Origin of the sequence: Comamonas nitrativorans (assembly GCF_042654765.1) — a bacterium.
GTDB lineage: Bacteria > Pseudomonadota > Gammaproteobacteria > Burkholderiales > Burkholderiaceae_C > Comamonas > Comamonas nitrativorans.
In genome coordinates, this window is record NZ_JBHSEW010000002.1 from 115,344 (window position 1) to 173,014 (window position 57,671).

The 57,671-nt window shown below is 54.1% G+C and carries 42 protein-coding genes (2 of these 42 cut by a window edge); 39 read left to right on the top strand and 3 right to left on the bottom strand.

Annotation, left to right across the window (positions count from 1 at the left end):
- The 22 genes from ACFO3A_RS03025 to ACFO3A_RS03130 all read left to right on the top strand — a co-directional run.
- A protein-coding gene (locus tag ACFO3A_RS03025) for an SDR family NAD(P)-dependent oxidoreductase (RefSeq protein WP_377723874.1) crosses the window boundary here: on the top strand, window positions 1-1,874 show its 3' portion. It extends 5,701 nt beyond the left edge of the window; only the last 1,874 of its 7,575 coding nucleotides appear in the window; the start codon falls outside the window, past its left edge; it ends in the stop codon at window positions 1,872-1,874.
- Window positions 1,871-3,169 (top strand): aminotransferase class I/II-fold pyridoxal phosphate-dependent enzyme, encoded by a 1,299-nt coding sequence (locus ACFO3A_RS03030; protein WP_377723876.1) that lies wholly within the window; start codon window positions 1,871-1,873, stop codon window positions 3,167-3,169. Before ACFO3A_RS03025 ends, ACFO3A_RS03030 begins: the two co-directional genes overlap by 4 nt.
- Window positions 3,170-3,173: 4 nt before the next feature.
- The gene (locus ACFO3A_RS03035; RefSeq protein WP_377723878.1) at window positions 3,174-3,968 is read left to right on the top strand and encodes an ABC transporter permease; all 795 of its coding nucleotides are present in this window, start codon (window positions 3,174-3,176) and stop codon (window positions 3,966-3,968) included.
- A gap of 4 nt (window positions 3,969-3,972) precedes the next feature.
- Entirely contained in the window at window positions 3,973-4,650 is a 678-nt protein-coding gene (locus tag ACFO3A_RS03040; RefSeq protein ID WP_377723880.1) for an ABC transporter ATP-binding protein, read from the top strand.
- A gap of 194 nt (window positions 4,651-4,844) precedes the next feature.
- Window positions 4,845-5,774, top strand: a complete 930-nt coding sequence (locus ACFO3A_RS03045; protein WP_377723882.1) for a KpsE/RkpR family capsule polysaccharide export protein — start codon at window positions 4,845-4,847, stop codon at window positions 5,772-5,774.
- Window positions 5,775-5,790: 16 nt separating this feature from the next.
- Window positions 5,791-7,548: a polysaccharide biosynthesis/export family protein gene (locus ACFO3A_RS03050; RefSeq protein ID WP_377723884.1), complete on the top strand. Its 1,758-nt coding sequence runs from the start codon at window positions 5,791-5,793 to the stop codon at window positions 7,546-7,548.
- A 50-nt stretch (window positions 7,549-7,598) separates the two neighbouring features.
- The gene (locus ACFO3A_RS03055; RefSeq protein WP_377723886.1) at window positions 7,599-9,266 is read left to right on the top strand and encodes a chromosome partitioning protein ParA; all 1,668 of its coding nucleotides are present in this window, start codon (window positions 7,599-7,601) and stop codon (window positions 9,264-9,266) included.
- Window positions 9,267-9,943: 677 nt separating this feature from the next.
- Window positions 9,944-10,921, top strand: a complete 978-nt coding sequence (locus ACFO3A_RS03060) for a coiled-coil domain-containing protein (RefSeq protein ID WP_377723888.1) — start codon at window positions 9,944-9,946, stop codon at window positions 10,919-10,921.
- 6 nt (window positions 10,922-10,927) lie between these two features.
- The gene (locus tag ACFO3A_RS03065; protein WP_377723891.1) at window positions 10,928-12,385 is read left to right on the top strand and encodes a mannose-1-phosphate guanylyltransferase/mannose-6-phosphate isomerase; all 1,458 of its coding nucleotides are present in this window, start codon (window positions 10,928-10,930) and stop codon (window positions 12,383-12,385) included.
- Window positions 12,375-13,685: a hypothetical protein gene (locus tag ACFO3A_RS03070; protein ID WP_377723893.1), complete on the top strand. Its 1,311-nt coding sequence runs from the start codon at window positions 12,375-12,377 to the stop codon at window positions 13,683-13,685. The genes ACFO3A_RS03065 and ACFO3A_RS03070 overlap by 11 nt, the downstream gene beginning before the upstream one ends.
- On the top strand, window positions 13,676-14,578 hold the full coding sequence (cysD, locus tag ACFO3A_RS03075) for a sulfate adenylyltransferase subunit CysD (RefSeq protein ID WP_377723895.1): 903 nt from the start codon (window positions 13,676-13,678) through the stop codon (window positions 14,576-14,578). The genes ACFO3A_RS03070 and cysD overlap by 10 nt, the downstream gene beginning before the upstream one ends.
- On the top strand, window positions 14,578-16,401 hold the full coding sequence (gene cysN, locus ACFO3A_RS03080) for a sulfate adenylyltransferase subunit CysN (RefSeq protein WP_377723897.1): 1,824 nt from the start codon (window positions 14,578-14,580) through the stop codon (window positions 16,399-16,401). The genes cysD and cysN overlap by 1 nt, the downstream gene beginning before the upstream one ends.
- A gap of 6 nt (window positions 16,402-16,407) precedes the next feature.
- Entirely contained in the window at window positions 16,408-17,199 is a 792-nt protein-coding gene (locus ACFO3A_RS03085; protein WP_377723899.1) for a sulfite exporter TauE/SafE family protein, read from the top strand.
- A complete protein-coding gene (cysQ, locus tag ACFO3A_RS03090; protein ID WP_377723901.1) occupies window positions 17,196-17,993 on the top strand; it encodes a 3'(2'),5'-bisphosphate nucleotidase CysQ in 798 nt (265 codons plus the stop codon). Before ACFO3A_RS03085 ends, cysQ begins: the two co-directional genes overlap by 4 nt.
- Before the next feature lie 71 nt (window positions 17,994-18,064).
- Entirely contained in the window at window positions 18,065-23,230 is a 5,166-nt protein-coding gene (locus ACFO3A_RS03095) for a glycosyltransferase (RefSeq protein ID WP_377723903.1), read from the top strand.
- Window positions 23,231-23,304: 74 nt separating this feature from the next.
- Entirely contained in the window at window positions 23,305-24,072 is a 768-nt protein-coding gene (locus ACFO3A_RS03100; protein ID WP_377723905.1) for a methyltransferase domain-containing protein, read from the top strand.
- Between the two features lie 289 nt (window positions 24,073-24,361).
- Window positions 24,362-25,477, top strand: a complete 1,116-nt coding sequence (gene gmd, locus ACFO3A_RS03105) for a GDP-mannose 4,6-dehydratase (RefSeq protein ID WP_377723907.1) — start codon at window positions 24,362-24,364, stop codon at window positions 25,475-25,477.
- A 6-nt stretch (window positions 25,478-25,483) separates the two neighbouring features.
- The gene (fcl, locus tag ACFO3A_RS03110; protein ID WP_377723911.1) at window positions 25,484-26,458 is read left to right on the top strand and encodes a GDP-L-fucose synthase; all 975 of its coding nucleotides are present in this window, start codon (window positions 25,484-25,486) and stop codon (window positions 26,456-26,458) included.
- A 37-nt stretch (window positions 26,459-26,495) separates the two neighbouring features.
- Complete coding sequence (locus tag ACFO3A_RS03115) at window positions 26,496-26,960, top strand: GDP-mannose mannosyl hydrolase (RefSeq protein ID WP_377724324.1); 465 nt, start codon at window positions 26,496-26,498, stop codon at window positions 26,958-26,960.
- Entirely contained in the window at window positions 26,953-29,664 is a 2,712-nt protein-coding gene (locus ACFO3A_RS03120; RefSeq protein ID WP_377723914.1) for a glycosyltransferase, read from the top strand. Before ACFO3A_RS03115 ends, ACFO3A_RS03120 begins: the two co-directional genes overlap by 8 nt.
- Window positions 29,665-29,710: 46 nt before the next feature.
- The gene (locus ACFO3A_RS03125) at window positions 29,711-30,880 is read left to right on the top strand and encodes a nucleotide sugar dehydrogenase (RefSeq protein WP_377723916.1); all 1,170 of its coding nucleotides are present in this window, start codon (window positions 29,711-29,713) and stop codon (window positions 30,878-30,880) included.
- Between the two features lie 30 nt (window positions 30,881-30,910).
- Window positions 30,911-32,392, top strand: coding sequence for a glycosyltransferase (locus tag ACFO3A_RS03130; protein ID WP_377723918.1), 1,482 nt, complete (start codon window positions 30,911-30,913; stop codon window positions 32,390-32,392).
- A gap of 60 nt (window positions 32,393-32,452) precedes the next feature.
- Here ACFO3A_RS03130 and ACFO3A_RS03135 read toward each other — a convergent pair whose 3' ends face one another.
- Window positions 32,453-33,289 (bottom strand): hypothetical protein, encoded by an 837-nt coding sequence (locus tag ACFO3A_RS03135; protein WP_377723919.1) that lies wholly within the window; start codon window positions 33,287-33,289, stop codon window positions 32,453-32,455.
- A gap of 273 nt (window positions 33,290-33,562) precedes the next feature.
- Here ACFO3A_RS03135 and ACFO3A_RS03140 point away from each other — a divergent pair, with 273 nt between their 5' ends.
- From ACFO3A_RS03140 to ACFO3A_RS03180, 9 genes are all read left to right on the top strand, one after another.
- Window positions 33,563-35,119 carry an ATP-binding protein gene (locus ACFO3A_RS03140; RefSeq protein ID WP_377723921.1) on the top strand — a complete coding sequence of 519 codons (1,557 nt, stop codon included), beginning with the start codon at window positions 33,563-33,565 and terminating at the stop codon, window positions 35,117-35,119.
- Window positions 35,120-35,337: 218 nt separating this feature from the next.
- Window positions 35,338-37,359, top strand: a complete 2,022-nt coding sequence (locus ACFO3A_RS03145; protein WP_377724325.1) for a capsular polysaccharide biosynthesis protein — start codon at window positions 35,338-35,340, stop codon at window positions 37,357-37,359.
- Window positions 37,360-37,556: 197 nt separating this feature from the next.
- A complete protein-coding gene (locus tag ACFO3A_RS03150; RefSeq protein WP_377723923.1) occupies window positions 37,557-37,838 on the top strand; it encodes a helix-turn-helix domain-containing protein in 282 nt (93 codons plus the stop codon).
- Between the two features lie 52 nt (window positions 37,839-37,890).
- Complete coding sequence (locus tag ACFO3A_RS03155) at window positions 37,891-39,099, top strand: type II toxin-antitoxin system HipA family toxin (RefSeq protein ID WP_377723925.1); 1,209 nt, start codon at window positions 37,891-37,893, stop codon at window positions 39,097-39,099.
- 178 nt (window positions 39,100-39,277) lie between these two features.
- Complete coding sequence (locus ACFO3A_RS03160) at window positions 39,278-40,501, top strand: capsule biosynthesis protein (RefSeq protein ID WP_377723926.1); 1,224 nt, start codon at window positions 39,278-39,280, stop codon at window positions 40,499-40,501.
- On the top strand, window positions 40,498-41,265 hold the full coding sequence (locus ACFO3A_RS03165) for an SDR family NAD(P)-dependent oxidoreductase (protein WP_377723928.1): 768 nt from the start codon (window positions 40,498-40,500) through the stop codon (window positions 41,263-41,265). The genes ACFO3A_RS03160 and ACFO3A_RS03165 overlap by 4 nt, the downstream gene beginning before the upstream one ends.
- On the top strand, window positions 41,255-42,832 hold the full coding sequence (locus tag ACFO3A_RS03170; protein WP_377723930.1) for an LTA synthase family protein: 1,578 nt from the start codon (window positions 41,255-41,257) through the stop codon (window positions 42,830-42,832). The genes ACFO3A_RS03165 and ACFO3A_RS03170 overlap by 11 nt, the downstream gene beginning before the upstream one ends.
- A gap of 567 nt (window positions 42,833-43,399) precedes the next feature.
- Complete coding sequence (locus ACFO3A_RS03175; protein ID WP_377724326.1) at window positions 43,400-43,630, top strand: helix-turn-helix transcriptional regulator; 231 nt, start codon at window positions 43,400-43,402, stop codon at window positions 43,628-43,630.
- Window positions 43,627-44,886 (top strand): DNA primase family protein, encoded by a 1,260-nt coding sequence (locus ACFO3A_RS03180; protein WP_377723932.1) that lies wholly within the window; start codon window positions 43,627-43,629, stop codon window positions 44,884-44,886. The genes ACFO3A_RS03175 and ACFO3A_RS03180 overlap by 4 nt, the downstream gene beginning before the upstream one ends.
- Window positions 44,887-45,523: 637 nt before the next feature.
- On the opposite strand, the gene ACFO3A_RS03185 is transcribed toward ACFO3A_RS03180, so the two are convergent.
- Window positions 45,524-45,784, bottom strand: a complete 261-nt coding sequence (locus ACFO3A_RS03185; protein WP_377723933.1) for a helix-turn-helix domain-containing protein — start codon at window positions 45,782-45,784, stop codon at window positions 45,524-45,526.
- 172 nt (window positions 45,785-45,956) lie between these two features.
- On the opposite strand from ACFO3A_RS03185, the gene ACFO3A_RS03190 reads away from it, so the two are divergent.
- From ACFO3A_RS03190 to ACFO3A_RS03205, 4 genes are all read left to right on the top strand, one after another.
- Window positions 45,957-46,535, top strand: coding sequence for a hypothetical protein (locus ACFO3A_RS03190; RefSeq protein WP_377723936.1), 579 nt, complete (start codon window positions 45,957-45,959; stop codon window positions 46,533-46,535).
- Between the two features lie 187 nt (window positions 46,536-46,722).
- The gene (locus ACFO3A_RS03195; RefSeq protein ID WP_377723938.1) at window positions 46,723-47,073 is read left to right on the top strand and encodes a DUF2628 domain-containing protein; all 351 of its coding nucleotides are present in this window, start codon (window positions 46,723-46,725) and stop codon (window positions 47,071-47,073) included.
- A gap of 58 nt (window positions 47,074-47,131) precedes the next feature.
- The gene (locus tag ACFO3A_RS03200; RefSeq protein WP_377723940.1) at window positions 47,132-47,617 is read left to right on the top strand and encodes a hypothetical protein; all 486 of its coding nucleotides are present in this window, start codon (window positions 47,132-47,134) and stop codon (window positions 47,615-47,617) included.
- Window positions 47,618-47,760: 143 nt separating this feature from the next.
- Window positions 47,761-48,270: a hypothetical protein gene (locus ACFO3A_RS03205; protein ID WP_377723942.1), complete on the top strand. Its 510-nt coding sequence runs from the start codon at window positions 47,761-47,763 to the stop codon at window positions 48,268-48,270.
- Window positions 48,271-48,375: 105 nt separating this feature from the next.
- On the opposite strand, the gene ACFO3A_RS03210 is transcribed toward ACFO3A_RS03205, so the two are convergent.
- Window positions 48,376-49,254 (bottom strand): hypothetical protein, encoded by an 879-nt coding sequence (locus ACFO3A_RS03210; protein ID WP_377723944.1) that lies wholly within the window; start codon window positions 49,252-49,254, stop codon window positions 48,376-48,378.
- A gap of 962 nt (window positions 49,255-50,216) precedes the next feature.
- Here ACFO3A_RS03210 and ACFO3A_RS03215 point away from each other — a divergent pair.
- The 4 genes from ACFO3A_RS03215 to ACFO3A_RS03230 form a co-directional block, all read left to right on the top strand.
- Window positions 50,217-50,876, top strand: coding sequence for a DNA-binding protein (locus ACFO3A_RS03215; RefSeq protein ID WP_377723947.1), 660 nt, complete (start codon window positions 50,217-50,219; stop codon window positions 50,874-50,876).
- 534 nt (window positions 50,877-51,410) lie between these two features.
- Window positions 51,411-55,448, top strand: coding sequence for a helix-turn-helix domain-containing protein (locus ACFO3A_RS03220; protein ID WP_377723949.1), 4,038 nt, complete (start codon window positions 51,411-51,413; stop codon window positions 55,446-55,448).
- A 263-nt stretch (window positions 55,449-55,711) separates the two neighbouring features.
- Window positions 55,712-56,332, top strand: coding sequence for a tyrosine-type recombinase/integrase (locus tag ACFO3A_RS03225; protein ID WP_377723950.1), 621 nt, complete (start codon window positions 55,712-55,714; stop codon window positions 56,330-56,332).
- A 762-nt stretch (window positions 56,333-57,094) separates the two neighbouring features.
- On the top strand, window positions 57,095-57,671 hold the 5' portion of the coding sequence (locus tag ACFO3A_RS03230; protein ID WP_377723951.1) for a metallophosphoesterase family protein. The gene runs 548 nt beyond the window's last position; 577 of the gene's 1,125 nt are visible here — the first part of the coding sequence; it begins with the start codon at window positions 57,095-57,097; the stop codon falls past the right edge of the window.

A 57,671-nucleotide genomic window follows, 5' to 3' on the forward strand; every position in this document is an offset into this window, starting at 1 on the left:
AGCAGCTGGCCGACGTGCAGCCGGGCGAGCGCGTGCTGATCCACGGCGCTGCCGGGGGCGTGGGCATTGCGGCCATCCAGCTGGCCCGCCACATGGGCGCAGAAATCTTCGCTACCGCAGGCACGGACGAGAAGCGCACCTTTGTGCAACTGCTGGGTGCCGACCATGTGCTGGATTCGCGCAGCCTGGAATTTGCCGAAGACATCCTGCGGCTGACCGATGGCGAGGGCGTGGACGTCGTACTCAACTCCCTGGCTGGCGAGGCCATGCGCCGCAGCCTGGACGTGCTCAAGCCCTTTGGTCGCTTTCTGGAGCTGGGCAAGCGCGACTTCTTTGAAAACACCCCCGTGGGCCTGCGCCCGTTCAAGGACAACATCAGCTATTTCGGTATCGATGCCGACCAATTGCTCACGGGCCGTCCGCAACTGGCGGCTCGCCTGTTTGGCGAAGTTATCGGGCTGTTTCGCGAAGGCATCCTGGCGCCCCTGCCTTACCGCAGCTTTGCTGCCGATCAGGTGGTCGATGCCTTCCGCCTGATGCAGCAGGCTCGCCATATCGGCAAGATCGTCGTCACGCTGGCCGATGCCAATCCACAGGTGCAACAGGCGCAGCAGCCCAAGGCAGCGCAGGGGCTGCAACTGGATGGCCATACGACCTGGCTGGCCACGGGCGGCCTGTCCGGCTTTGGCCTGGCTTCGGCCCGCTGGCTGGCCCGGCACGGCGTGCGCCATCTGGCCCTGGTGGGCCGCCGTGGGGCGGATACTCCGGGCGCCGCCGCACTGCTGAAAGAATTTGCCCGCCAGGGCGTCCAGGCCCGGGCCGTAGCCTGCGACATTACCCAGCCCGAGGCTGTTCAGGCGCTGGTGGCCGATTTGGCGCAATCCATGCCGCCGCTGGCCGGTGTGTTGCACGCTGCCGCGCAATTCGACGACCGGCTGCTGCTGAATCTGGACGCAGCCAGCATGGATGCCGTGCTGCGCACCAAACTGGTCGGTGCGTGGAACCTGCATGAGGCCACTGTGGGCCAGCCGCTTACCCATTTCGTGCTGTATTCCTCGGTCACTACCGCCATTGGCAACCCTGGTCAGGCTAACTACGTCGCTGCCAATATGGGGCTGGAAGGTCTGGCCGGCCTGCGCCGCAGCCTGGGCCTGCCCGCCACCTGCATCGGCTGGGGGCCGATTGCCGATGCAGGGTATCTGACGCGCAACGAGGCGGTCAAAGACGCCCTGGCCCAGCGCCTGGGCAAGGCGCCTTTGACGGCGCAGCAGGCACTCGACCAACTGCAAGGCATCTGGGTAGCGGATGCCGGGCATGTCATCCCGGCCAACTTCGACTGGCCGGTGCTGGCGCGGCTGCTGCCATCGGCGGCCAAAGGTTCGCGCTTTGCACAGTTGAACTGGCGCTACCAGGATGCCAATGCCGCGCAGGATGGCCTGGATATCCGCAGCCTGCTGCAAGGCAAAACCGCCGCCGAAGCCGGGGCGGTGATCGAGGAACTGGTTGCCCAGCAAGTGGCGCAAATTCTGTGCATTGCGCCTGAACGCATCACCCCCCATGCCAGCCTGCACGATATGGGCATGGACTCGCTCATGGCGGTCGAATTGGCCCTGGGGCTGGAGCAGCGCTTTGGCATCCAGCTGCCGGTGATGATGCTGGGCGACAGCCCCAGCGTGCATAAGGTCAGCGCCAAGATTGCCGACAAGCTGCTGGGCAGCGATACGGCCCAAGGTGTCAGTGATAATTCAGTCCCTTCGACGATGGTGGGCAAGGTGGTTGCCCAGCACGCGGCCGATTTGACCGAGCAGGAAATTGCAGAGCTTGCCCGTGATGCTGTGAAATTGGCAGAGACAGGGACTCGATTCACCTCATGACACAAAAAACAAAGCTGATTGACCGCATCCTGGGGAAAAAAGCCGAAGCAGCGCAGGGCGCCGCTTCGGTATTGTCTGTGCCGGTCGTCAGCAAGGTTTCCAAAGATTTCACGCGCTTTGACCGCTTTCCAGGATACGAAAAAATGCTCGTGCCCAAGGCCGCGGCAGAGCGCTTTGGCTTGGCCAACCCTTTTTTTGTCAGCCATGACGGCCTGGCAGGCGCCACCACGCAGATCGATGGCCGGGAGTTCATCAACTTTTCCAGCTACAACTATCTTGGTCTGAATGGTGACCAGCGCGTCAATCAAGCAGCAAAAGATGCCATAGACCGCTATGGCACAACGGTATCAGCTAGCCGTTTGGTAGCAGGCGAGCGTCCCATCCAGCGTGATCTGGAACGTGCCCTGGCCCAGGTCTATGGCGTGGAGGATTGCGTGGCCTTCGTCAGCGGCCATGCGACCAACGTCAGCACCATCGGCTATCTGTTCGGCCCCAAAGATTTGGTGCTGCACGACGCTCTCGCACACAACAGCATCATCGAGGGCATCAAGCTCTCGGGCGCCACACGGCGTTCGTTTGCGCACAACGATACAGCCCAGCTCGACCAGATCCTGGCCGACATCCGGGGGCAGTTCGAGCGCGTGCTGATCGTCATCGAAGGCCACTACAGCATGGACGGCGACATCCCCGACCTGCCCGCCTTTATCGACGTCAAGCGTCGCCATCAAGCCTTTTTGATGGTGGACGAAGCCCACAGCCTGGGCGTGCTGGGTGCTACCGGCCTTGGCCTGCACGAACACTATGGCGTGCCCGGTACCGATGTGGATATCTGGATGGGCACCCTGAGCAAAACCATGTCCGGCTGCGGTGGCTATATCGCTGGAGAGCGTGCCCTGGTCGAGCATCTCAAATACGCTGCCCCCGGCTTTGTCTACAGCGTGGGCCTGGCACCGGCGCTGGCTGCCGCAGCATTGCAATGCCTGGAAATCCTGCGCCAGGAGCCGCAGCGTGTGCAGCAACTGCGCCAGATTACCCAGTATTTTTTAACCGAAGCAAAAAAGGCCGGGCTGGATGTTGGCCTGTCACAAGGTTTTTCCATCGTGCCGGTGATTGTGGGTAGCTCCTTAAAGGCGGCAAAACTCTCCAATGCGCTGTTCAAGACGGGCATCAACGTTCAGCCGATTATTCACCCGGCGGTCGAAGAAAAGGCCGCGCGGCTGCGTTTCTTCTTGAGCAATCAACATACACCGGCGCATATTGATACCACGATAGCAGCCATTTGCCGCAGCCTGTAAAAATATGCAGAACTCCACCGCATTTCAAAAATCCTTAAAGCTGACCAGTGCTGTGTGGAAGGCGCTGTTTCTGCGTGAGGCAGGAACACGTATGTTCGGTTCGCGCATGGCCTGGATGTGGTTGATTTTCGAACCGTTGATCAATGTCATGTGGCTGGTGGCAATTTTTACCATTATTCGCATCCAGCATATCGGTGGTATTGAAACTGCCTTATGGATTGCAATCGGAATGTTGGTTTTCTTGACTTTTCGGCGTACTTTGACCCAGGTGCAGAATGGTATTGATGCAAATAAATCGCTTTTTGCTTATCGACAAGTGCGCCCAGGGGATGTTGCTTTGGTACGTGCCCTGGTCGAAGGTTTTTTAATGTTTTTAATTAGCACGGCAGTATTTTTTGTTGGGGCTTTTTTAGGCTGGATGGCGTGGCCTGCCAATGCCTGGGGGGTGCTGGAAGCCTTTATCGCGGTCTGGTTGTGTGCGCTGGGACTGGGGTTGGTATTTGCTGTTTTGGTAAAACTGGTGCCAGAGGCAGGACGTATTATTGGCTTCATCATGATGCCGTTGATGATGATTTCCGGTGTTATTTTTCCACTTTCGGCAATTCAGGAGCCTTATTTAAGCCTGCTGCTGCTTAACCCGTTGGCGCATGCCATTGAAGCTGCACGTATTGCGTTCTCCCCTTATTATCATTCGGTGCCAGGAGTAGATTTGTTGTTTGTTTATCAATCTGCCTTGGTCTTGATTTTTATTGGCTTGGCATTGCTGCGGCGATTCAATCAACGTTTGGTGATGGATTGATGTAATGATTGAAGTCGTAGACATTCATAAACGTTATTACACCGACCACGGCATGGGGCCATGGATTTTGCGTGGTATTAATTTGACCATTCCTACCGGGTGCAGTGTCGGCCTGGTTGGTGGTAATGGTGCAGGTAAATCTACGCTATTGCGTATCATTGGTGGTGTGGACTATCCCAATAAAGGAGTGGTGCGCCGCCACTGCAAGGTATCCTGGCCCATGGGCTTTGGCGGTGGTCTGCAAGGGAGTCTCACCGGGCGGCAAAACACCAAGTTTGTTGCACGCATCCATGGCATGGAACATGACATTCCCCGTATCGTCAAGCAGGTGGAAGCCTTTTCTGAAATAGGTCCTGCATTCAATGAGCCGGTCAAGACCTATTCGTCGGGAATGAGATCACGCCTGCAGTTTGGGTTATCTTTGGCGTTTGACTTCGATGTCTATATTTCCGATGAGGTAACAGCCACAGGTGACCGTGCTTTTCAGGCAAAAGCCAAGAAAGCATTTAAAGACATGGTAGGAAAATCCAGCGTTATCATGGTTTCTCACAGTGAGGGGACGCTCAAGGATTTTTGCCAATCCGGTATTTGGCTGCATGATGGAACGGCCCAATGGTTCGACCAGATTGACGATGCCATCAAAGCCTACCACGACAGTACTTCCGATATTGATAAATCATGACTGAAACTCTTACCTTTATGCAATGCAGTTTCCGTTGGCTATGCAGCTCACGGTTACGCTGTCTGGCAACGGCGCTCTGCCTGCTTTGTGGCGTATATTGGCTACTGATTGCCTCGGATCGCTATGTATCTGAATCGCGTGTGATTGTGCAAAACACCAATCTTCACGCCAGTGCCAATTTTGATTTGGGTAGCTTGATTTCCGGTGGCAGTACTGGCCCCAACCGTGCCGATCAATTGCTGCTGCGCGAATACCTGCGCTCGCCCGATATGGCAGAAAAACTCGATGCCAGCCTGCACCTGCGTGAACATTTTGGCAGCCAGGGAGACTGGTTCTCGCGGCTGTGGGGCGGCACCGATGCAACGCGCGAGGAGTTTCATGAGTATTACCTGCGCCGCGTGCAGGTCGAGTACGACGAATTTGCCGGCGTATTGGTCTTGAAAGCCCAGGCGTATGAAGCCGAGCAAGCCCAGCGCATCGCCCAGGCTTTGGTGCAAGAAGGCGAAGCCTTCATGAACCGCACTGCCCACGCCATCGCCCAGGACCAGGTCAATTTTCTGGAAGGGCAGGTCAGCAAACTCTATGACCAGGTGCAAAAGTCACGCCGTACCATGCTGGAGTTTCAGGAGAAGAAGGGGCTGATCTCCCCCGAGGCAGCCGCCCAGGTGCTGGCCGCCATCGTGGCCAATTTGCAAGGCCAACTGGCCGACCTGCAAGCCCAGCGCAGTGCCATGCAAGCCTATCTGGTGGCCGACCACCCCAGTATCGTGCTGGTGGAGCAACGGATTGATGCCATCGAAAAGCAAATTGCCCAGGAGCAAGCCAAGCTGGCTGCCCCTGGTGGTAAAACCCTCAACCGCACGGCGGAAGCCTTTGCCCAACTGGAACTGCAAGCCAAGTTTGACCTGGATATGTATAAAACGGCGCTGACTGCGCTGGAGCAAGGTCGCCTGGAAGCCACTCGTACACTGAAAAAACTCTCGGTACTGCAGCAACCCAACTTGCCGCAAGACGCGCTGGAACCCCGGCGCCTGTACACCACCAGCGTTTGGGTGCTGACCATCCTGCTGCTGGCGGGCGTCCTGCACCTGTTGCTCGCCATCGTGCGTGACCACCAAGATTAAGAAACCCGGAATGCGTATGAAACACACACCATCCATCCTTGCCGCCGTAACCCTGGCCCTTGGGTTGTCGCCTCTGGCGTGGGGGCAGGTTGACCTTGGACTCTCTGGTGTTTTGCAGCAAAACACCGCCAGCAATCCCTTTGCTGCACAAAACATGCCCCAGGTGCCCGGGGCAGATATGGCTGCCAAGCAGCCTGCCCTCCCGGCGGCCAATCCTGCGCAAGTAAAAAGTCAGGACAACCCGCTTCTGACCCAGGACCACCTGACCAACCAGGCCAGCGACGTTTTTGGCGCCCAGCTCTTTACCGGTGCTTTCAGCCAACCGGGAGCAACCCAGTTCAATCCGGACTACGCCGTGACCCTGGGCGATCAAATCCAGGTGCGTCTGTGGGGCGCATTCGCTTTTGACCAGGTACTGACCGTCGATCCCAGGGGCAACATCTTCCTGCCCCATGCCGGCCCGGTGCAGGTGCTGGGGGTGCGCAATCAGGACCTGGAAGGTGTTGTGCAGGCTGCCGTGCGGCGCACCTTCCGCAACAACGTCAGCAGCTATGCCAGTCTGGCCGCAGCCCAGCCCGTGCGTGTATTTGTGGGCGGCAACGTAAATCGGCCCGGCCTATACAACGGCACCAGTATGGACAGCATCTTGCGCTACCTGGATATGGCCGGTGGTGTCGATCCCGAGCGCGGCAGCTACCTGCAAGTGCAGGTCAAACGCGGTCAGGCTGTCAGGGCGACCATCAGTCTGTACGACTTCCTGCTCGACGGCACCATGCCCATGGTGCAACTGGCAGATGGCGATGTGATTTTTGTCCCCCCGCATGCTGAGCGGGTCAAGGTCGGCGGTTTGGTGGCCAATGCCAAGCGCTTTGAATTTCAGGGCCAAGGGCAGACCGTTGCCCAACTGATGCAGCTTGCCAAACCTTTGCCCGATGCCACCCATGTACGCGTCGTGCGCAACACAGGCAGCGTACGCAATGCAGAGTATTACCCCTTGAGCCAAGCCGCCACCGTCCAACTTATGGATGGCGACGAGTTGCAATTTACCGCCGATAAAAAACCCGGCACCATCACCGTGCGCGTGGAGGGCGAGCATGACAGCGCCCAGGAATACGTTCTGCCCTACGGCACCGCCATGGGCAGCCTGCTGGAACAAATTCAGGCACGCCCCAATGCAGACATGACCAGCCTGCAGCTTTTCCGTGAAAGCGTGAAACAGCGCCAAAAAGAAATGCTGGCCACCAGCCTGCATAACCTGGAAATGAGCTTGCTGACCGCCCGCAGCGGCAGCAGCGATGAAGCCCGTCTGCGTAAAGAAGAGGCGGATTTATCGTTGCAATGGATAGAACGCGCCAAACAGGTAGAACCCCTGGGGCAAGTACAAATTGCCAAGGCCAGTCAGCTTAACAGCATGTTGCTGGAAAACGGCGATATCATCCGCATCCCCCGCAAGGACGACCTGGTACTGGTCAGCGGCGAAGTGCTGTTCCCCAACGCAGTGGCGTTTGAGGGTAATTTGACCCTGGGCGACTATATTGAACGTGCCGGCGGTTTTACCCAAATGGCCGACAACGCCCGCGTGGTCGTGGCCCGGCGCGATGGCTCTTTTGAGCAGGTCAAAGCCAACCGGGTATTTGGCAGTACCGCAATTGAAGCCGGTGATCAGATATTGGTACTGCCTAAAGTGGACAAGAAAAAGCGCCAGTTCTGGAAGGACATGACGCAAATCATGTACCAAATTGCGGTGAGTGCCAAAGTGGTATTTGGACTATAATTGCCGTGCCGGGGTAAGAACGCCTACTAGGATCAGTAATTAAAACCAATATGAAAAAAATCATTATTACCGGCCACCCCCAATCGGGGTATGCGCAAATTGAGTCTTTACTTATCTCCAGTGGCATGGCTGCAGCGCAACCGTCGCAGCGCAGCCAGTTGACAGCGGCGCAAATCACCGCCACCTTGCGCAAGGCCCATGGTGCCCCAGCCCTGGACGCGCTGGAGAGCGACCAAGCCTTGCCACAAATTGCAGTAGCTCCAGTCTGGCAAGGCATGGTGCTGGATCTGATGCTGGCCAACCTGGAGCATCCCCTGTGGGGCTGGGCAGATCCCCATACCATTGATCTGCTGGAATACTGGCAGGCCCAAGACCCGCAAATTGTTTTTGTCTTGGTGTATGACGCACCGCACACCGCCATTACACGGCTGTGCCTGGAAGACGCCGCCGCCCCCGCAGGAAAGCTGCAGCAGCGCCTGCAAACCTGGGTGGCGTACAACAGTACCTTGCTACAGTTTTACCTGCGCAATCGCCAGCGCTGCGTATTGGTGCACGCCCACCAAATCGAGCAATTTGAATCCGCAGCGCAGCGCTATGTGCAGTTGATCAACACCCACATCGACACCCCCCTGCAGCTACCCATCCCAGGCGCTACCGATCAACCCCAGCAGGATGCTGCCGCCACCCCAGCAAGCACCCACGACGGACTGACAGTAGGCAGCCAGGCACCGCAGTGCTTGGCGGCGGCCGAGCAAGCAGTGGCCCAAGACCTGGGCCACAGCCAGCAGGCACGCCTGCTGCTCGCCCAGTTATTAGAGACCTACCCCCAGGCCCAAACCCTGTACGAAGAACTGCAAGCCGCCGCTACCTTGCCCGCCAGCCATACGCAAGCGCTGGCCTGGCATGGTGATGCGCAAAGCCGCTTTGCTGCGTGGCAAGAGTTTGTTCAACTGCAGCAGCGCAGCCACCAAGCCCAGGCAGAGCTGCTTAAAAAACAAGAGCGCTTTACGCAGATGCAGCAATCGTTTGAGGCTGATTTGTCCCAAAACAAAGCCTTGCTGGCAAGCGAAACTCAATCCAGGGCGCAACTGCAAACCCAGTTGAAAGAAATAACAACACAACAACAAAATGCCGTTGAAGAAAACGAGCTGCTCCTGACCCAACTCCATCAAGTGCAGGAAGAGCTGGAGCGCCACTACCTGGAGGGCAAGCAACTCCAGCAAACATTGGCTGCCACCCAGGCCAAAGCCAACGAATTACCCAGCACCCAAGCCGAGCTGAAAAAGGTGCAAGACGCACTAAAGCAAGCCCAAACTAAAGCTAATGAGCTAGCGAAAGCCCAGGTAGAGCTCAAAAAAACGCAAGAAGCGTTGCAGGCGCTACAAAAAGAACCTGCAGCGCAAGAGCTGCAAGATGAAAACGAGCTGCTCCTGACACAACTCCATCAAGTGCAGGAAGAGTTGGAGCGCTACTACCTGGAAAACCAAAAACTCAAAGCCGGCCACAGCCCCGCCAAAGCCCATGCATCGATGCAGGCCTACTACGGCGCAGCCGAGCGGGTCAAGCGCCAGCTCTCGTACCGGCTGGGCAGCGTCATGATTGAAAAATCCCGCAGCCTGGGCGGTTGGCTCTCCATGCCCTTTGCCCTGCAGACTGAGGCACGGCGCTTTCGCCAAGAAAAAGCCGCCCGCAAGGAAGAAAAACTCCCCCCCCATTGAACGCTACCGCGATGCTCATGAGGCGCAGCGCATCCGGCAGCACCTGTCGTACCGTTTGGGCGCAACTTTCTTACAGCGCTCGCGCAGCATAGGCGGCTGGCTCTCCATGCCCTGGGCCCTGCATGCGCAGGTGCAAGACTTTCAGAAAAGCCGAAAAACCTAAAACAGGGTCTCTGCAGCTGTCCTAATGTCTCAATAGACAGCTACTTTATTAATCAGCCCCGCGTCTGAATATTTCTTAGCCCAACCGTATGCAGTCACTCACGCCGTATTTAGACCTGTTGCAGCCTTTGCTCCCCCCCAGCCATATCACCCTGGTGGGCGCAGGCTCTGGCCAAGGGCAGTGGGCGCAGTGGCTGGCCAAGCAAAAAATCAGCGCCACTTTGATGGAGGCCGATGCCCAGCGCTTTCAGGCCCTGCAGCGCCAGCACGCCGCCGGTAGTTGGCCACAGGCACGGTTGCTGGAGGCGGTGCTGGCGCCTGAGGCCGGCGCGGTAGAGTTTTTCAGCGCCAGCCTGCCCGCCGAAAGTGGCCTGCTGCCCGCACAAGACCTGCAGCCGCTGTGGCCCAACCTGCACACCCTGCAGGTGCGTAGCCTGCCCGCGCAGCCCCTGTCTGCACTGCTGGCCGACAGCGCCCACCAATGGCTGGTGCTGGACTGCCTGCCCGCAGCCCCCTTGCTGCAAAGCGCCGGCTCCGCTTTGGATGCGCTGGATGTCATCCTCGCCCGGGTGGTGCTGGCGCAAGCAGGGCAGGGCGCAGCACCCGCAGGCTGCAGCCTGGATGCCGTGGCCCAGGCACTGCCAGGCTTCAAACTGCTTGGCCAAACCAGCAGCCGCCACCCCGGCATCGGTCACGCCCTGTTTGTGCGTGACTACCCCAGTGCCCACGCACAAGCACTAAAAAAACAAGATCTGCAAGCGCATGCTCAGAAAGCGCTAGAGGCTGATTTGGCTGCAAGTAACAAAGCCAAGGACGCTGAAACGCAAGCCAAACAAGCAGCCCTGCAAGCGCGTGATGAGCAAGCCAAGGCCACACAAGCTTTGCAGACCCAGTTGCAACAAGCGCAGCAGCAAAATGCCGAGTTGCTGAAAGAACAAGAGCTACAAGCGCAGACCTTGCAAGGGCTAGAGACTGATTTGGCTGCAATCAACAAAGCCAAAGATGCTGAAACGCAAGCCAAACAAGCAGCCCTGCAGGCGCGTGATGAACAAGCCAAGGCCAAAGAAGGCTTGCAGACCCAGTTGCAACAAGCGCAGCAGCAAAATGCCGAGTTGCTGAAAAAACAAGAGCTGCAAGCGCAGGCTCTGCAAGGGCTAGAGGCTGATTTGGCTGCAAGCAAAAAAGCCAAGGACGCTGAAACGCAAGCCAAACAAGCAGCCCTGCAAGCGCGTGATGAGCAAGCCAAGGCCAAAGAAGGCTTGCAGGCCCAGTTGCAACAAGCGCAGCAGCAAAATGCTGAGCTGATTAAAAAACAAGAGCAGCAAGCGCAAACCCAACAAGCGCTACAGGCTGATTTGAACGAATACAAAGCAAAACAACAGGAATCCGAATACCGCGAAGCCCTGGTGCAGCAGGAAATGGCCAAGGTCGAAGCGCAAATGGAACTGTTGAAAGAACTGCTGCTGGAAGAAAAGCAGGGCACAACGGAATAACACCCTATGACTGAAACAACAAGCATTCACCCCGTCATTCTTTGCGGTGGCTCCGGCACCCGGCTGTGGCCGCTTTCGCGCACCGCGTATCCCAAGCAACTGCTAGCTTTGGTGGAGGAATCCACTCTGTTGCAAGCTACCGCGCAGCGCTGCGCCAGCCTGCAGGGCGCAGGCATCGCCGCTGCCGCGCCCATCCTTGTCAGCAACGAAGAGCACCGCTTCCTCGTGCGCCAGCAACTGCAAGCCATTGGCTGTACGCCGGCCGCCACCTATCTGGAGCCGCAAGGGCGTAACACTGCACCCGCCATTGCCCTTGCCGCCCTGCACTTGGCGCATGGCGACAGCAGTACGCCTGCCAACCCGCAGGCCGTCATGCTGGTGCTGCCCGCAGACCACGTCGTGCGCGACTGCGTAGCCTTTGCCGGCGCCGTGGCGCGTGCGCTGCCCGCAGCACACGCGGGCTGGCTGGTCACCTTCGGCATCGTGCCATCCGGCCCAGAAACCGGTTATGGCTACATTCAAACAGGAACACCTTTAACCCAATTCACGGGCGTGCAGCAAGTGCAGCGCTTCGTCGAAAAGCCCGACAGTGCCACGGCGCAGCGCTTCATTGACACCGGTGGCTTTTGCTGGAACAGCGGTATGTTCATGTTCACCGCAGAGCGCTACCTGCAGGAACTGCAAACCCACCGCCCCGACATCCTCGACGCAGCCACAGCCGCATGGCAGCAGCGCAGCCAGGATCAGGACTTTTGCCGCCCGCAGGCGCAAAGCTTTATCGCCTGCCCGTCCGACTCCATCGACTACGCCGTTATGCAGCCCACCACGCGTGCCGCTGTGGTACCGGTGGACATGGGTTGGAGTGATGTCGGATCTTGGGACAGCCTCTGGGCTATATCCGACCGGGACGCCCAGGGCAACGCCGTGCGCGGCGACGTCTATCACCACAGCACCCGCAACAGCTATCTGCGCTCCGAAAGCCGCCTGCTGGCCGTCATCGGCATGGAGGGTGTCGTCGTCGTCGAAACTGCCGATGCCGTTTTGGTCATGCGCAAGGACCAGGCGCAGTCTATCAAGCAGGCCAGCGAATATTTCGCACAACACCAGCGCAAGGAGCAAATTGAGCACCGCCGCGTGCACCGGCCCTGGGGCTGGTACGAAGGGGTGGACGCTGGCGAGCGCTTTCAGGTCAAGCGCATCATGGTCGAACCCGGGGCGCAGCTATCGCTGCAGATGCACCACCACCGGGCGGAGCACTGGATCGTCGTCAGCGGTACGGCCAAAGTCACCATCGACGGGCAAGCCACCCTGCTCAGCGAAAACCAGTCCACTTACATCCCTTTGGGCAAAACTCACCGTCTGGAAAACCCCGGAAAACTGCCCCTGCACCTGATCGAGGTGCAATCGGGCAGTTACCTTGGTGAGGATGACATTGTCCGGTTTGAGGATAGCTATGGACGATAGAAAAATAACTACGGCAGAGGCTTATTGGAGATATGGTGATTGGGGCCGTTTAATCGATTTGTATCCGGATTCGGGCTCGAAAAACCTTGATCAATATACAGAAAGAGCGCAGCTTGCTGTATATGCTGCAGCGGGTCATTTGCAGAGAGGGCAAATAGAGGTTGCCAGAGAATTGATCAGGCTGGCGCAAGAGTGGGGTGTTGGAAAAAGTTTGCTTGGAAATCTACTTGTTTCAGGAATTTACAATAACTTCGGTGTGATTGCCGAACTTTTAAATAAAAGTTACGATTCTTATACATATTTCGAAAATTCGGTTAAAAATAATTTGAGAGATACGACAAATAGCATCGCAGTAAGAATACGTAGAAATAAAGAATTTTTTTATTTAAATAAAAAAACAAGAGCTGGCTTTGGTAATAATAAATCATTAGAACGAAATAATAATTTAATTTCTGAAAATAACGATGCAAATCAAAAATTCAATCTTAATATATATATTAATAAAACAAAAAAAAATCATGATTTTTTATTAATAAATTCAAAATCCTTGCCGAGATCCGGTTTGCATTATTTAGAGAAAACCTTGAGTCAAATATTTGGCGAATGTTTTTCTTTTTGTGAGTTATATCAAGAACCCGGGTGTTGTAAACAGTTTCCTTGCGCCTTAACTGGTTTTATGGATTATTCTTTTAAGAATAAAATGAAGCATGTAAGATTAATTAAATCTCATGATTTTGGCTTAAGCGATCCGATTTTTGAAAATGGAAATAATATAAGACAACTTGTCTTGATTCGTGCCCCCCTTTTTATTCTTACTTCATGGTTCGAACTTTATCAGTTGCAAGTACATAAAGAAATCCTTTCAAAATTTGATATAAAATTGCAAAAAATATATTATCGACATGAAAAGCAAGTTTTGGAAATGGCAAATGAGATCATCGATGCATATTTTGCTCCTTCTTCGACTGATCAATTGACTTCCTGGCTTGATGAAAAAGTAAGATATGCGAATAAATTCATTATGAAATATACCAATGCTGAGGTTGTGAATGGTGGTAAAACTGATATTCTTCTTTACGAAGATATTGATCGTTATGCGAAAATTATTGTGAATAAGCTGAATTTTAAAAAAAATCATGATGCATTTTTGTGTGATAAAGAGAGGTTCAAAGCACGAAGCGATCCGTTTACGGCAAAGTCATTGAATATTACTAATTATTTGATCGAAAATTCGAATTATTTTATTCGGGCTGCCGAAAAAATTAAAATTCCTGAAACATCCTGCATTCCATGGGTATAATGAAAAATATAACTTTTTTAGAATCCGAATCCATCGAAATCATCCGCGAAGCAGTTGCCACCGCCCGCAAACCGGTGATGATGTACTCCATCGGCAAGGACAGTTCCGTCATGCTGCACTTGGCACGCAAGGCATTCTGGCCAGCACCGCCGCCGTTTCCGTTGCTACACGTAGATACCGGCTGGAAGTTTGCCGCCATGTACGCGCTGCGCGACCGCATGGTGGCCGATACGGGCATGCAACTCATTACCCATACCAATCCGCAAGGGCTGGCTGAGGGCGTGGGGCCATTCACGCATGGCAGCAGCTATCACACTGATGTGATGAAGACCCAGGCGCTCAAGCAAGCGCTGGATACGCACGGTTTTGATCTAGTGTTTGGTGGAGCACGGCGCGATGAGGAAAAATCCCGTGCCAAAGAGCGCATCTTCAGCTTCCGTGCCCCAGGCCACCGTTGGGACCCCAAGGTCCAGCGTCCCGAGCTGTGGAGCCTCTATAACACCCACATTCATGAAGGCGAGAGCATCCGGGTATTTCCCTTGAGCAACTGGACAGAGCTGGACATCTGGCAATACATCCAGGCCGAAAATATTCCCATCGTGCCGCTGTACTTAGCCGCCGAGCGCCCGGTGGTGCAGCGCGGCGGCCAGTGGATCATGGTCGATGATGAGCGTTTTCCGTTTGAGCCGGGTGAAAAGCCCGAGATGCGCTGCGTGCGCTTCCGTACCTTGGGCTGCTGGCCGCTGACGGCAGCCATTGAAAGTAATGCCGACACGCTGGAGGCCGTGGTTGCCGAGACCTTTGCTGCCCGCAACTCCGAGCGCCAAGGCAGGATGATTGACAGCGATAGCCCCGGCTCGATGGAGAAGAAAAAACAGGAGGGGTATTTCTGATGCAAGTGCTGCGTTTTATTACCTGCGGCAGCGTGGACGATGGCAAGAGCACGCTGATTGGCCGTTTGCTATTTGAGAGCAAAGCGATTTTTGATGACCAGTGGAGTAACTTGCAAATCGATTCGCGCCAATACGGCACGCAGGGGGAGAATATTGATCTGGCGCTGCTCGTTGATGGCCTGCAGGCCGAGCGTGAGCAGGGAATCACCATTGATGTGGCCTACCGCTTTTTTGCCACTACCAAACGCCGCTTCATTGTGGCTGACACCCCTGGCCATGAGCAGTACACACGCAACATGGCCACAGGAGCATCCACTGCTGACTTGGCAGTGATTCTTGTGGATGCCTGCAAAGGTGTGCAGACGCAAACCCGCCGCCACAGCCGCATTGTGGCCATGATGGGCATTGAGCAGGTGGTACTGGCCGTCAATAAGATGGACTTGGTTGGCTACAACAAGGAAGTGTTTGATGCCATTGCAAAGGACTATCAGGCACTGGCAGATGAGCTAGGCTTGCAAGTGCAGCAGGTTGCACTATCTGGCCTGCAAGGTGACAACGTGCTGGCCCGCAGCCCGCATATGCCCTGGTACCAAGGGCCGACGCTACTGGAATACCTGGAAGCGATACCACTGGGCGCGGACAATATCAATCTGCCGCTACGCCTGCCGGTGCAGTGGGTTAATCGCCCCAACCCAGACTTTCGGGGGTTTTGTGGCCGCTTAGCGGCAGGCCAGGTTCGCCCGGGCGCTGCAGTGCGGGTGCTGCCCTCGGGCGTGCAAACCTGCATTAAACAGGTACTGTCTGGGTTTGCCGAAGTGGACTGCGCCAGTGCAGGCGAATCGGTCACCCTCACTTTGGCTGATGAAGTAGATGTCAGCCGGGGCGATGTGCTGGTGGCAGCCGAGCTTCCGCCAGAAGTGGCCGATCAGTTCGAAGCACGGTTGCTGTGGCTGGATGAACAACCTTTGTTGGCCGGGCGGCAATATCTGCTGAAACTAGCCACCCGAGAGATCAGTGCCACCATTACCACCATCAAGCACAGAGTGGATGTGAATACCGGTACACAACTGGCCACCAAAGCACTAGAAATGAATGCTATGGCCACGGTCACCTTTTCTACCAGCGCGCCGCTGGTGTTTGAGCCTTATCAACAAAACCGCGTGCTTGGCAGTTTTATCTTGGTTGACAAGCTGAGCCTGCAAACCGTTGGTGCCGGGATGATTAACTTTGCCCTGCGCCGTGCCAGCAATATCCACTGGCAGGCTCTGACGATGAACAAGGCTGGCCGTGCCGCGCAAAAGCACCAGCAACCACGCTGCATCTGGTTTACCGGCCTGTCCGGATCGGGCAAATCGACCATTGCCAACATGTTGGACAAGCGCCTGTACGCCGAAGGACGGCACACCTACATACTTGATGGTGACAATGTACGCCACGGCTTGAACCGAGACCTAGGCTTTACCGAGGCCGACCGGGTGGAGAACATCCGCCGCATTGCCGAGGTGGCGAAACTGATGGTCGATGCGGGGCTGATTGTGTTGGTGAGCTTTATTTCGCCGTTTCGTACCGAGCGTCAATTGGCACGCAGCCTGTTTGTCGAAGGCGAGTTCATCGAGGTTTTTGTCGATACGCCCCTAGCCGAGTGCGAGCAGCGTGATGTCAAAGGTCTGTATGCCAAGGCACGCAGGGGCGAGCTGAAGAATTTCACCGGTATCGACAGCACCTACGAAGTCCCGAAGAACCCCGAAGTGCATCTGTACACCCAGCACAGCAACGTCGAGCAGTGCGCCGAGGCTGTGCTGCAAGCCCTGTATGATGAGTAAATCTGTATGGATTGGATGCTGTGGGTAGCCGGTGCGCTGACCGGCTTTCTGGTAGGTTTGGTGGGTGTGGGAGGTGGTGCGCTGATGACGCCGCTGTTGCTGCTGCTGTTTGGCGTGGCGCCGCTGACGGCGGTGGGCACCGACCTGTGGTTTGCGGCGTTGACCAAGCTGTTCGCCAGTCGCATCCACCAGGGTCATAACCTGATTGACTGGCCTGTGGTCAAGCACCTGTGGCTGGGCAGCCTGACAGCCTCGGCGCTGACGCTCATCTGGATGTCGCTGCATCCGGTGGACGAGTCCGCCGTGGTGCTGCTCAAGACCTCGATTGCCATTGCAGTGCTGATCACGGCGGTGGGGCTGCTATTCAAGCGCCCGCTGCAGGCGCTGGGACGCATGCTGCGCACCTCCAGCTCATCACGCTTCAAGGCGGCGCAGATCCCGCTGACGGTAATGGCCGGCAGCGTGCTGGGCGTGCTGGTGACGCTGACCTCTGTCGGTGCCGGTGCCCTGGGGGCGGTGTTTCTGGCCTATTTGTATCCGTTTCGCCTGACGCCGCCGCGCCTGATTGCTACCGACATCGTGCATGCCATTCCGCTGGCGATCTTTGCCGGTGTGGGCCACCTGGTGATTGGCAATGTGGATTTCAAACTGCTGGGTAACCTGCTGCTCGGTTCGGTGCCGGCGGTGATCGTGGGAGCGGTGCTGTCCACACGGTTGCCGCACACCTTGCTGCGCTGGCTGCTGGCCATCGTGCTGCTGGGCATTGGCAGCAAATTGTGGATGGGAGTGCATGCATGAGCATGAATCAACAACAGTTGGAGTGCCTGTGTCGCATTGCCCATGAGGCCGGACAGGAAATCATGGAGGTGTACGGCACCAACATCGGGCACTGGAACAAGGTCGATGACTCGCCCCTGACCGAAGCCGACCTACGCGCCGACCGAGTGATCCGGCAAGGACTGGAGCAGCACTTCCCGGGCGTGTTCATCCTGTCGGAGGAGTCACGCTCGGCCGGAGATGAGCTACCAGAGCGCTTCTTTCTGGTCGATCCGCTCGATGGCACCAAGGAGTTCCTCAAGCGCAACGACGAGTTCACTGTCAACATTGCCCTGGTGGAAAACGGTGTACCGGTGGTTGGCGTTGTGCTGGCTCCGGCGCTGGGCGAATGCTTTTATGCGGCCCGTGGACTGGGGGCTTTCAAGCGGGATGGGCAGAGTTACCGCGCCATTGCCACAGCAAAGCTGGGGAGTACTTTGCGCGTGATGGGCAGCCGCTCGCACGGTGGCGACAAGCTCAAGGCCTGGCTGGTCGGCTTGAGCCAGCCCTACGACTTTGTGGCAGTGGGCAGCTCGCTCAAATTCTGCCGAATCGCCGAAGGCGCAGCCGATATATACCCGCGTTTTGGCCCCACCAGTCAGTGGGACACAGCGGCTGCGCAGGCGGTACTGGAAATTGCTGGCGGCACGGTGACTGATTTGCACGGGCAGCCACTGCGCTATGGGTTGCAGCGCCCCATCCTCAATCCGGAATTTATAGTTTTTGGCGATCGTGAAAAAAATGGGGTGATTTTTGATGGCTACTCCATTTGTTAAATGTACGACTTTTACTTTTTACCGTTAGATAAAGAGAGGCGTTGAAAATAAATTCAACGATTAATTAATAAATGATGAAAATAAGACATATCATTAATCCTGTGTTGGTTCAACCCGATTCTGATTTATATATCGCACAACCAATTACTTTCGCTTCAATTATAGCTGCCCGTAGCGCAGCAAAAGAGTCTGGTATTGAGGTGGATATATGTTTTACGTGTTATCCGGAAGATGTCGATGTTGTGCCGAGTGGATTTCGTAACATCGGCTTTCTTGGACGGTCAATCACTGATGTTGCACAACTAGGAAAGCCGCGCAAGCTGCCGTTAATACAAGATATAGTTGCCAAGGCACTTGAAGGTGTAGAGGTTGATTTAATTATCTACACGAATGTTGACATTGCAGTTCAACCAGAGTTTTATATTGAGGTTGAGCGTATTGCAGCGCAAGGGTATGACGCATTTACTATAAACCGGCGAACGCTACCTAAACACTACGATTCTCCTTCGCAACTTTCGCTCATGTACCAAGAACCTGGAGAAAAACATCCTGGTCACGATTGTTTTATATTCAAATACGAAGCTGCTCGCCATTATAAGCTTGGGTTTGGCTGTATCGGTGCGAACTGGATAGGTCGAATTCTATTGGCTAACCTGATGGCCAATTCAACGCAATTTCATATTTTTGACAACAAGCGTCTCACGTTCCATATCGGCGATGACCGTTCCTGGAAGATAGATGCATTCAGCGACTATGACAGTCATAACGAGCAGGAACTCGTCAAGATTCTGGAGGCAATATTAGAGAATGAAGGCACAAACCATGTGAGTGATTTGCGCAGTATGTATGTCATGCACCGTGATCGCCTGCACTTTAGACAAATATTGCGGGAACATACATTTTCAAGGCCGCTGCCAGCACCTTCTGAGCGCTTTTTGCCGTCATTGCTTAAAGGCAGTACAGATTGGAAGATTCCTGTCCTGCTCGATCAGTCTCCGATCTTTATCGTGGGCTACCCACGATCAGGAACCACATTGCTGCAGTCGAAGCTCATGACGCAAGCCGGTGTTGTTTCACTGCCTGAGACGCATTTTTTCTCCATCGTGCGCAACCGGCTCCGCGTCCATAACGACATAATCGATCCCGTTTCGCTGGATAGCACATTGGACACACTGCGTGAGCGCTATCCATTGTCGATCGAGATGGAAACTGCGATTCGCTACGTGGCAGCCAGAGGATCGCTCTCACCGAAGATGCTCTTCGAGGCCATCGTTGCCGATGGGCTTCTGACAAATTATGACCTCGATACGATCAGCGGAAGTCGCTTTGTAGAGAAGACCCCTGATCACGCCGTGCGACTGGACATCATTCTTCGCTGGTATCCCCGAGCCAGAGTCGTCAATATCGTTCGTCATCCGGAAAAGGCAATCATTTCACGACGGCAGAACTTTGCCGGAGAAGATGACTGGCCGATTCAGGATCACGCGCTGCGTTGGCAAGCCAGTGTCGCTGTGATTGACAAGTATCGTGACGATAAACGCTTCATGTCTGTACGGCTCGAAGATCTGGTCGCCGATGAGACAGCGGTCTTGGCAAAGATCTGCGCCTTTGTCGGTATCCAGTTTGACGCCCAGCGCCTGTCCGGCGCAGCAGCATTGGCAGACAAGATTTCCTTGCCGTGGGAGCAGTGGAAGTCCGGCAACCGAAAGGAAGTATCAGCAAATATTGCGCACCGCCATTCAAGGAGGTTAAGCGCGAGAGATCAAAAGGTGCTGCAAAGTATCGTCGGTGAGCAAATGAAAGCCCTAGGCTATTCATTGAATGTCGAGGCTGATCGGAATTTAGAGGATTTTCGGCAAAGTGTCGTGGTCTTCTCTCACATTCCCAGCCATCCATGTACACATGGCAACAGCAAGCGGGTCCACGCCGTTTGTCAAAATTTCAAGGACCTCGGCTTCAAGGTCAGTTTCTTTTATTACCTCGTACATCCGAATCTGGCTGTTGACTATGAAGGAATGCTCGATGCCTGGGATGATGTGAGGGTACATTCCAGGGGAATGCCCATGCCTGTCAGCAAGGATGGCTATTTTGGGATTGATGATGTCTGCGAGAAGGGGCTGTCGGAGTGTTTCGCCGCGTACTGTGAAGAACGAAATGCACAGATCGCACTAGTCAATTACGTCTTCTATTCTGGCGTATTCTCATTATTGCCACCGAATGTCTTGCGCATTCTTGACACGCACGACCGCTTTGCCGATCGCCACTTGAAATTGAAAGCGGCTGGGATCCCGGCGGATCTTTGGTGGTACTTGTTCAAACCAGCCGAGGAAGGGGTCGGGTTGTCACGTGCCGACATTGTCCTGGCGATACAGGAGGAAGAGGCAAAGTACTTCTCTACCGTGACGGATCGACACGTTGCTGTCCTGCCCCAGTTGGAGCCGCAGCAGACACGTACTCGTCAACCAGCTATTCCATTCCAGCGTGCAGGGTTCCTGGGCAGCGACAACCCGGTCAATGTCGAAGCGGCAAGGCTACTCGTGGCCGGTTACATGAATTCGGCATGTCCCGAGCGCCTGCCCGAACTGGTCATTGCCGGAAAAGTCTGCAACCAGATTGTTGCAGACCATCCGAAGATACTGCTGCTGGGGCCTTTGGAAACCCTGGATCAGTTCTATGACATGATGGATGTCATTGTGATACCGCTTGAGTTCGGGACAGGCCTGAAAATCAAGGCAGTCGAAGCTCTCGCCAATGGTCTGCCCATCGTGTCTACGTCGCATGGTAGCATCGGTCTTGGTTCCAAGCATCCCTTGTTGAACCTGATGAAAGCCGAGGAAATCGTGAGCGAGCTTTCGGAATTGTCTCAACCCAATGCCGTACAGCGCGCATCGGAGTTGGCCGAACACTGCAAATCGTTGTTCGAGGCTTATCAAGAAAGGGCGGGATCGGCTCTAAAGGCCATTCTCGGCCAGGCAATGAAGAGGGAAGGCTTCGCGCGTTTGGGTAGTGAATCGCGGCAAAATGAGAAGACGACCTTGGCTCTGATCTCGAATACACGAGCACTCATTTCACGATTAGCACCGCCAATTTCATCTTCTGGAATGAAAGCATTATTCGTTGGCCACGGTTTTCATCGACGCACAAACTCTTCGAAATTCTTCATCGACTACCTCAAGAAGATTTTTGATCTGCAACTCTATTGGCTAATGCCACACGAGGCGGATGCAAACTATCCACGACAATTCATCGGCAGTTTTGACTTTGTTTTCTTTTGGCAACTCATGCCTGACAAGCGCATAACGGATCACCTAACGGCAGGTCGTATCGTCTGCATTCCTATGTACGATGCGACCGGAGTTTATGAAACTGCCGCTTTCAATCCAAAACGCTGGCTTTCTTTGAAAGAATATCCCTTCATTTCATTCTGCAGGACATTTCATCAAGATTTGAAGAGTATCGACATCCAGTCTTTCCTCTTGCAATACGCACCAGGTGCTTTGCCGGTACTCACAAATGGCCGCGAGAATAGGGTCAAACCAAGGGTTCTATTCCTGTTCCGACGTTTGGAAATATCTTGGGCCATGGTACGGCAGTTATTTGAACCGAACGATGTCGAATCTATCCACATCCATGTTTCCACCGACCCTAAGCACCAATTCGACCCTCCCACGGAAGCCGACATGAAGGCCTATCGCATCACGATCAGCACGTGGTTCGATAAACGCGACGAATATGATGCTCTGCTCGATAATCACGATATCTTCGTGGCACCAAGATTATATGAAGGCATCGGCATGGCATTCCTCGACGCCATGGCGAAAGGGCTTTGCGTGGTCGCTCCTGACAGACCAACAATGAACGAATACATTGAACACGGGGTCAGTGGTTTGCTCTTTGATTCAGCTGCGCCGAAACGACTGGAGATTTCCAACTGGAAGGCGATTGGCGTGGCGGCTCGTAGAAAACTGGGCTGCCTGTCAGAAAAATTTGACACCGATCTGAAAATCTTACGCTTGTACTTGATGTCACGTCGGGTGGTGCCCGTCAACGTAGAAATGGAACAAGCCAATCTTAATGCAAATTTAAAAGGACGCAGGGTTCTGTTGGTTTTTCCACATAATCCTTTCCTGAGAAGCAATGGGGTTCAGTCGCGTTTTCTGAAGCTTCTTGAATATTTCAGTTCACGTGGAATAGTAGTCGACATGCTTTCTCATTCGAATTTTGTCGATAAATGGGATGAGGACGATCCACAAATAAAACGATTGGTAAGGAACCTTTATTTAGAGGATTTCAAGCAAGCTAAAATTTCTGGTTTGGCTGCAGGTAGTGTTAAAAGTCCCCTGCCTGATTTTGCTTTTCAAAATATAAAGAGCCGCTTCGACAATCTGCTCTGTGCTGGTTCCTATGATTTAATAATCGTAGGTTACGTTCACTGGGCCAACTTAATTCGTGATGTTGCAAATGTCCGAACCCTGATCATGGTGGAGGACTGTATAAGCCAGAATTTGATGGATCGTCATAATGGAAATTATGACTATGCATCATCGCTAACCGAAGAAGCAAGACGCATTGATATGTTTGATGCAGCAGTATTTATTTCTCCAGACGAAATGAATTTGTTTTCTCCGTTGTGTAAAAACGTCAAGATGCATCATGTACCGCATATTATAGATCTACCCAACAAAACTGACGATAAATATATGTGCAAAAATCGACTTTACGATTTGGTTTTTGTCGGTTCAGATAACCCATTTAATATTGCAGCAATGCGTTGGTTTTTTCATGAAGTGTGGCCAATCATAAAAAAAGGGACGTCTGTCGCTGTTGTTGGACAAGTATGCGGTGAGTTACAAAAACATAATTATGCGCCTGCGGACGTCAATATACATTTACTAGGGCATATAGATGAACTCGATGATATTTACCGAAAATCCAGGGTTGCTATTTCACCTATGCTTCATGGAACAGGTTTGAAAATTAAGGTTGTAGAGGCGTTAGCGTACGGTTTGCCTGTCGTCGGTTTGCCGGCAGGTCTTATTGGAATTACCGGTGAAAAACAGGGTTGTTTTGAAGTTAGTACGGCGAGGCAATTTGCTGATGCAATAAGTGATATTTTAAAATCTCCTGCGCGGTGGGATATATTATCAGATAAGGCGCGAAGTTCAGCCGAAAACCTTTTTGGCATTGAAAAAATAGGAAAAATATTAGATTCGGTGTTTAAGGATGTCCTTGGCTAAACAATCCGGTTGATTGCGTCAATAGTCAGATAAGCTTTCAAATAATTTCTTAAATATGATTTAATTTTGCAACAATGAGTCACCAATTACTTGCTTACAATAAACTCTCGCATTACGTAAATTTTTCTGGGAAAATAATTTTAGAAATTGGCGGAAATCAGAAAATGGAATCTGTAGTTCCTTTTATGAAAAGCGGAGCCGACAAGATTTTTGTTACTGGTCTTGGACATATTAGCAAAAATAATATTTTTCACGATGGCAGAATTGAAATATTAAGGGCAAATGGCCATGATATAAGGAGTATCTTCGGGGATAATATATTTGATTGTATTTATGGATTGTCAATAGTTGAGCATATAACTCAGCTATCCAACTTCCTTGAGCAGGTTTTTTATGTTCTAAAGCCTGGCGGACTGGCTTTTTTTGAAGGGAGCCCTATCTGGAGTAGTAAAAAAGGGCATCATCTTTGGGTTAGGAAAAAGAATATTAACTATTTGTTTGACCCTCTTTTTCCTGCTGATACTCCAGTAATAAATCCAATTCCAGATTGGGGTCACTTGCTTTTTGGGAGAGATGAACTGAAATCGATAATATTGCGACAACAAATCCCTGATGATGATGTTGAACTCATTATGAATTGGATTTTTAATAATCCTGAAATCAATAGATATTTTCATCGTGATATTTCGGTTTCTTTCTCCAGCTGTCCATTAATAACACTTGAGATTGGAAATGACTGCGAGGTTGTGCCGGCGGAGGTTTTGAATATTCTTCGCGCGAAGCATGGGAGCATGAACAATTATGGGGTAAATCGAGTGCAATATGTGTTAGCGAAACCGTAACCCTGATTTCGCGCTCATCTGTAATTTATCGCTATCAATTTGCGTGATATTTTTTGCCTATCAATTCGAGAATTAAATTTATTTAAACCTCTACCAAACTCTATAGGGGGATAGGCAAGAGAAAATATCGGAAAATTATATTTTTGCTCATCTGCCCGCCCCTGTGCCGTTCAATGGCCCAGATGCTTGGAAAGGCAATGATCAATCGCGAGATCGTTTATTAAGTTTGGCTGAAAGCAATTTCATCTTTTGATTGTGTGTTGGTTTAAAATTCCCTCTTTATTTTGACATGAAAAAAGCCCTCATCACCGGTATTACCGGCCAGGACGGTTCCTACCTGGCAGAATTTCTTCTGCAAAAAGGCTACCAAGTCCACGGCATCAAACGCCGCGCATCGCTGTTCAACACCCAGCGCGTCGATCATATTTACGAAGATCCGCATGTGGACAACAAGCATTTCGTGCTGCACTACGGAGACCTGACCGACAGCTCCAACCTCACCCGCATCATTGCCCAGGTGCAGCCCGATGAAATCTACAACCTGGGCGCGCAAAGCCATGTGGCGGTGAGCTTTGAATCACCCGAATACACGGCCGATGTGGATGCGCTGGGCACCTTGCGCATGCTGGAGGCGGTGCGCTTTCTGGGGCTGGAGAAGAAAACACGCTTTTACCAGGCCAGCACGTCCGAGCTGTACGGCCTGGTGCAGGAAATCCCCCAGCGCGAGAGCACGCCCTTCTACCCGCGCAGCCCCTATGCCGTGGCCAAGCTGTATGCCTACTGGATTACGGTGAACTACCGCGAGTCCTATGGCATGTATGCCTGCAATGGCACCCTGTTCAACCATGAAAGCCCGCGCCGGGGCGAGACCTTCGTCACGCGCAAGATTACCCGTGGCCTGGCGCACATTGCCCAGGGCTTGCAGCCCTGCCTGTATATGGGCAACCTGGCTGCCCTGCGCGACTGGGGCCACGCCAAGGACTATGTGCGCATGCAGTGGCTGATGCTGCAGCAGGAGCAGCCGGAGGATTTCGTCATTGCCACCGGCGTGCAGCATTCGGTGCGCCAGTTCATCTTGTGGGCGGCGGCGGAGCTGGGCATCACGCTGGAGTTCAAGGGCCAGGGCGTGGATGAGGTGGGCGTTGTTTCCGCCGTCACGGGCGACAAGGCCCCGGCGGTGAAGGTGGGCGACACCGTGGTGCGGGTGGACCCGCGCTACTTCCGCCCTGCGGAGGTGGAAACCCTGTTGGGTGATCCCAGCAAGGCCCGTGAAAAACTGGGCTGGGTGCCGGAAATTACGGTGCAAGAAATGTGCGCCGAGATGGTGGCGCACGATCTGGACGAGGCCCGTCGCTTGCGCTTGCTGCGTGATAGCGGCTTTAACGTGGCCATGGCCAGGGAGTAATCGCCCATGAGTCAAGCAACACCACCCGTTATTTTTGTAGCAGGCCACCGTGGCATGGTGGGCTCTGCCATTGTGCGCCAACTGCAAAAGCAGGGCGGCTGCACCCTGCTGACCCGCACCCATGCCGAGCTGGACTTGACTCGGCAGGCCCAAGTAGAGGATTTTTTTGCAACGCACAAGGTGGAGCAGGTCTATCTGGCGGCTGCCAGGGTAGGGGGCATTCACGCCAACAACACCTACCCGGCAGACTTCATTTACGACAACCTGATGATGCAGGCCAATGTGATTGCCGCAGCCCACCAACATGGAGTGCGCAAGCTCTTGTTTCTGGGGTCAAGCTGCATCTACCCCCGCATGGCCCAGCAGCCCATGGCCGAAGATGCCCTGCTGACCGGCACGCTGGAGCCAACGAACGAGCCCTATGCCATTGCCAAGATTGCCGGCATCAAGCTGTGCGAAAGCTACAACCGCCAGCACGGCACGGACTACCGCAGCGTAATGCCGACCAACTTGTACGGCCCGGGGGATAACTTTCACCCGGAAAACAGTCACGTGATTCCAGCCCTGGTGCGCCGCTTTCATGAGGCAGTGCAGCGCGGTGATGAAGAAGTGGTTATTTGGGGCAGTGGCACCCCCATGCGGGAATTTTTGCATGTGGACGATATGGCAGCCGCCAGCGTGCATGTGATGAACCTGCCCCGCGAGATTTGGCAAGCCAGCACCCAGCCCATGCTGAGCCACATCAACGTGGGCACGGGCGTGGACTGCAGCATCCGCGAGCTGGCGGAGACGATTGCCAGGGTGACCGGCTTTACTGGCCGCTTGGCCTGGGATACCAGCAAGCCCGATGGCACGCCGCGTAAGCTGATGGATGTGAACCGCCTAGGCAGCCTGGGCTGGCGTGCCAGCATCAAGCTGGAGGCAGGCTTGCGAGATGCCTATGCCTGGTTTTTGGCGCACCAAGAGGATTACCGTGCTTGATACCAGTCCCCCCCCTCCACCGCAGTTGCCCGATGGCGTGTTTCGCACCGTAGTGGATGTTGCGCCCTTGGTCGCGATGGATTTGGTGGTGACCAATGGCAGAGGGCAAATGCTGTTGGGCCTGCGGCACAATCGGCCCGCACAGGGCTTTTGGTTTGTGCCCGGGGGCCGTATCCGCAAGGGTGAAAGCCTGGACAAGGCTTTTGCCCGCATTACGGAGGCGGAGCTAGGCCTGCCCCTGCAGCGCCAGCAAGCAAGCCTGTTGGGGCTGTTTGAGCACCATTACCAGGACAGTGTGTTTGGCCCCGCTGGCGCAGGCCCAAGCACCCATTATGTGGTGCTGCCCCACCACATCCGCCTGACGGCAGAACAGGCAGCGGCGCTGCCATTGCCAACCTTGCAGCACGGTAGTTATCGCTGGCAGGACTTGCAGGCAATGCGGAGGGATGAGGCGGTGCATGAGAATACACGTGCCTATATTGATTCGGTTCTGAATGCTTGATTTGAAAAAGTTCGCCCATGGCAAAGCAAATAAGGGGGATATCTATCTTTGCATCCATGAATTAAGCCGTGAGCAAATTCGTGCGTGGCGTGATTTCATTGCCAATATGCAAATGGCAATTAGGCAAAATTGGCAGTTGACTGAAATTTCTGCTGAAGAAATGGAGGTCAGGAAAGATGGTGCATTTGTAGTCATTTCAAGCTCTGCCAGCCTTGGCAGAAAGATTCTGAAAAACTTCAATCAGATTTTTATCTTTCCGCAAGACAGACCAAGAAAAATTGACCCTTGGCTGTTGTATAAGCTGGAGCAATGCAATCTTGCCAGCGATGAATTATCTTCATCCGGCAATGATGTTTCGTTGATTTCTTCGGTTTTCAATGCTGACAAATACCTTTCTGGTTTTCTGGAAAATTCATCTGCTCTGATAGGTTATCAAGACTATCAGCATTTGTTGATTGCTCCCAACTCACCAGGCAATGAACATAATGTATTGCTTGCACATGTAAAGAAGTGGCCCCTAGCTGTTTACATTCATTTGCTAGAAGATCCAGGGCTGTACGAGGTATGGAACCTGGGCGCTCGCTTGGCAACAGGCTGTTATCTTTCGAATGCCAACCTAGATGACCGACGTAGCCCTGAGCATGTGCAAAAACTGAAAACCATTCTTGATGCACATCCGAATGTTGCGGCTGCAGCGGGTGCATTGAGAGTGTCCCAAATTGAAAACCTAGCTTGGCACCAGTCGGCCGATTGCCCCACCATGTTTTCTGATATTGCTCACGGCGAATATCAGTTTGATGACTTGTTCAGGAAGGTGCAGGGGCAATGGGCATCTCGCAACTTCCTGCATTGCATGCCATTGTGGCGGCGTGACTTGCATTTGCGTTTTGGATGGTTTGATGAAAAACAGTTTGGCCCTTCAGCCGACTGGGAATTCTGGTTGCGATGCGGGCACGGTGGGTGCATTTATTATTTTGCCCCGGAACCTCTGGGTGTTTATTTGAAGATTGAAAGCAGCTACTGGCGACGTGAACCAAAAAATAAAATATTTGATGAAAAAATTGTTCATCAATACAAATCGGCAACTGCCCCTGATCAATTCGAATTGTCTGTCAGTTGCCTAAATAGGCCGGTTTCGTTCGCGTTGCGTGAAGCCACCAGCCTATTTGAAAGTGCTTACCCTGTTGAAGCTATTGCTGGCTTGATTCGTATTTTGGGTGGAGTTCAAAATGAAATTGAGGAATTTTTGAATTTTGCTGATGGTGTTTCTAGATTTCACCTTGACCTTGAGGCTAGAGGGTGGATGCCACAAGTTGTACCTGCTCTATATGCAGAAGGCCAGGGTGTCGACATTATTTCTCATGCCCTCGCGTTGATTTTTCATGCTCTTTTAAAAAAAGCTACTCCGGCCAAGGCGAGAGCTATCAGTAATTTTGAAATCGCCTGCTTTGATATTATTGACTATAGAGAAGAGACTTCGGGAAATCTTCTTCTTGCTTCCTTGCAGAAAATTTTGCAGAATAACAAAAAAAAGTATTTGATAATTGACTCTGTTTTTAAAAAAGATGCCAGGCTTTTTTGGGAGAATATTCAAAAAATATATTTTTTTAAAAATACCTCGAAATTTATCCTTGAAAAACTTGTTGGTAAGAAATCGGCCAATGGCGTTGACTGTTGCAAAAAAAATATAAATCTGGCTTTCTACCCTGCTTTTTCTGCGAATAGTTACCTGGATTTGCTATACGAACCGTATCGTAGTGATCCATCAAATATTATTGAAGGCTATCTGGATTTTTCGGAGTTTATACAACATCAGTACCAGCAAGGAAAAGAAAATATATTACACATTCATTGGATTAACTCGATTTGGAATGGCCGGTATGAAAAAAATGGTGAGAAAAAATTTGCCATTCAAAGTTTACGCCAAGCCCAAGAACGGGGTTTTCAAATATATTGGACTATACACAACTATGTAAGCCATGCATCAAGCAATGTAGAAGAAGAAATAAAGTTTAGAAAAAAACTGTATCAATTGGCTGACAAGATTTTTGTCCATCACCCATTGGCTATCAGCGAACTGGACTGGCTGCCTGATCATAAAAAAGTCCATGTTTTTGAGCATGGTGCTTACCCTGTGACAGAAAACTGTCTCGGCCCAGAAGAGGCTGTTTCTTTGGAAAAATTCATCGGTCTGGATAAGGGGCAGCTATTAATCACGATTGTTGGCCAAATTCGTGCTTACAAGGGACTTGAAAAGTTGCTTCCTGTAATGATTCATCTGACTAATGAAAATTCATCCATAAAATTCTTGATTGCTGGCGAGATTAAGGATCCTTCATTCGCAAAGCTTTTAAAAAGGCATTCAACCTCAAATATAAAAATCATTGATGAGCATCTTTCTTTGCCAAAGTTGAATCACATCATGAAGATGTCAGATTTTGGCTTGCTGTCATACGGAAGAATACTCACTTCAGGAACCTTGTTTCATTGGTTGAGCGCTGGTAAACCTGTTCTGGCCCCACGAAAAGGTACTATTCCAGCCTATGTGGTCAACGGATGGAATGGTTATATTTATGATGATTTAGAGCATTTGACTGTTTTTTTTAAAAAAATTGCAAAAATTGACAAGAAAAATATTTGCTCAATGGGAGTTAATGCTCTGTCTGTTGTGGCCCCTTTGAAGTGGGAAAATTTTGATACTTGATTTTCTCAAGCATGCGTATTTTTAAGATGAGAAAGTCAGGAATTTCATGAAAATAACTGTTGTAGGTATGGGTTATGTTGGTCTATCCAACGCTGTTCTACTCGCCAAAAATCACCAAATTACCGCTTTGGACATTGACACTGCTAAAGTGGAAAAACTGAATCAGTGGCTGTCCCCCATTGAGGATGCCGAGGTTCGGAATTTCCTCAGCAACAAGCCCTTGCGGTTTTCTGCCACCACGGACAAGCAGGCGGCTTACGCTGGTGCGGATTGGGTCATCATCGCCACGCCCACGGATTACGACCCGCAGACGCATTTGTTCGACACCCGTTCGGTGGAGTCCGTGGTGCGCGATGTGATGACCATCAACCCGCAGGCGCTGATGGTCATCAAGTCCACAGTGCCCGTGGGTTTTACCCGCCGCCTGAAGCAGGAACTGGGCTGTGACAACCTGATCTTCTCGCCCGAGTTTCTGCGTGAAGGTAAAGCGCTGCACGACAACCTTTACCCTAGCCGGATTGTGGTGGGAGAGCGCTCCGCGCGTGCTCAGGTATTTGCCGATCTGCTGCTGCAGGGGGCGGTGAAAAAAGATGTGTCCGTGCTGCTGACCGACAGTACTGAGGCCGAGGCCATCAAGCTGTTTGCCAACACCTATCTGGCCATGCGCGTGGCCTTTTTCAACGAATTGGACACTTACGCCGCCGTGCATGGGCTGGACCCGCGCCAGATCATTGAGGGCGTGGGGCTGGACCCGCGCATTGGCAGCCATTACAACAACCCCAGTTTTGGTTATGGCGGCTATTGCCTGCCTAAAGACACCAAGCAACTGCTGGCCAATTACAGCCAAGTGCCGCAAAACTTGGTGCAGGCCATTGTGGAGTCCAACCGCACGCGCAAGGATTTTGTGGCCGAAGATATTTTGCGCCGCAACCCCAAGGTGGTGGGTATTTACCGGCTGGTGATGAAGGCGGGCTCAGACAACTTCCGAGCTTCTTCCATCCAAGGGGTGATGAAGCGGCTCAAGGCCAAGGGTGTGGAGGTGGTGGTGTATGAGCCAGTGTTGGATGCGCCAGATTTTTTCAACTCGCGCGTGGTGCGTGATTTGGCCGAGTTCAAACACATATCTGATGTGATTGTGGCTAACCGTGCTGTGCCAGAAATTGCTGATGTGGCTGGTAAAGTCTATACCCGCGATTTGTTTGGCGGTGATTCCTGATTTTTTGAGATTTAAAGGCGCGAGTAGCTTATGCTGAGCGGTTTACGTGGCGGGGCGTTGGCCTTGCAAAGCGAATTTGCCCGAGCCGTGGCTCAGGCAGGCGATTGTGCGCCTGCTGGATTGGGGGGCTGGCTGCCTTGGGCCTATTACCGGTTGGGAATGTATGCCACGGTGACGAAGCTGCCTGTGAAGTCTGTAGCTTTGCCTTATATGTTGCCGGTGGTGGTGTCTCTGGCGGCTTGTGGTAAGCATGCGGATGCACGCCAGGTATTGGCCCAGGTGCGCTGGGGTGGTGTGCCCAGGCGTTTGCGGGTGGCTTTGGCCGATGCTTTGGCCCCGTTCATGCCGCAGGAGGCTTTGCAGGTGTTGCAGCCGGTACAAGCACTTGGTTCTCCAGCACTGTATGCGGCTTTGCTGTTACGTAATCAGCGTCAGCAAGAGGCTGGCAATGTGGTTGCTACTGCCTTGGCTAACGGACAAGGGGCACGTTACCCGGAGCTGTATCTGTATCAGAGCATGGCAGCGCCTGATGCACCCCAGCCGCAGTTGGAGCGGTTGAATCGGTTTTTTGCCTTCCATGGTGTGCCGCCGGTGGCGTTGCGGCAGCCAGATGCTCCACCTGGCCCGTGCAATGTGCAGGTTCCGGTGGATTTGCCGGTGCTGGAGAATGGGCCGCTGGTGTCGGTGCTGATGACGACTTTCCGCACAGGTGAGCGGGCATCGGTGGCAATCGATTCCTTGTTGAACCAGACGTATCGGAACCTGGAAATCATTGTGGTGGACGATGCCAGCGGTGATGCAACCCCCGATCTGGTCGAAGCGTGGGCACGCAGGGATGCACGGGTGCGTCTGTTGCGCCTGTCTGCCAATGGCGGCACCTACCTGGCCAAAAGCATGGGGCTGCAACTGGCACGGGGGGAGTTCGTGACCTGTCACGATTCGGATGATTGGTCGCACCCGGTCAAGATTGAGCGTCAGGTGAAGCCTTTGCTGGATGATGCTTCTTTGGTGGCTACGACCTCGCACTGGGTGCGTATGCAGGACGATGGCATGTTCTATGCGCGGCCTGTGCATCCGTTGATGCGCTTTAACCCGTCTTCGCCTTTGTTTCGCCGGGAGGTGGTGCTAAAGCGCATGGGGGCTTGGGATATGGTGCGCACTGGGGCGGATAGCGAGTTCCATGCTCGCTTGAAACTGGTGTTTGGTAAGCAGGCAGTAAAGCGTATTGCTCAACCGTTGGCACTTGGCTCGCATCGCGAAGGGTCTTTGATGACGGCTGGGGATACGGGGTATTCGGATACCGGTGTTTCCCCGCAGCGCTTGGCGTATTGGCAGGCCTGGGGTGCTTGGCATATTGATTGTTTGCGCAAGGGCGTATTGCCCCAGCTCCCCCTGGACTTGGAGGTTTTGGCACAAGAGCGCCCATTTATCGCCCCGCAGGAAATCGTGGTAACTGCGGAGCAGGTGCGCCAGGCGAAGCTGGCATCTGGTTCAGGCGCTTTGCATTGGTGAGTGAGAAATGTCGCTATCGAATACGTACATAAGCATGTACGTATTCGAATGGGGCGATTACTATTTACTGCAAGCAAGGCGGGCAATGAAGTTTGGATGTATCGTCGTTGTGTCGTCATATAGTTTTGACTTGACGATTGCCAATGTTTCGATAACTTTTTGAATATTTCCTTCAGAGAGTTCGACTGTGAATGGCATTGATGCAGTAACTTCGCGTGAATCAATGCCGATGAGTTCTACGCTGATGGATCCTTGGGTTTTATTCGCTTTTGCGCTGGCAGCTAAAGCGAGTAGACTTCCGGAAATTTCACCGTTGGATTTGGTTATGTCAACGATGATGCGAAGGCCAACGCCTACTCTTGCCCAGCCTAGAGGAGTGTTCAGATCTTCCGAATTGGTCATGGGTTCAATACGGAATTTCATGAAGTCGATAACGTATTGCTTGCTGCTGTGATCTGTCGAAAAACTGGCTAATTTTGCATCTCCTCCATGATCGCTATATGAAATGTTGGTGGCGATGTTATTAAGTAATGCATTATTTTTCTTTGCGGCTTCTGCTCCGATGTTCCAGTTTTGTGGGGTGATGATTATTTTATTGTTTTCTACCTTTGTTTCTGTGTATCCCCCAGCGGGTATTGGTGGTATTGGGATATAGTCTATCGATTTGCTAGGGCAGTTCAGTATTTCCTGGGTCTTGGGATGCTCTATTGCAGTGATGCTAGACAGGGGGCGGAGAGAAGTTCGAGAAATCGTCTCCTTGGCTTGATCGTTGTCCGCAATTGGTATGGATGAAGATGGGGTAGCGGAGATGGTGCTACAACCGCCAAGCAAGATGGCGGTCAATAGTAGAAAAATTGACTTCATTACTTTCTCCAAAAAAATAATTGAGGATGTCATGCTAAGGTTTTTCGATGTATTGTTGCTAAGTGTAAACCATGAATAATTGGTGTATATTTGGCTTTATGATCAAAAGCTATTTTTTTGATGTTTTATGATCAATTATGGTTTTAATAAAAATGGAGTGGATTTGTGAGGTGGATAGCTGTCGGGTGCCGGATGATTGCGCACATGTCGGGCGAACAAGTCGGAGGGTGATTGCTGCCATCGTTTGAGCGCGTGCAACGGCGCCATGTACGCCAGGCGTAGCGGTGCAGCCATAATGGGTGCGCTATGCAACGTAAGAAACTTCCCATCGGTATCCAGACCCTTGCAAAAATTCGCGAAGACGGCTGCTACTACGTAGACAAAACACCGTTGGCGCTGCAATTGATCGAGCAGGGTACGCATTTTTTCCTGTCCCGCCCCAGGCGCTTTGGCAAGAGCCTGTTTCTGGATACCTTGAAAGAGCTGTTCGAGGGCAATGCCGCCTTGTTCAAAGGGCTGTACGCAGAAAGGCACTGGAACTGGTCGGTCAAATACCCGGTGCTGCGCTTTAGTTTTGGCGGCGGGGTGTTGGGTTCCAAGGAAGAACTGGAAGCCAACCTTCACGAGCAACTGACCCGGTACGAAGCCCAGCTAGGCACAGCAGCGCGTTTTGCCCACGCACGCGGACGGTTTGCCGACTTGATCCAGCACCTTTTCACCAGCACCAGCCAACGCGTCGTGGTGCTGATTGACGAATACGACAAGCCCATCCTTGATCGCATCGAAGATTCCGAACGTGCCCAGGCGATTCGGGAGGTGCTGAAAGATTTCTACAGCGTCATCAAAGACAGCGATGCCTACATCCGGTTTGCCCTTCTGACGGGGGTGTCCAAATTCAGCAAAGTCAGCCTGTTCTCGGGGCTGAACAACTTGCAAGACATCACCCTGGACGAACGCTACAGCGCCATTTGCGGCTATACCGATGCGGACGTGGACAGCGTATTTGCGCCGGAATTGCCTGGGCTGGATAGGGAGGAAATCCGCCGCTGGTACAACGGCTACAACTGGCTGGGCGCCTCGGTTTACAACCCGTTCGATCTGTTGCTGTTGTTTGACAAGCGCAAATTCCATCCCTACTGGTTTGAGACGGGCACGCTCACGTTTTTGCTCAAGCTGTTGGGCCAGCAGCGCCAGTTCATTCCCGAACTGGGGCATATCGTTGCGGGGGAGCGCTTGCTATCCACCTTTGATGTGGAACACATCGCCACCGAAGCGCTGCTGTGGCAAACCGGGTACTTGACGATTGATGAGACGCAGCACCTGTTTGGCGAATACCGCTACCGTCTGCGTTACCCGAATCGGGAGGTGTACCAAAGCCTGCACGACAGCCTGATCATTGCCTGGAGTGGTGCCGAACCCAACGGCACCACCACGCTGGGGAACAAATACCGCCTGGGCGATTTGCTGCTGGCCCGCGATGTTGCAGGTATGGGGGCGTTGTTCCATGCCTTTTTTGCCAGCATTCCGCACGATTGGTACCGCAACAACCCGATCACCCAGTACGAGGGTTTTTATGCCAGCGTGTTCTACAGCTACTTTGCCGCGTTGGGGCTGGACATTGTGGTGGAAGACACGACCAACCACGGGCGCATCGACATGGCGGTGCGCTTTGAAGGTCACACCTATCTGTTTGAATTCAAGGTGGTGGAGCTGGCGCCCGAAGGCAAGGCGCTCCAGCAATTGCAGGACAGGGGCTACGCCGACAAATACCGCGCTGATGGGCCGGTACATCTGATCGGCGTGGAGTTCAGCCGTGACAGCCGTAATATCGTCGGCTTTGATACGCAGACCATTCAGGGGTGAACGCGGCTGTCGTGATCGCTGTCAGTGCCTTCGTACCCGGTGCTTGAAGATGTGCACCCTGGCGATAACTCTTAAAAAAATAGCTTTTACCGCTGTCTAAGCAAGGGTTTCATAAGACAAATAACTTGCAATCCAATAATAACAAGCGGTAGATGCTCTCATTTATGAAAAAAATAGGAATTTTTTCCAGTGGCATCGGGCGTATTCCCTTGCTTGCCGTGTTTCTGGGGGCCTTGCCTTGGCGCTGGTATCCAGGGCGTGGTGCGGTGCTGGATGGAGTTGCGGGCTGGGGGCTGCGCCCCAGCACTCGCCGGGCGCGAGCGTATGCACTCCGTTATCGATTGCCTTATCTGGCGCTGGAGGATGGTTTTGTGCGCTCCTTCGGCACCGGCGATCATTTTCCGCCGTTGTCGTTGATCGTGGACGACACGGGCATTTACTACGATTGCACTCGGCCCAGCGCTTTGGAGCGTCTGCTGGCCAGCGATGCCGATCTGTTGTTGCCTGATGTCCAGGCCGTGCGCGAGGCCCGCGCCCAGTTGCTGCAGGCGGGTTTGAGCAAATACAACCATGCGCCGGATATGCCTGCCGGCATGTTGCGCGAGGGGGATGCGCAGCGCGTGCTGGTGATAGACCAGACGGCGGGGGATATGAGCGTGGCCCTGGGTGGGGCGGATGCGGCCAGCTTTGCGGCCATGCTGGCGGCAGCGCTGGCAGAAAACCCGCAGGCCACGGTGTATGTGAAGACCCATCCCGAGGTGACGTCGGGGCGCAAGGGTGGGTATCTGACGGCGGTGCAGCCCAGCGAACGGGTGGTGGTATTGCGTGATGCGGTCAATCCCTTGTCATTGATGGCACAGATGGATCGGGTGTATGTGGTCAGTTCCACCATGGGGTTCGAGGCGCTGTTGGCGGGCAAGCCCGTGACCTGCTTTGGCGTGCCATGGTATGCGGGCTGGGGCGTGACGGATGACCGCCAGCCAGGGCATCCCGCCATGGCAAGGCGGGCAGGGCGGCGGCGCACGGTGGATGAGCTGTTTGCGGCCGGATATGTGCATTACACGCGCTACCTCAATCCCGAGACGCACCAGCTTGGCAGTGTGTTTGATGTGCTGGATTGGTTGCAGCGCCAGCGGGAGGTGGCGCGACGTTACCCGGGGCGGATGATTTGCGTGGGCTTTCCGCGCTGGCGGCAGTTTAATTTCCGGGGCATGTTGTCCCTGCATGTTGGGCGGCAGGTGTTTGTCAAGAACGCCCAGGCCGCTGCCGCTTTGCAGCCACAGGGTGCAGATTGCCTGGTGTGCTGGGGCCGGGTGCCGCCAGCGGGCGTGGCCGAGCTGGCCGAGGCGGCGGGCGTGCGGCTGCTTCGGATGGAGGATGGCTTTGTGCGTTCGGTGGGGCTGGGGTCGGATTTGATTCCGCCCCGGTCCTTTGTGCTGGATGCCAGGGGCATTTACTTCGACCCCAGTCAGCCGTCGGACTTGGACGACATGCTCAATACCCGCGCTTTCACACCGCAAGATCTGCAACGGGCGCAGTGGGTACGGGGTTTCATCGTGCGCCATGGCATTACCAAATACAACCTGGAGCCGTTGCAGGCCGTGCAATGGGCATTGGCCGGGCGCCAGGTGGTGCTGGTGCCGGGACAGGTGGAGGACGATGCCTCCATCCGCTTTGGCTGCGATACGGTGCAGGGCGTACATACCAATGCAGGTCTGCTACAGGCGGCGCGTGCGCAGTTTCCCGATGCTTTTATTGTGTTCAAGCCGCACCCCGATGTGACGAGCGGTAATCGCGCAGGGCGCGTAGCTTTGGCGGTGGCGCGGCAGTGGGCCGACCATGTAGAGGTGCAGGCTTCGGTGGTGAGCTGCATCGAAGCGTGCGATGTGGTGGTGACGATGACGTCGCTGACCGGCTTCGATGCCTTGCTGCGCGGCAAGCAGGTGGTGGTGCATGGCCGGCCGTTTTATGCAGGCTGGGGCTTGACGCAGGACGTGCTGCCGGTGCCACGGCGGGAGCGTTCCTTGACTTTGGATGAGCTGGTGGCCGCTGCCTTGCTGCATTACCCGCTGTATTGGGACCCGCTGCTCAAGGGCTATACCACGTGCGAGGCGGTGCTGCGCCAGCTTCTGGCCCAGCGCGAGGCTTTGGCCGCCAGTGGTCAGCTACAGCGCTTGCGCGTAGGCTGGTTGCGCCGCCAGTGGCGCAAGCTGCAGGTGGAAATCAAAGCCAGGCTGTAGACGTTGCACTAGTGCAGCGGTGTGGCGGTGTGGCGGTGTGGCGGTGTGGCGGTGTGGCGGTGTGGCGGTGTGGCGGTGTGGCGGTGTGGCGGTTCTGATATTTAATAGAAAATATTGTGTGATAAAGTATAAAAATAAACTTACCTCATAAAATAATGGAGTTAATTTTCAAAAAACCTGCAGAGATTGTCAGCTTGTTGAGTACCCGTCTGCGCCAGGAACGGCTCGCGCAGCAGATGCCGCAAGCTGAAGTGGCGGCGCGTGCAGGGATCAGCGCCAATACGCTGTCCAACCTGGAAGCTGGCCGCAATGTGGGGCTGGAGAGCCTGGTGCGTGTGGCCATGGTGCTGGGGTGCGGCAAGGAGCTGGAAGAGCTTTTCAAGCCCAGGTTGGAGAGCCTGGAAGACATGGTGCGCTACGAAGAAGGTGCCAGCCGCCAGCGTGCCCGGAAGAAGTCAGGGGAGGCTGGCCGTGCTTAAGCAGGTGGATGTTTTCTATAACGGCTGGGGAGCGTGTTGGCGCTGGGGCAGCTTGCGTGCCACCACGGCGGTGAACGGGCGTGAGCTGGTGGCGTTTGAATACAGTGAGCAGGCGCTGAGTCAGGGACTGGAGTTGTCGGTCTATACCTTGCCTTTGAAGGGGCCCAGGTTGCGGATGGGTTTCCCGGCGCACCAATGGGGGCTGCCGGGGCCGGTGTATGACGCCTTGCCGGATGGCTGGGGCATGTTCCTGATGGATCGCTTTTTCAAGCGCAAGGGGTTGAATCCTGCACGCATGGGGGCATTGGAGCGCCTTGCCTGTATTGGCTCCACAGCGATGGGGGCCATGTCGTTCGAGCCGGTGGCCGATCAGGCTTTGCCTGTGCCGGAGGCTATTTCTTTGGCACAGTTGGCCGCTGAGGTGCAGCAGGTACAGCAAGGTGAAGGGGGCGAGTTTTTGCAGCGATTGCTGCAAATGGGGGGATCGCCGCAGGGCGCCAGGCCCAAGGTTCTGCTTTACCGCAATCCGGCCACCGAAGCGTTTTCGACAGTCGAGCAGCCTGGGAATGAAGCTTGGTTGGTGAAGTTTCCTGCCAAGCAGGAACATGCCGAGGTGTGCGCCGTTGAGGCTATTTATGGGGAATGCCTGCGCCGCTGCGGCATTGAGACGCCGTTGAGCATGTATTTTGCGCTGCCCGATGGACAGGCGGCGTTTGTCAGCAAGCGGTTTGACCGGCATGGCGGCATGCGGGTGCCGATGCAGAGCTTGGCCGCATTGACCGGTGCGGACTTTCGCGTGCCGGGGACGTTGGACTATGTCAATTTCCTGCGGGCCACCCAGTTGTGTACCAACGATGTGCGGCAAAACGCACTGGCGTGGGAGCGGGCGGTTTTCAATGTGGTTTTCAACAATCGGGATGATCACCCCAAGAACTTTGCCTACCTGATGTCTGCCGCAGGGCAGTGGCGCTTGGCACCAGCCTACGATGTGACGTTTTGCGAGGGGCCGGGAGGGTATCACCAGATGGATGTGTCGGGCGAGGCATTGGAGATCGACCGCGCTGCGTTGCAGCGGTTGGGAGAGCAGGAGGCGGAGCTGGCACCCTCCGAGGCCCAGGCGGTGATCGAGCGGATTTGCGAGGTGGGCAGCACTTTTGCTGCAGTGGCGCGAGATCAACTGCCGGGGCAGATCACACCGGATACTTTGCAAACGGTTCAAGCGCGTATCAATGAAAACATCCAGCGCCTTGTCCACCCGTAGCCGGCGCTGGTGCAGTGCCCATGCAGGCCATACCGAAGGGTGAGAGGTGCAGGTGGACACTACCGGGCAGGCAAGATGGCTGGAAGTTCGATGTTTTACAATCCCAGGTTTCCTTGGGAGAGGACAAAGGCTTCATCGAGGAAACTAAAAAATCAAATAAATTCAAGCCGGATATAAATTGAAGCGTTCTTTTCTTTTTTTGCAGGGGCCGTGTACCCCTTTTTTTGAGCGCTTGGCCGATGCGTTGGAGGTACAAGGGCATGAAATCCACAGGGTCAATTTCTGCGCAGGAGATGTTTTTTACTGGCGTAAACATCCTGCCTCCTGGTTTCAGAAGCATCCCCGGCATTTGCCTGAATTTTTAGAAAAAATTTATCGGTGTTACGGTATCACGGACCAAGTATTGTTTGGAGATCAACGGCCTGTGCATTGGCCTGCGGTACAGGCAGCCAGGGAATATGGTGTTCGTAATCATGTTTTTGAAGAAGGTTATTTTCGCCCACGGTGGATTACCCTGGAGCGCGAGGGTGTCAATAATCACTCCCTTTTGCCAAACGATCCCCAGTGGTATTGGGAAGTTGGAGGGCGTCTTGCGGAGGATCTGCCTGCTGCGGGCTTCAAATCGCCTTTTATAGGTCGGGCAGTTCACGATGTGGCCTACCACGTGGCAGGGGTGCTGAACTCTTTGATTTTTCCAAGATATAAAAATCATGCAGGTATTTCAGCGCCGGTGGAGTACGCTGGATACATCAAACGATTCACCCATCTGCGGTTTATCAGGGAACGTGAAAAAATCAGGGCCAGGAAAGTTGCCTTGGGAAAAGCACCGTTCTATGTTTTACCCTTGCAGCTGAATACCGATGCGCAGATTCGCCATCACTCGCAATTTTCCGATATGAAGGAGTTGATTGAGCATGTTTTGGCATCGTTTGCAAGGCATGCACCAGCGGATGCCCATATCGTGATAAAAAACCACCCTTTGGACATTGGATGGATGAATTATCCCAAAATCGTCGCCAATTGTGAAAAACAGTTCGATATTGTTGGTCGTGTGCATTATCTGGAAGAGGGGGGCTGGGCCATGCTGGGTTCCAATGCCCGTGGTGTCGTGACAGTGAACAGTACGGCGGGCACGGTGGCGCTGGAATATGGTGTGCCGCTCAAGGCCTTGAGCGATCCGATCTACAACTTGCCGGGTTTGGCCTGCCAGTTGCCGCTGGACGATTTTTGGCACGAAGGTACGCGACCGAATGTGGAGCTGTTCAAGCGCTTTCGCCGCTGCGTACTGCATGCCACGCAGGTCAATGGCGGTTTTTATTCGGGTGAAGCCATTGCACTGGCGGTGCAGAACAGTGTGCCGGTGCTGACGGCGGAACAATCCCCCTTGGAGCGATTGCTATGAAAGAGCCGCGCTGTGTATTGATTACCGGGGCTACGGGGGAGATCGGCGGCGCTCTGGCTTTGGCTTATGCCCGTCCGGGCTGCACGCTGATTTTGCAGGGGCGCCGGGTGGAGCGCTTGCATGGCTTGGCCCAGGAGTGTCAGGCGCGAGGGGCACAAGTGCAGTTGCAGGCCCTGGACGTGCGGGATCGGGAGGCTTTGCGTGCTTGGTTGCAGGGGGTCTGCGCCACGGTGGTGCCGGATCTGGTGATTGCCAATGCCGGGGTGAATACCGATATTGGCCCTGAGGGTGCCGGGGAGCGCTGGGAGGATGCCCAGGCCCTGGTGGAAATCAATCTGCTGGCAGGCATGGCCACCGTCGATGCAGTGCTGCCGGCGTTGCGCCAGCGTGGCAGCGGGCAGGTGGCTTTGGTGAGTTCTTTGGCGGGTTATTTCGGTTTGCCGGTGACGCCCAGCTACAGCGCCAGCAAGGCGGGGCTGAAAGCCTATGGCGAGGCCCTGCGTGGCTGGCTGGCGCCGGAAGGGATTGCCGTGAATGTGATCATGCCGGGGTATGTCCAATCGCCCATGTGCGATGCCATGCCAGGGCCCAAGCCGTTTTTGTGGACACCTGAGCGGGCTGCACGGGTGATTCGTCAGGGGCTGGCACGCAACAAGGCGCGTATCAGCTTCCCATTCCCGCTGAATTTTGGCTGTTGGTGGCTGGCCGTGCTGCCAGCCGGGGTGTCGCAGCGGATTGTGCGTTGGCTCGGTTATGGTGCCTAGTTCTGGTTTTTTACTGCCCTGGTGTGCTGCCTTGGCCGGGCTGGGGCTGTCCATCCTGCTGGAGCAGTGTATGCAGCCGCGTCCCCCGTTGCGCCGTCCGGTGGCGGCCTGGGCGGTTCATATCGGGGTCTGGCTGGTCTTGCATGGGGTGCTGACAGCCTTGTTGGGGCGTCCGTGGTTTGCCATGGCCGCCGGGTTGGCAGCGCTGCTGACCGTGGTTTTGGTAAACAACGCCAAGTTCAAGGCGCTGCACGAGCCTTTTGTATTTCAGGACTACGAATATTTCACCGACGCCATCCGCTATCCGCGCCTGTACATCCCGTTTTTTGGTTGGTGGAAATTTTTGCTGGCAACGGCAGGTTTTGTGGCTGCCGTTGGCATCGGCTGGTGGTGGGAGGAGGTGCCCGCCGCACGTTGGAGCGTGACAGGGCAGGCCGGAGCCTTGGCATGGCAATGCCTGCTGGGCAGTGTGCTTTTGGTGCTGGGCAGCCGTCAGCGTTTGAACCTGGGCCTGGATGCACAGCGCGACGTATTGGCCCTGGGCCTGCTGGCCGCCTTGTGGCGTTATGCCTTGATGGGCCGGCGCTTGCCGCAAGCGCAAGGGGCATTTGCTGCCGATACGCAAAAAAAGGCGGGACAGCAGGGCGCAGCCTCGTCATTGCCCCCCCGGCGCCTGCCGGATTTGGTGGCGGTGCAAAGCGAGTCTTTTTTCGATGCACGGGTACTGTTTGCAGGGATTCGCCCGCAGGTGCTGGAACACCTGGATGCCTTGCAGGCCGAGGCTTTTGTGCATGGCAGTATGGAAGTCCCGGCCTGGGGAGCGAATACCGTGCGTACCGAGTTTGCCTTTTTGACGGGGATTGAAGGTACTGATTTAGGGGTGCATCAGTTCAATCCTTACCGGGCCGTTGCCGGTGGGTGGCAGGTGGCATCGCTGGCCCAGTATTTGCAGCGCCTGGGCTATCGAACTGTGTGCGTACATCCTTACCCAGCGGGGTTTTATTTGCGTCACAAGGTGTATCCCCTGCTGGGATTCGATGCCTTCATTGACATCCGGGACTTTAGCGATGCCGAGCGTTATGGCCCGTATGTGAGCGATGCGGCCGTGACGGAGAAAATCATGCAGTTGTTGCATGAACGTGCCGATGGCGACAAGCCGCTGTTTGTCTTTGCCATCACGATGGAGAACCATGGTCCCTTGCACCTGGAGCGGGTGGCCCCGGAGGATGTGCAGCAACTCTATGGCACTGTGCCGCCTGCAGGGTGTGACGACTTGACGATCTATCTGCGCCATTTACGCAATGCCAATCGCATGATCGGCAGCTTGCGTATGCAATTGGATGCCTTGGAGCGACCGGCCAGCCTGTGCTGGTATGGCGACCACGTGCCCATCATGCCGAAGGTGTATGCTACCTTTGGTCAGCCCAGCGGGTTGGTGCCTTACGCCTGCTGGCGCAATAGCGCGGCACGCAGCAATGCGGCGGAACGTGATCTGGCTCCGCAGTTATTGACGGCAGATACGCTTTCCCGCCAATGGCTAGCGGGCTTGGGTTTGTGGCGGGATTGATTTGCCGGTTTTGATAAAACTGCAAAATAAAAAAAGGGTTACGTCAATGCCGTAACCCTTTGATTTTTGGTTGCGAGGGATGGATTTGAACCACCGACCTTTGGGTTATGAGCCCAAGAACCTGCCCTCGGAGAAAGCTAAAAAATCAATAAAATCAAGATTTTGTCTTACCTTGCCTACTCGCATTTTACTGCGATTTACCGAGGTAAGTGCAGCAAAATTGCAGCAACAAGAACGCCGCGCCTATCTGATGAGGTGCGCAGGTAAACAGAGGTCACATATGGGTGAAGTAGCGAGGTGCCCTGCTTTGGCGGACAGGTCAAGCACATGAGAGTAGCTACAACGGCACGTAAATCTAGGTGTCGGTGACGTAGCGTGGAATGCGCACCCTCATGGTCGATTGTTGCGCCCTGATCGCTTGATCTCAAGGGGCAGTCGCACAAATACGGTAAATGGACCGTTTCAGCAGATGGTTTGGAGCTATACCCTAGGCAGTCGTTCTGGCTGTGCTTCAAATCGTTTGTGAAGATGCAACAATTCTTAGTCAGCCCCGCCGAGTTGGCGACCATGCTGGGCCTTGCCCCCCGAACTATCTATAACCGTCTACATACGAGGGGCGATCTGCCCCCAGTGATATATCTGGGACGCTTGCCACGTTTTGCCATTACAGATATTCACGAATGGCTGAACGCTAAGCGCAGCAGCGGTTCAAGAGTGACAAATCCGGTATCCGGGCGCCGTGGGCGGCCGACGAAAGCAGCGCAGATAGCAAAGCGTCGCATGGGAGGTTTCGCATGAGCAAGCGACCACCTTACGAGCCAATTCAATTCGCACAAAAGCTGGAGAGAACCAAGGATTTTTGCAGTGACAACCAACTGATCTACCGTTGGACAGGGACACATTGGTCGCCCTGTGAAGATCGGGAGATTGAGCGCATGGCAATCCAGTGGCTATGCGAAACCGAATGGTCTGCGACCGCGGCCAACGCCCGTGCAGCAGCTCAGACCGCTGAGCTCTGGCTCCCAAAAAAGTCAGAAGCAACGGACACAGCAGTGCTTCCACTGAAGAATGGTTATTTGCATCTGACCCCTGGTGGGCACGTACTTCAGCCTCACGACAAGGCTGCGGGTCTGCACTATGTGATCGAGTGCGACTACGACCCAGCAGCCCCCGAGCCCATTGAGTTCACCCACTTCCTGCGAACCATCTTGCCGGATGCAAGTGTGCGAGACCGTGTTCAGGAGTACATCGGCTACACGTTATTGCCCGACTGTCGTTTCCAACGGCTTCAGTTGTGGCTCGGCAACGGAGCCAACGGAAAAGGGGTGCTAGCCAACATCGTTCAAGCGCTGCATGGGAAATGTGCGGCAGTTCAGCTGGACTCGCTCGATCAATTCAAGCTTGCAGGGCTTGTTGGGGCAAGCTTGATCTATGCAGATGAAACACCGCAACGTGGCATGAATGAGCAAGTCTTGAAGTCCGCCGTAGCAGGTGAGCTCATGCAAATCGACCGAAAGTATCGAGATCCAATCTCGCTTCGCCTTAAAGGGAAGTGGCTTGTGCTCGCAAACCAATTCCCGGCAGTCACCGATCAAAGCAATGGTCTCTGGCGTCGCTTCGATATCGTGCCCTTTCCAGTGACGATTCCCGAGCGGGACCGAGATCCGCTGCTCTCCTCAAAGATCATCAAGAGTGAGTTGAGCGGTGTCCTGAACTGGGCTTTGGTGGGGCTCCAGCGGCTACTGAGTCGGGGTCGGTTTGATGAAAATCTGCCGGACCCTATGCGCTCAGCCCGCAGAGATGTTCAACAGGAAACGAACAGCGTGCAATCATGGGCCGATGACCTGGGCATCGAGCTCACCATTGCCGTAGAGACACCCAAAACGGATGTGTATGCGAGTTACGTGAGCTGGTGCAAAGCGAATGGCATGTCGCCCGTTGCATCGCCAAAGTTCTGGAAGCGTATGCCCGACACCATGGGCAGTAGTCTGACCGAGAGTAGAAAGACTACAGGAGCAGGGCGCATTCGTACCTGCAATGTCGGCCTGCCGTGACCGACTGGTAGCCCGTTGCCCGGTCAAGAAAACCCGTTGCGATTTCAGCGGGTTTTCAGTGTTGACCAGCTGACCGGGTATCTCTGAAAACTTTTCATGGCCCCTACCGCCAGCACCTGTCCTCTACTTCTTCTTCCGCAATCGACAAGAAAAAGAATGGAAGAAGAAATTTCTGGCGAGTACCCGGTCACTTGGTCAGCACCTAAAACGCTTGACACCACAAGGCTTTTTCATGACCAGATACATACCAGACTTATCCGCCACTTCCCTGTGATCTTCCCAGTCTAGTTCTCTTATTGCACCCAGGGCGGCAGGCTGTCTCGGGCAGCCTCTAATGCGGCGCCTGCCTGCCGTGAAGCCTCTCCTGCCACATACAAAGTCGATCCTGATGAAGATTGGCCCCTTCCTCGAGGCGATCAACAAAAAGAACGCTACCTTCTCGTAGCAGGCAGGCTTTGCGTCTCGCGCTGTCACTGCTGCGCCATCTGCCACCCTGGGTGCAAAGAGCACTTTGCGAGGTCGTCACGAAGCAAGCCAATAGACGAGACCGGCAGCAGCCCAAGCACCGACAAGCTTCCTCAAACAGGGGAGCCTTGCAGACAAGACCGCTCAACGTTTTCGCGTGCCCATGGCCACCTCAGGCCCCAGGCGAATGCACTTCACCCCATTGGCCAAGTAATTCGGCTGGATCTACACCTAGCCCTGCGGCAAGCCTTTGCAAATTATCAATTGTGATGTTCGTCGCAGCCCGCTCTACTTGACTTATGTATGTGCGGTGGAAACCACACTCCGCGCTCAACACTTCTTGAGAGATGCCCTTTGTCGTGCGTAGCCGCTTGACGTGATCAGCCAAGCGCCAACGCAAGTTGGAGTCAACCTCTTTGCTATCAATTTTCATGGCGCAATAGTTGCGCAATAACCCTTTTTCGTCTACCTGTCAACCATCTACCGTCTATACATCTACTGCTTAAAAATATACAATGAGTACGTCTATAGCAAGTTACTCGTAACCATCGGTTCGCTCAGAGCCACGCTGGCACCTAGCGGACGATTACTCAATAAGGAGCAATATGCATTCCCAGTTCATAAGAGCCTTCCCAGCTACCGTTGTTGCCACCGCTGTTGTGCTGCTAGCTGGATGTTCGACTACAACCAGTGGAGGAGTGCAGTACAAAGCCTCCACCCAAAACGTGATCACGATCCAAGAACAAGCTAACGGTGCAAAGGTGCGTCTGCTGGACTTCACAACCGCAGCAGGCGTGAGCGAATCGCCGTGGTGTCGGGCGAATGGGCCAATCAGCATCGGCAGCGGTAAGTCGCCTGCGCAGTTCATCCATGACGCGTTGCAGGAAGAACTGTTCCTTGCGCAGGTGTACTCGCCAAGTGCGACGACAACGTTGTCAGGTCGTCTTGATGCTATGAAATTCAGCTCGATATCCCCAGCCAATTGGGAAATCAGTCTGACACTGTCGTCTAGCACCGGAGCTAGCTATCAAATCCAAAATCTCTACAAATACAACACAAGCTGGGATGCATTAAGTGCATGCAAAAACGTGGCAGATGCGTTTGCTCCAGCAGTCGCAGATACGTTGAAAAAAGCAGTCTCTGATGCTCGATTCAAAACATTGCTCGCCAAACCACAGCAATAACTCATCACCGACGCTTTGCATTTATAACGCACCAGTACGCAACCACTTCACTTTCAGCATTACAACTTTATCGTTATAAACTGTCACTTACGGTAAGCGAGCCTGGTGCTTTATTTTATCCAGATATATCGAATAATTGGATGTAAGAATTTCACACTTTCCTAAAACATCTATTCAAAATACTACCGTGAATAATATTTCAAAAGCATGGGCGCAGAAATTTGACCTTATTGAAAAAGCAGGCGGAGAAAAATTAAAAAACATAAAAAATTTATCCTCCAGAGAAAGAATGAAAATTAATTTTAATTTTTTGGCTTTTGTTTTTGGCCCATTTTATTATTTATCAAAAGGAATGTGGAAGAAAGCTATTGCTATCTCGATAGCAGGGATTTTAATAACACTGATATTGTTTTCCATCTTGGCATCAATGAACATCAGGATCGCTCAACTTGGTGTTCTGACTTCCGCATGGTTCGCATCACGCGCCAATGTTGATTATTATAGAAAAATAGTAAAAAACGATAATTGTTGGTGGTGATAAGAATATAAAATCTAAAAAATTTGGCACTTTAAACATTAATCATCAAATTCAAAACATGAAACTGCATAAAATTATGAAAAAATCTACATTCGTAATTTCTCTGTTATTTATACATATATTTACTCCTGTGCAGGCACTAGAAGTACCGGAAAGTGTTATCGAAAAATATGTTCAGATGAAACTTCCAAAATCTATTGCTGGAGTTAATATTTCATCGGCAAAAATAAAATTACTCAATGCAGATGCCAAGCTATGTGCAGTTGCACGCCCAAAAATCATTCCGAAAGATATTCCATTTTGCGCCACATTGACTCCAACGTGGCGCCAGGAAACAGCATCTCTTCTTGGATTTAATATGCAACTAGATTCATTGGATGCGACAGGGCTTTCTGAAAAATACATCGAAAATACAAAAAAACTTGTAAATCAAACAATATTACCATCTCTTGATGGCATTGAAATCTACAAGGCAGACAATTTTATTGGGAAACGGGTTTCAGACATAAAAATAAAACCTGGAAAAATTGATCTTGTATTCTAGAAATTAAGTTAATTCGTTCATAAATGAAATATTATATATTCACGGCATTAGTCTGCCTCAATCTCTTGGGTTGTTCAAATGAGAGTGCGTCGCCTTCTGAAAAATTAACACTCGATGTTGCCACAAAGAATGCACGAAATAGCATGGTGCCTAGTACAGAGATCAGGAATATTGTACGAGAAAATGGTTGGCAGGACACTAGCTCTGTTAATATTTATAAAGTTCGCTACAATTATGAGTTAACCTTAACAGAAGACCTTCCTCAAGCAATATTGGAGTTGGCGAAAAATTATGAAAAAGAGGTCAAAGGTAATCTGGAAACCTTTGATACTGAAAAAATCGCTCACTTGGATCCTAGACAAATGAGTTATCTTCAGTTGATGTTAAATTCAAGGGAATGGGCTAATAACCAGAAAAATTTCCCAGAGAGGCGTGACATTTTTCTTACGAAATGCGACCAATGCATGGCTTATTGGAATAGTGATGTGGGAGGAGAAGATGCTACTCGACTTCGACGATTTTCTTATATGCAAGCATGGTCATATTTTGAATCAGCAGGATTTAAAGACGATAGCAAAAAAGGCGATGCAGCCCTATGGAACACCACTACATCTTTTATGAAAACAGAAAATGGATGGGTGGAGGCTAATTAAAATCATGTATAGCTATTAATAGCATTAATATTGTACCTTGGTGCATAAGAAACGAATATTCGATATTTTTCCATCAAGGTAAAATGATTTATCTTATATTATATTTCAAGGAAAAAATGTCACAGGCTTCAATGTAATATTTTCAACTCCAGCACCCCTGAAGTGCATGGTGCAGAAAATAATCGTCGTTATGGCTTTCACTCCGATGGCGGCGATCTGCCGTTGGATATTTTCTTCGTGATGAATCTTGCGCCCATGCAGATCCTTGGCATTTGCGGGCACAGCGATGATTGCCGCGCAAAACGCGGGCAGGTTCGGATAGCCGACCGAGACTTCGGAGCGTGCCGCAAGCACGACGGATTGCAGCATGTGCAGCCTGTTTTTGCCGGTCTTGCGAGAGTTTTCAACCTCCAGCCAGATGCAGCCAGACGCACCGACCAAAAGGCCATCCGGATGCTTGTCGGCAGCTGGCTCCAGCTGCCGCAGCTGGGATTCCGCCAAGGCCTCAAAGCCATGCTGCGCACGCAGCAGAAACAGTACGCCCACAGCCCACAGGTCGTGCTTCCAACTTGCAGGTGGCTGCCACTTCCCATGCCGGACTTCGCCGTAGCCCGTACCTGCCCGGGCCGCCGGAGCGTGGCCGCGTTCATTCAGCCAGGCTGCCCCCCTTTGCGACAGCACAAACGCTGCGCCCGCATGGCGGCCAGGCAGCTGGCGTGCAATCACGTAGCGAAGCGCTTGCAGTTTGCGCATGTATTTCTCCGCATACTTGCGGGCGTGCTCGTTGTTCGGGTGCATGTACCGCCCGATCTCTTGCGCACGCAGCCAACCGAAGTTGGCGATCAAGCGCAATGCATCGGCTGCATGCTCGCCTGGCTCAAGCGCAGGCATACGCTTCAATGGTGTGGTACTCATACTTGGTATAGCTGATTCGGGCAGCGATACCAAGGGATATTCCTGTTCTTTTTTGAGCAGGAATATCACGCCGCGGTGCGGCCTTCCGTGGCCTCTGCGAGTCGGCCACTCGCGCAGGCTGGGTCAGTTTTCTGCGAAAACTTCCTTGCCGCCTTTGCCTTTTCGCCGTGGCTTCGCCTCGGCTACAGCGCACTGCTGCGCGTGCTCGTAGCGCTTCCCGTGTCCTTCGGACTGCCCTTCGGGCACCGTCTCCGACGGACGGGCATTCAGCCTTTTTCCCCCACCCTGCGGTCGGGTCGCTGTTCGCCCCCCAGTAGCCTTTTTGGGCTACTGGGGCCCCGTCGGCGATCCGCTGAAAAAGCCCGAATGCCCGCCCCTCTGCGAGGTCGGGAAGCGGGGCTTTGCCCCCGCTGAGCTTTTGTCCGACCAGTCGCCCTGCGGGCTCCAGCTTGTCGGTCAAAACTCACCGGCTCCCCCACCAGGCCCGCGGCCTGGACCAGGGGCTAGCGCCCCCACTTTCGCGGCTCCGCGCCGACCTCTGCGCTTCGCTTCGGGATCGTCGACGCGGCCCGTGAAAGCGGCTCCCCCGCCAGCGTTGCGTGGCCAACATGATGGCCATGCATGGAGCCTTGATCACTATGAGCCTGCGTAATGCTATTCAGCCTGAAAACGCATAAAAAAGGGCCCGGGTTGCTACACCCGGGCCAAGAGAGGACATCAGAGGAAACATTGAGAGTTGAGACCTGCGTTCGTCAAAGCTTATGACCTTTGCACACACTGTTCTCATTTACGTATAGCACGTGCACTGCCCCCATGAGGGGCTTAAGCGCAAAGATATTTTTGCATCGAAACTACCTACGATCAAAGGTAGGTATTGGGTTATCGGACCAAGTGTGTGGAAATAGCCGCCGTCATGCTAGGCCGTGCTGCCTATACATGGTTAGATGATATCAAACTGTATCGATACGGCAGCGATATCGTTGCGATATCAATCCTGATATCGATATCACTAACACCTCGAAGGATTTCTAATGACAACCCAACCCTTGACGCAAGCACTGGTTAGCGCGACAGCAAATCGTCTTATGGCTGAAAGCAACAAGCAGCCTTCTAATCGCGAAGTATTGCGTGAAATCGGCTCAGGCAGCCTGACGACCATTACTAAGTTCATGAGAAACTGGCGCAGCGAAGCTGCGGCATTGGGCGCAGCTATTCGGCCATTACCAGAAAAACTATTGCGGGAACTCGAGCAATTGCAGTGCCATAACGAGAAGGCTGTGCGCGATGAGTTAGCAGCAGAGCTTGAAAATGCCTATGACACCGAGCAGCAATTGATTCAAGAGAACGAACAAATGTTAGCCCAGGTCGTCACCTTACAGGCTCAACTGGAGACGGCCCGACAAGAGAGCACCGCTGCTCATGCACAAGTGGCTCAGTTGCAAGCAGATGCAGCAACCCTCAAGCGCGAGTTGGAGAGTGAGCGAGAGACTGCAAATAAGCTGCGCATTGAGCTGGCAAAAGCATCGTTACGCATTGACGAGTCGATACCGCAATTGAAGCAGGAGCTGAAGGAGTGCCGAAGTCAGTTGGATCTTGCCCGTAAAATCCAAGTAGACGCCGAGTTGAAAGCGGCTGTTGCCCATGAGCGTGCAGCAGGGTTGACTCAACGGATGAGCGAACTTAAGTGCTGAATGTCTATCCGTGGGCTGCTTCCGGTTTCAAACACACTGGGTTGTAGCCGTTTAGGTACTTGACAGCGAATGACTCAGATCAGCTTCTAGCCGCCTGATCAGCAGCGGTTGCTGCCCCCCATAGCCTCGCTCGCGAGCGTTCGGTCACAACCATATAGCGGTCATCCGAGTACCAAGGCGCGAGTCGGCCCTGCGACGGCTTTCAGGTGAGTAGCCGACGCTGGCTATCGGTATCCACCATGGGACTGCTAGATGTCCGCTACGCAGTGCATGGACAGGCGCTGCCGACCCTCAAGAGACGTTCACCGGTAGCCAGTCTGGGCGGCAGGTCTCTGATTACTGCCGACGTTTAGAGCGTTGGTCACATGCGAACTACCCGACTAAAGCTGCCGTCGGCGTGCCACTCTAGCAATGTCGGCCATGTAGCTGATTGCAGACTGAGGCGACATAGACACTTGGAATTCATAAGCACCCGCACTTGACTCGGCATTCTTGTACTCACATCATGTGTTCAAAACATTTTGCACACATGATATGAGTACGACTAACGATGCTAGAGTGACCGACTTTGGCCATCGCCTCCAACAATTCCGAATCCAAGCGGGAATTGAGACGCAAAGAGAATTGGCCATAGCGCTGGGCGTCCGGCAGCAGACAGTTAGCCGATGGGAGGCCGGCACATCTCGCCCCAGGGCGAAGGACATGCTTCGGCTCGCGCACTTGCTATCCGTAAGCCCTGAGGATCTAGAGAACGTGAGCGAGCGTGGGCTGGATCCGCAAACGACGGTCAGTTTCGACCAGCCGTTTCCAATCGACTCCCTGAGCGCGGAAGGTTTCGAACGGTTTTGCGACTTCTTCATCTCCGCACTCAACCCGACCGCCGACGTGCACCGGTTCGGCGGGACCGGCCACAAGCAGGACGGCCTGGATATCGAGGCCGTTTTGCAAGATGGGACGATACGCACCTATCAATGCAAGAGGCATAAGGAGTTCGGCGCAGCGAAGGTCGAAGCGGCCGTCAAAGCACACGTCCGTCACGCCGACAAGAAAGTCCTGCTGCTCACGAGAATCGCCAGCCCACAGGCGAGGGACGCGATTGCCGTCCATCCCGATTGGGAACTGTGGGACAAAGAGGACGTCGCAAAACGGATTCGCCAGATCTCGAAGTTGGAGCAAATTCGCTTGGTGGACATCTTTTTTCCCGGGCAGCGACTCGCGTTGCTCGGCGAAGTCGAGGCCGGCCCTTGGATGTCCGTCGAGGACTTCTTCTCCGCGTTCCTGCGCAAGGAGCGCGCCTTCAACCACCTGTGGCAACTGGTGGGACGGAGCGAGGAACTCGCAAACCTATTCGACAGCATCCGCGACAAGGATCGACTCGTCACCCTGCTGACCGGCTCCGGTGGGGCAGGGAAATCCCGTTTACTGTACCAAGCCCTCGTCGATTACCAAGACGCGAAGCCTGGAATACTAGTCAAAGTCCTTTCCGCTACGGAGGAGCTTTCTACGAAGCATCTAGAGAGTCTCGGGCAAGCCGAAAAACTCTTGGTCGTTGACGACGCTCACGACCGAGACGATCTCCCCATGCTTTTCGCCTATGTCGCAAATCCTAAGAATTCGGCGCGAGCGGTCCTTTCCCTCCGGACGTACGGCCTCGAGCGGATCAGGTTACAGGCGGCCGCAGTCCTTCTCCAGCCTCCCTACACTTTCCAAATCAGCCTCGAACCGCTGTCCCAGAAGCAGTCGGTCGAACTCGCTGCCCAAGTTCTGAAGGAGTACGGCGGCCCAGAATCGGCGGCCGAAGCGGTGAGCAGCTACACCCTCGACTGCCCGTTGGCCACGGTCGTCGCGGCCCAGATCGTGGCGAAGGAGAATTTGCATCCGGAACTCCTGAGCACCGAAGGCGCGTTCCGAACGACCCTTCTGGCCCGCTTCCAGCAGGTGATCGCGGGAGACCTAGCCCAAGGCAAGGACAGGGAGGCCATCCTCTCTATCCTCAGGGTCCTGGCATTGGTCCAACCGTTCAGCCCGGACGACGCCGGGCTCCTGAAACTGCTGGAGGATGCCGAAGGAATCTCCGTCGCGGACAGCAATCGCCTCGTCAAGACCCTGGTAACGGGTGGCGTAGCGTTCAAGCGGGGCCTGACGTACAGGCTCGCTCCGGATCTCCTCGCCGACTACATCATTGAGCAGAACTGTGTAACCGAGAACGGCGCGTCGTCCGGCTATGCAGAAAAGATCTTCGCCGCGTCGCCGCAATCACTCGTCGAGCACGTTCTGCTAAACCTCGGGAGGCTAGATTGGCGGCTGTCGAGTGGAAACACCGCCAGCAGCCGATTGCTCGATGGGCTGTGGCAGCAATTGCGACCCACGGGGGAATACGGCGACAAGCATTTCAAGGCAATGACGTCCGTCGCGTACTACCAGCCCGCGAGGGCGCTTCAGTTCGCAGAACAAAGCATCGCAGAAGGCAGGATTCCCAAGGACCTGCCGGAACTCGTCAAGTACGCCGCCTACAATTTTGAGCACTTGCAACGAGCCTGCGGTTACCTGTGGGAATTGGGGAAATCGGACGCAAGGCAGTTGCACCAGCACCCCGGCCACGCCATCCGCATACTGAAGGAACTCTGCGCGGTGGAGCCCGATAAGCCGGTCGAGTACAACGCCGAGGTCGTCGGATTCGGACTGTCGCTCTTGGATTACCCCGACTCGTGGAACGGTGCGTACACGCCATATGACTTCCTGAGCGGAATTCTCCAAACCGAAGGCCACACCACGTCTTCGAATGGCCTTGCATTTTCGTTCAGCCCGTACTTCGTGAGGCAGGAAGCCGTTGCTTCGCTGCGAAAAGATGTGATTTCCGCTGCAATCGCCCGACTCGATTCCGAGCGGTTGGACGTCGCGATCCTATCCGCGAGGGCGCTTTCCGATGCGCTCAGGTATCCGAGGGGTCTATTCGGGGCTGCCGTTCCGGAGACGGACCGCGAGCGTTGGACCGACGAATTTGTTGGCACTTTGGAATCAATTAAGGGCAAGGTGCTGTCGTCGATATTGGATCCGTTCGTCTGGCTCGAACTGCTTTCTTCGATCTCTTGGCACGCGAAATTCGCCAGCGGCAGGACAAGCTACGTAGCAAACGAGATATTCGCCCTTACTCCGGACAGCCTCGAATTCCGGACGATACGCGCGTTCGTCGACGGGTATGGGCATCTGGTCGAAGATTCGAATTTCGAAACCAGACAAAAGGAATGGCAGGCTACCATCCGGCACACCGCAGCAGAGATAGCCGACACCTTCCAGAACCCGGAAGCGATTGTGCACTTCGTAGCGTCGACGCTGGCGAGGGTCGAAGAAATAAAACTGAATAGGAATGCTTCGCCTCACGTCCTGCTCCACGAACTGCTCGCCGGTACAAACTCCTTGGCGCAATACGTCATGGAGTACGCGCTTGGAAAACCGAAATCCGCCATCGCCCGCTACGTCCCCATGGCCTTGCCGAGGATCTATTCGGAAGACGTCGCAAGTGGAAGGGCGTTTACGTCCAGAATCTTAGCTTCCGGGAGTCCGGAACTGAGAGCATCGCTGGCCCGCTGTCTCGGTCAAGTCCTTGGAAACTCATCCCTGGGCGAATACGAATTCGATACCCTGAAGGGATTTCTCTCTTCAGACGACGAATACGAAGTCGTGACTGCGGCGGGCGAGTTACGCCATGTTGGGGCGTTGGACGCCGCGAAAACGTTGGAGCTCATAGGAGCCACGAATTTCTGTGGTTCCGAGCATGTTGCCGACGAGGTCCTCTCCCTCTTTGAAGCCCCTGGACCGATTCCTCCCGACCTGCTCGATTCCCGCTCGGTAAGCGTCCTACTGGACAAACTGTTCCCCATACCGGTTCTGGAAAAGTATTGGATCCAGAAATTTCTCGCGTCCACTTCGGTGAGGTACCCGGTGGAAACGCTGGATTTCTTCAAGAAGCGCGTCGCGCACGCGGCTTCGACGGAGGATTACGCGTTCCGTCCCTGCAACTTCGGCCCGTACGGGTACGAGCCTTTACGGTTCGCCGAGTCGGCGGCATTCGAGGACTTGTGCAAGGACGTATGGTCTTGGATGAGAGGTGGCGATGGCGCAGACCACAAGTTCCAATACTTCGCCTCGCACCTTTTCGGCGCTGTATTTTCCGCAACGGACGACAGGACGCTGTCTTTCATGCGGAATAAGTGCTCCGGCGACAGCCTCGATATCTCACTCATTGGGGAAATCCTCCGCGAGGCCGACCACGCATTCTCTTTGGACAATCCGACCTTCGTCGTCGGCTATCTCACGGCGGCCAAGTCGCACGGTAGTAAGTATCTCGAATCCGCCACCAGCGCACTGTATTCCGCAGCCGTGAGCGGAGGAAAACAGGGGGCGCCGGGCGAGCCGTTTCCCCGTGACGTGGAGGCCTTGGAAAAAGCGAAGTCCATTCTCGATTCGCTCCCTCGTTTCTCTCCCGCTTATAGGCTCTACGACCTCATCAAGCAGGACGCGGAGAAGAACATCGCCGAATCGCTAAAGGAGCGGGAGTTGTTCGAGGAGTAATAAGGCCATGCTTGTGTGCGCTGTGCTGGTTTCGGCCACATAGCAGACCCATCACACCGAGCATCTCACTGGCAGCACTGGCCAAACAGCACGTATATGCCGTCCGTCAGGTTTCGGATTCGAGCAGTCCCCTGTGTGGCCGCTTTCTAGAAACCTGCAACGGCAGCAGATGGCCGATAGTTCCCCCCTGGACATCTTTCCCGATAGCTTCCGGTCGTCACAAGCTCAAAAATCAGGCTCCGATCAATAGTAAGGAGCCGATCATGGAAACTCGTAAACATCCGCATCGGGAAGCCTGGAACAAGGGGAAGTTGGTTGGTCAGAAGGCACCGCTCAAACCTAAGGATATCTGGGCGATCCGCATCCATCTACAAAATGCGCACGCCGTGCGTGACCTCGCCATGTTCAACCTCGCAATCGACAGCAAGCTTCGAGGTTGCGACCTCGTCAGTCTGCGGGTGTGCGATGTGACGCACGGCAACCAGGTACTCTCACGCGCGATGGTCGTGCAGCGGAAGACGCATCGGCCTGTGCAGTTCGAACTGACCGAGCCTACACGCACGGCCGTGGCAGCTTGGATCGCGAAAGTCGGCCTGAGGCCGGAAGACTTCCTCTTTCCGAGCCGGCTGCACAGCTGCCCCCATGTCTCCACCAGGCAGTACGCGAGGATCGTCGAGCGCTGGGTGGTCTCGGCCGGCCTTGATCCGTCCGCCTACGGTACGCATTCCATGCGGCGCACGAAGGCGACATTGATCTACAAGCGAACAAAGAACCTGCGAGCCGTCCAACTCCTACTGGGCCACTCAAAGCTCGAATCTACGGTGCGGTACCTGGGCATCGAGGTCGATGATGCCTTGGAGATCTCTGAGCAGACCGAGATCTAACCTTGGCTAGGCCGCTCGCCCAGCATCTTCGATGTGACGGGCGGCCGCTTACGGCCACGATGCGGAAGGGGTATTATCGGCCAGGAGCGGTTCGCCGCTGCGGCCTTCCGTGCGACGGCTTCAGGCTGTGAGCGGTCTGTCACCGGACGGCAGACTTGATGGGGCAGCGCGACGAATCTGAGGTACCCATCAGCGGTCGTTCGTGTCGGCCAGCAACCGACCCGCTACGGCCATTCGAGCCGTTTTGCAAATGTCTGCTTCGCAGCGGTTGCTGCTGCCCATTGCCTCACCGTGAGCGTTCGGTCACAGCCACATAGCGGTCGATCAAGAGACTCGATCCGGCCCCGTGGCGGCTTCCAAGTGAGCAGTCGACGCTGGCCATAAATACCCACCCACCAATGAGCTGCAAGATGCACGCTATCGCAGTGCATAGATAGTCGGGGGAACAGTCGCACCTGACGGCTATTGGCAAAAGTGCAAGAGGAGCCGCTCTTAGGAATCGCTCTAGTCGGTCCTTCGCAAGGATTGCCGTGAAGTACGACATGCTTGTTGACGGAAATAGGATTTCGTGGAGATTCCCCTTCTCCAGTTGGCGAACCGCTTGGCGAGAATTGCCGGGCTAAGACTCTCATGTTCAACTGGTGCAAGAGATGGCAAAACAGGCGGGCGCCAAATGTTTCAAGACGTTAAACTAACCGTGAACGGCCCGCTACGCCGCAGTCTTCGGGAAGCATCTACTGGACATAACGATTAGGGGGAGACTTGATCTCAATTTTGCATACAGCCGACTGGCAGATCGGCCGGGTGTTCGCGCAATTTGAGCCTGACGACGCAGCTGCGCTGTTTGAGGCCCGTTTTGCCGTGGTTGAACAATTGGCCACTATCGCGACCGATCGCGGAGTCGATGCCATTTTGGTGGCAGGCGACGTGTTTGACGCCCAAACGGTGGCGGACAAGACCATCCGGCGGCTCTTCAACGCGATGCAAGGCTTCACCGGGACCTGGGTCCTCATGCCGGGCAACCACGACGCGGCGCTGGCCGAGTCGGTATGGAGCCGAGCGCGGCGCCTCGATGTGATCCCGGGCAACGTTGTGGTTTGCCTGGAGCCCAAGCCCGTTGTAGTGGCCGGCAAGTTCACCATACTGCCGGCACCTTTGACCCAGCGCCATACCTACGTCGACCTCACCGAGTGGTTCGCGGCGCACGTCTCGATGGACGATCTGCCGCGAATTGGTCTGGCACACGGCAGCGTGCAGGGGATCCTTCCCGAGGACATGGACTCCGCCAATCCGATCGCTGCGGGCAGGGCGCAAGGCGCGGACTTGGCCTACTTGGCGC

What these genes read in the sequence shown, in the direction of transcription:
- cysD (WP_377723895.1), top strand. Translation starts at nt 13,676, where the DNA reads ATGGGTATAATGAAAAATATAACTTTTTTAGAATCCGAATCCATCGAA.
- ACFO3A_RS03125 (WP_377723916.1), top strand. Translation starts at nt 29,711, where the DNA reads ATGAAAATAACTGTTGTAGGTATGGGTTATGTTGGTCTATCCAACGCT.
- ACFO3A_RS03205 (WP_377723942.1), top strand. Translation starts at nt 47,761, where the DNA reads ATGGTGCCTAGTACAGAGATCAGGAATATTGTACGAGAAAATGGTTGG.
- ACFO3A_RS03140 (WP_377723921.1), top strand. Translation starts at nt 33,563, where the DNA reads ATGCAACGTAAGAAACTTCCCATCGGTATCCAGACCCTTGCAAAAATT.
- ACFO3A_RS03220 (WP_377723949.1), top strand. Translation starts at nt 51,411, where the DNA reads ATGAGTACGACTAACGATGCTAGAGTGACCGACTTTGGCCATCGCCTC.
- cysN (WP_377723897.1), top strand. Translation starts at nt 14,578, where the DNA reads ATGCAAGTGCTGCGTTTTATTACCTGCGGCAGCGTGGACGATGGCAAG.
- ACFO3A_RS03040 (WP_377723880.1), top strand. Translation starts at nt 3,973, where the DNA reads ATGATTGAAGTCGTAGACATTCATAAACGTTATTACACCGACCACGGC.
- ACFO3A_RS03070 (WP_377723893.1), top strand. Translation starts at nt 12,375, where the DNA reads ATGGACGATAGAAAAATAACTACGGCAGAGGCTTATTGGAGATATGGT.
- cysQ (WP_377723901.1), top strand. Translation starts at nt 17,196, where the DNA reads ATGAGCATGAATCAACAACAGTTGGAGTGCCTGTGTCGCATTGCCCAT.
- ACFO3A_RS03135 (WP_377723919.1), bottom strand. Translation starts at nt 33,289, where the DNA reads ATGACATCCTCAATTATTTTTTTGGAGAAAGTAATGAAGTCAATTTTT.
- ACFO3A_RS03180 (WP_377723932.1), top strand. Translation starts at nt 43,627, where the DNA reads ATGAGCAAGCGACCACCTTACGAGCCAATTCAATTCGCACAAAAGCTG.
- ACFO3A_RS03050 (WP_377723884.1), top strand. Translation starts at nt 5,791, where the DNA reads ATGAAACACACACCATCCATCCTTGCCGCCGTAACCCTGGCCCTTGGG.
- ACFO3A_RS03225 (WP_377723950.1), top strand. Translation starts at nt 55,712, where the DNA reads ATGGAAACTCGTAAACATCCGCATCGGGAAGCCTGGAACAAGGGGAAG.
- ACFO3A_RS03185 (WP_377723933.1), bottom strand. Translation starts at nt 45,784, where the DNA reads ATGAAAATTGATAGCAAAGAGGTTGACTCCAACTTGCGTTGGCGCTTG.
- ACFO3A_RS03190 (WP_377723936.1), top strand. Translation starts at nt 45,957, where the DNA reads ATGCATTCCCAGTTCATAAGAGCCTTCCCAGCTACCGTTGTTGCCACC.
- ACFO3A_RS03200 (WP_377723940.1), top strand. Translation starts at nt 47,132, where the DNA reads ATGAAACTGCATAAAATTATGAAAAAATCTACATTCGTAATTTCTCTG.
- ACFO3A_RS03120 (WP_377723914.1), top strand. Translation starts at nt 26,953, where the DNA reads ATGCTTGATTTGAAAAAGTTCGCCCATGGCAAAGCAAATAAGGGGGAT.
- ACFO3A_RS03165 (WP_377723928.1), top strand. Translation starts at nt 40,498, where the DNA reads ATGAAAGAGCCGCGCTGTGTATTGATTACCGGGGCTACGGGGGAGATC.
- ACFO3A_RS03065 (WP_377723891.1), top strand. Translation starts at nt 10,928, where the DNA reads ATGACTGAAACAACAAGCATTCACCCCGTCATTCTTTGCGGTGGCTCC.
- ACFO3A_RS03100 (WP_377723905.1), top strand. Translation starts at nt 23,305, where the DNA reads ATGAGTCACCAATTACTTGCTTACAATAAACTCTCGCATTACGTAAAT.
- ACFO3A_RS03130 (WP_377723918.1), top strand. Translation starts at nt 30,911, where the DNA reads ATGCTGAGCGGTTTACGTGGCGGGGCGTTGGCCTTGCAAAGCGAATTT.
- ACFO3A_RS03215 (WP_377723947.1), top strand. Translation starts at nt 50,217, where the DNA reads ATGACAACCCAACCCTTGACGCAAGCACTGGTTAGCGCGACAGCAAAT.
- ACFO3A_RS03085 (WP_377723899.1), top strand. Translation starts at nt 16,408, where the DNA reads ATGGATTGGATGCTGTGGGTAGCCGGTGCGCTGACCGGCTTTCTGGTA.
- gmd (WP_377723907.1), top strand. Translation starts at nt 24,362, where the DNA reads ATGAAAAAAGCCCTCATCACCGGTATTACCGGCCAGGACGGTTCCTAC.
- fcl (WP_377723911.1), top strand. Translation starts at nt 25,484, where the DNA reads ATGAGTCAAGCAACACCACCCGTTATTTTTGTAGCAGGCCACCGTGGC.
- ACFO3A_RS03175 (WP_377724326.1), top strand. Translation starts at nt 43,400, where the DNA reads ATGCTGGGCCTTGCCCCCCGAACTATCTATAACCGTCTACATACGAGG.
- ACFO3A_RS03035 (WP_377723878.1), top strand. Translation starts at nt 3,174, where the DNA reads ATGCAGAACTCCACCGCATTTCAAAAATCCTTAAAGCTGACCAGTGCT.
- ACFO3A_RS03030 (WP_377723876.1), top strand. Translation starts at nt 1,871, where the DNA reads ATGACACAAAAAACAAAGCTGATTGACCGCATCCTGGGGAAAAAAGCC.
- ACFO3A_RS03055 (WP_377723886.1), top strand. Translation starts at nt 7,599, where the DNA reads ATGAAAAAAATCATTATTACCGGCCACCCCCAATCGGGGTATGCGCAA.
- ACFO3A_RS03095 (WP_377723903.1), top strand. Translation starts at nt 18,065, where the DNA reads ATGATGAAAATAAGACATATCATTAATCCTGTGTTGGTTCAACCCGAT.
- ACFO3A_RS03170 (WP_377723930.1), top strand. Translation starts at nt 41,255, where the DNA reads ATGGTGCCTAGTTCTGGTTTTTTACTGCCCTGGTGTGCTGCCTTGGCC.